Raw genomic sequence first — 57,671 nt, forward strand, 5'->3', positions numbered from 1 at the left:
CCCCAGCCTGTTCACTATGGCGGCTATGAGATCCGTTGAGGGCCAGCGATCTCAAGTCTAGGAACAGCGGCAGACCAACGGGGGAATTGTCCGGTAAGCGTACGAACGAAGCTCTTCCTTGTTGTCAAAATCGGTTGCCAGATCGGGTGCTGCGAGGATCGAAATGATCAATCGAACAATTGTTTCGGCAGCGATGCGCGCGTCCTGTTCTGCAATCTCGCGACGGCCGATGAGGTAGCTCGCCAGGGCCTCGATACTCGCCCGCGCTAGCGGGCCGGGATCCTGTTCGGCCACTTCGCTGAACAAGTGGTGCTGGCGGCCGTAGCCGATGATGTATATGAAGGTTTCGGTGACAGTTTCTTCGGTGCTGCGCTCGGGCCTGTCAGCCGCAACCAGTGATTCGGCGAGGCGGCGGCCTTCCCTCACAAGCAAAGCGCGCACTATGGCGTCGCGGCAATCGAAGTTTCGATATAGCCATGCTCGGGAGATTCGGGCCTCCCTGGCGACGACGGCCATGCTGGTCCTCCTTACGCCGTGGGTGGAGAAGCAGCGAAGGGCGGCATCGAGGATCTGGTCTTGCATTCTGGTGTCAGTTGCCGACAGATCCCCTAAATCGACACTGCCCCAGGGAGTATCGACCGCCTGCATGTCCAGGGCCGCGCTTTCAGGCTTGCTCGGAGCCATGGCTACGCGACCGGTGCGACGGCCTGGTGCGGCTCTACTGAGCGGGGTGCGGCCTTCATCAGTGTCAACGGTTTACTTAAGTACTTGCGCTGATGGTCGGCGATCGCGAGATCAGAGCCTCGCCGTCCTCGGCGCCGTTGATACTCACTGAGGGAGATTACCGGGCGGAGCACCGTCAACAGGGGATGGTGTACACGCTCGGGCTCGTCGAGGTGCTCCCATACTTGCCCCATGATGACGTTCGAGGTACCCCACAGTGCCTGCGACGCCAAGGGGCGACCAACCGGAGCAATTATCGGCCGTAAGGTCCTCGGGAACATCCGTTCAATGCGGACGCCAGCCCGCATCAATGCTCCGTCGAGCTTAGGGCTGTCTGCATCAGGGGGCGCAAAGATCATGGTTCCCGCATCGAGCATCTGTTGAGCCCGTGTCAGGTCGGTCGGCAACAGCTGGTCAGGTACACCCATCAGAAATGCGATCCAGCGCCACGTAGCTCTCATGGCCTCCATCTCGGCGTCCGTGAAGCTGGCTCCCAGGGTTCGTGACACCGCAAACGGCGCCAGCAGGAAAGCGTTGGCCGTCAACGCCATTCCCGTGCCATGGATTGGCTCACCCCATGCCGGTGTATCCCACCTCGCATCGTTGCGTAGTTTGCGGCGCACCATCGCATGCACAAATCGGATCTTGATGGTGTCAACGAACCCCTGCGCCCCAGGTGACAACGTCCCGGGATTGGTGGCTGACAACACCCATCGCGCGGTCTCTTCATACCGGCGTGCCGCCATTTTCTCCGAACGGCCGTTCATCGCCTGGGGCTTATTCAGATCGCCCCACTGATAGCTCAGCCGCTGAGCCGCTGGCATGCCGATGAGAACCGAAACGCCGAACCGCCACCACACTGCTGCGCCCCACCGCACTTGTTCGGCGTCAAACCAATCGGGCGGGGACATCACCGGCTCCAGCAGCGCCTCTAGCGATACGGGAGCTCCAGCGGCGCGGGGCGACGACGACGCCAAAGCCTCGTCGAGCAGGCGCCAACCCACCCCTGGTTCCAGGTTCGCGAAATCCTCGACTGCGGCGTCGACAAGCGGATCGGTCCAAAACATCCCACGGACGAACGCATCCACCACATCTCCGGGGACAACGGCGCGGGCTGCGTTGATCCGCATAGCGCGGCCTTCGTCAAATGGCAGCGCATCCAGCTCGACCTTCGGCATACCTGACACAGCTGAATACGGTAGACAAGTAAACTCTATTTTGTCTACTGCCGCAGTTTGAGGCCCAATCGGTGTGGCGGCATCCCCTCATGCCACTCATCTCTGGATTCGGTTAGCGTCGCCGAAATTCACGAACGTCGAGTGACGATCACCGTCACCCTTCCCGGTCTCCGCCGTTCCACGCGCGAGCCTCGTCGCGGGGGCGGGCGCGCATTGCAGACCGGCGATCCTCCGGGCGGTGGTGCCAGTGGCACATCCAGCAGTTGCAGACGTTCGCGCCGGTGAAGGTGAACTGCCAATAGCAGCGGGTGCGACCCCCGGCGCCGCGGACGGGCAAGTCGCACTCGCGGCCACCGCAGTGGTGGACAGCGGCGACGCCGATCTCGCGGCGGGCAACGCGGACGCGGAAAGGACTGAGAGCGTCGGTGCGGGCATGCGGATTCCTCGGAACGGGATAGCCCCACCGAGTCCGCAGATCGCCGCGGGGGTGGGGCTACAGCGGGTTCCGAAGACCGCCGGCCGAAGTCACAGAGGCCATGCCAAGGAGGTTACTTGGCTGCGGCGACAAGTGTCGGAGGACAGCGATGGGCACTGGTTCCGGTTTGACGGTCGCTCCACGCTGCTTCTCTGGGTATCCGCGGTTAGTAGTTGGATTCGCACACCGGCCATCGTCCGTGCGATTAGATGGCATGGCACTGATAGAGCGGAAGGGGTTCCATGCCGTCCAAGTCGTTGCTGCAGTTCGCCGTGGTCATCGCAGTCGCTGCTGCCGCTACCACTGCTTCTCCTACCGCCATCACTGCTGCTGCTCCTAATCCCGACAACCGCCCGCGGGGCTATGTGTCTGAGGAGACCTGGACTGATGGTCCATGGCCGCTCACGGTTTCCGAAGCAACCCTGATGTGTGCGCGCCAGGGTGTCGGGGGAGGGCATCAGTCGGTGACGCTCGCCGCAAATCGGAAGATGTACGCCGTGAACGGCACCGCGAAGTCGACAGGCCAGTTCGAAGACATCGACGAGATCTGGGCCGAGGATGCTTCGTACCCGGGGCTGAAGGTGAATATCGGCCCACTGCTCGCTAAAGGTTTGTCGCTCTGCGAGTAACGCGGCTTGGCGTGAGGCGGCGAGGGTTAGTTCGCGCAAGAGTCACCGGCGGCTGCGTTGATGACGCGGCTGTGGTGATCTTGGACGCGCAGGATGAACGCAGGTTCGGGCGTGATTATCTCGACGGTTGAGTCAGCCAGAAAGCGAGCCAGAACCACGCGAACCCGGCGCCCATGGCGATGCAGTCCCCGGAACCCTCGCCGTCAGGACGGAAGTCGGTGATCCGCTCGGACGTGATCGATCCCCAGATCATGGTGGAGGATCCCCGGCGCGCTGGCACGCACCGGGGCGATGGCAGCCAGGATGCCCCAGCACGTGAGGTGCACAGCAGGGTGCACGGCGTCGGGCGTGTCCCCGGCGTGGAACGTGAACCGCGTGTTGCCGCGGGCGTCGCCGGATTCGGTTCGCAGGCGCCACCGTAGGGGAGCGTCAGTGTCCGGGCTGGCTGTGTCAAGCACAGCGCGCGCGTCGGGGCCTTCAGTCCGAAAGACGGCCTCGCCCAGGAGAGCCCGAGCAAGCTCCAGCGAAGGCTCGTCGGCCGGATGCTCGGTGACCTCCTGAGTGAGCGTCACCGACTGCGTGCCGCGACTGATCCCGGACAGGGCCCGCATCACATAGCCCGGCAGGGTGGCTGCGTGTCCTCCCGTGGCGTGGAAGGTGGAGCCGCCCACGCCGCAGGCGGTGAGCACGGCCGCGGCATCGGGCACCGGGGAGACGGTGATGACGTCCGTGCCGGCCGCGAGTGCCTCCAGCACTGCTTGGGCGTCCGGTAGCCCGTCGGTGGCGAACACGACCAGATCCGCCGAAGCGGTGTCGGCAGCGACGAGTTCGACGAAGTCCGCTCGCTCGCTGATCCGGTGGGCCAGGTGCTGGGCGACAGCGCCGTCTCCCACCACGGCGACGGCGATGGTGGCCGTCACGGAAGCCAGGCGCGTGGTGTCACTCGATGCCGGCTCTAGTCGGTAGCGAGGTGCAAGGTCGGGGATGACGACGCCGGGCGAGGCCGCGATCAGTGCGGGCGCCGCGGCCAGCATGGCGTTGACCGAAATGTCGGTGACGGCAGACCAATCGGCGTTGAACGCTTCGTCGTCGGGCTCGCTGCGCATCTCGACCCTGCCGGGCTTGCCCTCAAGGGTGATGAGGTGGCCGCCGGCGAGGCTGTTCGGATGATCGGGCCCCAGGTGCGCGTTGCCGCCGCCCACGTGCCAGCACTCCTCGTTGGTCATGAAGAGCCGGTCACCGATGTAGCCGCGGTAGGTCATGTGGATCGCGCCTACCGTGCCGGGCCGGATCACCGTGCCGCCGGCAGTCACCTCCACCCGCGCGGGGACGGGGTAGACGTGCCGTTCGACGCGCACCTGCTCCGGGGGCACACCCCACAGCTCCCAAGCAACGTTGCCGAGCACCGCGTCGAAATAGAAATGCTGCATCCAGGCGATCGCGTGGTCATTGTCGACCGCGCTGAGCGGCTCTCCGAAGCCCAGGCTGGCGAGGCCGCCCCACATGCCGTCGGGAGCCGCGGAGAGGTCTCCGACTTCGAGGAATCGCACCTGCTCGACCTCGTCCATCAATAGCGCAATCCGCAGCAGCACCTGCTCGACCATCAGACCGGGGTGCAGGCCCGTTCCGTGCAGGGAGACGCCACCGTTCAGGCAGGCCTTCTGCAGCCGGACGCCGTCGGCGCGTTGGTGGATCGCGCGGCCGAGGACCCCACGGGCGAGTAGTTCAGCTCCGGGCCGCAGCGCGAAGCCAATGGGGGAGTCGACGGCCCTCATAGTGGCGGCCAATCCTTTGAGTGCTCGCTTCTCGGCTGTGCCGAAGACGTTGCCAGTGACCTTGACGCGGGCCAGTGAGCGGAGCACTGACATGGGCGAGTGCGACTCTGAGAGCCAGGTCGGCTGGGCGGGATTGTGGAAGGCCGCGGCCGAGACGACGTTCTTGCCTGACGCCAGCAGTTCGACTACGTCCTCGTCCGCACCCTGCAGGAGTGCAGGGGTGGTGGGAGTGTGGATCACGAGGTCGGCGTCCAGCGCGAGGATCGCCTCCTTCGACGTCGTGGCGAGGACACCCACCGGGTCGCGGCCGGCGAGTACGCCGATGTCTACTCCGTTCTTGTGCGGGCTGAATACCTTCACGCCCACTACGTCGTAGTCGGGAGAGTCCAAGGTGGCCTGCAGGGCCCGTCCGCCCATGTCGCCGGGACCCCAGATCACGACACGGATCGGTTGCTCTGCTGCCATGCCGGAAATGTAGACGCGTGGTCTGCAATAAGAAAGCCGCCCCCGAGAGGCTTTCCGCGCCAGCTGGCTCAAAGCAGCGTGATCACCCCTCGATCGCCGTCCACCCGGACACGGTCTCCGGTGCGGAGTACCTGGGTGGCCACCAGGGTATTGACCACGCAGGGCAGACCGTATTCGCGAGCCACGACCGCGCCGTGCGACACCGAGCTGCCGATGTCGGTGACCAGCGCCGCGATCACCGTGAAGTACGGCGTCCAGCCGACATCGGTGACAGGAGCGACGAGGATCTCTCCGCGCTGCACGTCGCGCGCTTCCTGTATCGACTTCGCCACGCGCACAGTTCCTTCCACGCTTCCCCGGCTGGCAGGACGTCCTTGGATCTGGCCTTCGGCGATAGTCGCGGCCCGCGCGATGATCGGTGTGGGCCGCCCGACCGACACGTCCTCGAACTCCAAGGACTGTTGGAAGTCCAGCGCATTTCGCCGCTGTACAGCGCACTGGACCAGATTTGAGATGTCAGCATCACCGACCACCCGGGGCAGCTCCGCGCGATCGAAGAAGAAGACCAGGTCGGCGTCGGGGAGGCGTCCGGAATCGGTGAGGACCTCACCCAGATGGCAGTATCCGAGCTTGAGGCGGTGTGCCATCAATGCCATCTTCGACTTTGTCTCCTCACGACCACGCGCGCCACCTCGGGCCAGGCGTGCCAGCAGCCTGAGCGTCTGCGTTCCCGGCACGTCGACGCGGTTGCGCGGCGGACTCTCGATGGTCGAGTCCCTGGCTGCCTGCAACATCACCTGCATCATCGAGCCGAGCCCCTCGGCGTCCTCGGCCCATGCCGGGTCCCGCATGCACAGTTCGCGGTAACCGCGGTGCCCGTGCCGGATCAGGAACTGGCGCAACGCCACACCGCCGGGACTGTCACCGTCACGCAAGCGAGTCAGCGCATCTGATGGGGCCGCGGCGAGGAACTGCTCGGTGCACGCGTCGTCGGCGGCGATCGTCCGCACCACGGTGTGCAGCTCGTTGACCATCATGGCGCTCTCGACGTCGCTGGCGCCCGCCATCAACCGCGCGGCCTCGGCCTGCCCCTCGCTCTCGTCGCGGCCGGCCTTGACCGCGCCGCGGACCAGATAGCTCTCCAAGACATTCGCGCCGACGGCGGCTCGTGATGAGGAGCGGACATGGACCAGCGTGACGTGGCAGTACAGCTCCACACCGATTTCCAACTGGCGCAGAATGACTGCGGCGTCGCGGCTGGTCGGAACGGGGAACGCCTCGATCTGCTGGCCGAGCCGGCGGATGGCCGGCCCGGCCGACAATGCGTGCGAAGTGAGCCGAACGGTGTTGATCAGCCTGGTGACAAAGGGTTTCGGTGGGGCGGCGACGAGTTCGTCGACCACCCGCCCGCAGATCGACATGGAGAACTGCTCGAGTGAGTTCCCGAGGATGCCCGAACTCAGGGCGGTCCCCTCGGTCATGTTGAGGAACATGTGACCGTAGAAGTAGCCGACCTGCAGCCATTGCGTGTCGTAGCTTTCTTGTGCGCGCGCCACCACCTGGATCATCTGCATCGCGTAGTCGATGGCGTGGCCCGACACCGATGCGGTGAGCGGGCAGAAGGCGCCCGGCATCATCTCGCCGATATTGCAGCGGGTGTAGACGTGCGAGGGTCCGGCCACCGGGGTGTCCATCTCGTTGAGATCGCCCGGCAGGGTGGTGATCGGTCTGGCCTGCAGCCAACGCAGTTGTCCGGCTTGGTCGATGGCCCATTCCAGATCCATCGGCTTGCCCCAGTGCCGGGCAGCCCGCAGCGCGCCGGCGCGGATCTCAGCGACCTCCGCATCGGACAGGACCGGGACCGCGCCGACATCGCGCACGGCTTGGCTGCCATCGGAGGCCAACACGAGATGGTCGGACACACCGGACCCGTCTACGAGTGCTTCTCCCAGCCCGGCGATGGCGTCGATCATCAGCAGGTCGCGGCGTCCCGTGGTCGGGTCTGCGGTGAAAACGACGCCGGCTGCGCGCGCATCGACCATCTGCTGGACCACCACATGCATGGTGATCGCGCCCGCGTCGCCGTCCTGGCCGGCGTAGGACGTGGCGCGGTCAGACCCCACCGAGGCGGCGCACCGATGGACCGCAGCGGCGAAGTCTTCTGCGGTGTCGACACCGAGCACGGTGTCGTACTGCCCCGCGAACGATTGGTCGGCGCCGTCCTCCCCGGTCGCCGAGGATCGGACGGCCACCGGGGAGGCGCCCGCGGCCTGCATGCGGGCGAAGCGGTCCGCCACGGCATCCGGAAGGGTCGACCCGCGGACCTGCGCGATGACGAAACCCGTTGGCACGGAGAAGCCGAGGCGGATCAATTCCGCGAGCCCCAGCGCCTTTCCGCCGTACCGGTCATCGGATATCTCGTCGAACTCGATGGTGGTGGTGTGCATCCGTCAGACCAACGCGTCGATGATCTCGGCCAACGGCTCGGCAGCGATAGGTCCGGGTTGGTAGAGACAGATCCGGTCGGACACCCCTTCGACCCGGTCCCGGATGTGTGCGGCGATCTCTGCCGGAGTGCCGCAGGCGGCGATGGTGTGCAGTATCTCGTCGTCGATCAGGGTGGACATCTCCTGCCAGCGCCCCTGTTTGGACATGGCGTTCAGTTGGGGCTGCAGATCTCCCCAACCATGGGCGTCCAGCACGGGCCGGTATGCGGGCGTGGAACCGTAGAACGCCAGCAGCATTCGGGTGGACGTGTGGTCCTCACCGACGGACACGATGACCTCAGGTACCACGGCGAGATCCTCGGCTGTGCGTCCGGCAGCGGCGAGGCCTTCACGTACGGCCGGCATCGTCTTCTCGTGCAGGAACCGCTTCGATCCGAAAGGCATCACCAGCAGGCCGTCGGCGACCTCGGCGGCCGCACGGGTCATCCGTGGGCCCAGCGCCCCGAGGTAGATCGGTGGGGGACCGTACGGATTGGGCCCGGGACTCAGGGTCGGCGTCATCAGCGTGTGGCGGTAGAACTCGCCGCGGAAGTCGAGGCGCTCACCCTCGTTCCAGGTGGCGAAGATTGCCCGCAGTGCGCCGACCATCTCCTTGATCCGCGCCACCGGCCGGTCGAACTCGACGCCGTACCGCTTCTCGATCTGCGCGCGGATCTGGGTTCCGAGGCCGAGGATGAAACGCCCCTCGGAGATCTCCTGCAGGTCGTTGGCCTGGTGCGCGAGCTGGATAGGGTTGCGAGGCAACGCGATCGCCACATTGGTCATCAGATCCAGGCCCTTGACCGTGGACGCCAGGACCAGGGGGGAGAAGACCTCTCGCGGTCCCTCGAAGGTGAAGACGCCGGATGCGCCGGCCTCGCGCAGCAGGGCGGCCCGCTGCACCGCATCCGTCGGGCTGAACAGAGCCGTCATCACCTTCATGACGGGGACCCGGTCAGCACGTCGGTCCAGTCGGAGAACCCGGACGGGTGATGGGGTCCGATGACGGCATGCTCGAACAGTCCCGCGCCATACTGTGTGTTTCCGTTCTCGTCGGTGCATACGGCGCGGCCGACATGGTCGATCAGACTGAACGGGGCTCGTGCCAGGGTCTCGGGATCGGTGAGATCGTAGGTGACGCGTTCAGTGGAGGGGCCGCCCTTCCAGGTTCCGTGTGCCCAGGAGGAGTCGCCGCCGTAGCCGGAGCCGAAGGCGATGGGCGCGAACAGCTTCGATTCGACATCGAGCTGAAGCCGGCCGCCGGACCGCGTCATCATCTCGATGTGCGCACCATGCGGGATCCGGGTGCCCGGTGTGTAGTGGATCGTGGCACGGACTCCGTCGAGTTGTTCGATCCTGCCGTCCGGCCAGCGCCGGGTGCAGTCATAGAGGCTGCGGTGTCCGTCTGGATCTTCTTGGATGATCAGGAAGATCTGGTAGTCGTCGAACGCAAGCGGGAGATAGAGCCACCACATTCCGTTGAACGCGGTGTCGGGTCTGCCTGCCGGTTCGGGTTCGCCGATGGGCCTGATGCCCCACGACCTGTCGCGGCTGCCCACCGAGGAGGTGTGGTCTACAACCATCCGGTCACCGTCGACGTCGATCCAGCCTTCCCAGCTGCCGAGCTGTGCGAATCGACAGGCCTGCAACGTGACGCGTCTTTCTGACTGCATCTGGTGCGGATGTTCCAAGGCCGCCGGGAACAGACCGCGCCACCGCAGGTCGGCTGAGACGCCTTCGGTTTTGGCGACGGTGAGATGCAGCTCCTGCAGCGGTTGGATGACGTCGAGTCGGTAGCCACCGACGTTCTGGTTGAGACGGTCGTCGTCGATGGCGTTGCTGAAGCGCACGGCGGTCTGGGCATTTCCACGCCGGACCAGGAAGTAGGCATCCTTCACACCCAGCCGGGGGTAATAGCCGATCCCGGTCAAGGCCATGAAACCGCCGTCTCGGTCGAGCACGTTGAAGTACGAGCGGTCGTAAAAGTTGCGGTCTGACGTGACGGGCGCGCTGATCGGCACGGGCGCCTGGTGGATCGGGTATTCGTCGAGCGGACTGAGGTGCAACAGACTCTCCCAATAACAATACGATGCGAGTTATATTGTAATTATGAGAACAGATCGCGACGGCGATGACAAGGGACCGGCCCGATCTCCTGCGGGACGGCCCCGCGACGGCAAGATCGACGCCGCCATCATCGAAGCCGCCCGAGAACTGTTGCTGGAGACGGGGTATCCGGCGTTGTCCCTGTCGGCCATTGCGGCCCGTGCGGGGACCACGACCGCTGCCATCTACCGACGATGGTCAGGCAAGGCGCAGCTGGTGCACGAGGCGATACTGCCGGCCGAGGTGATGGCCATGCCCAGTGCGTCAGGTGACCCAGGAGAAGACATCCGGGCGCTGGTGGAAGCGACGCGCATCATGTTCGACCGCCCGGAGGTTCGGGTCGCGCTACCGGCGCTGATCGCCGACACCGTCGCCGATCCGGACGTGCACGCCCGCATGACCGCGCGATTCGCCGGCAGCCTGGCCACCTTCCGGACCCGAATCGAGCCGGAGTCCGAGTTGCCCGGCGACGACCTCGAGCTCCCGTTGCTGGCCGAGGTCGTGGTGGGAGCTGCGATCTTCCGCATCATCGTGCGCCACGACGCACCGCTGGACGCAGCATGGGCCGACAACTTGACCAGGCTGATCAGTTCCGGCTGGAGTCCGCTGGCGCGGGCACAGAACTCGGCCGGATAGGGGCGTGGCGTGACGGTCAGCCCCCGCTCTCGAATGGCGGTTCACTCATGTCCGTGGTAGGCAGGTCAGGTGAATATCTCAGGTTGGCTTAAGGGAAACGGCTCCCATTCCGCGCGCCGGGCGGCTGCCGCGGGAGCATCTTTGGGGGCGTTGGCCGCCTTCGGGATGGCGCCGACCGCCCAAGCTGACTTTGACGATTTTCTCGCCGATCTGTTGGACCCGACCGCGTGGGCCACGGTGTTCGACACCGGGTCGTGGGATGGGGTGGCCGCGGGCAACTCGGTCGATCTGGCTGCCCTGTTCGATGGCGCTGACCTGCCCGGTGCGGCCATGGGCACCGATTTCGCCGACTGGTTCCAAAGCGACATCTACCTGCCGCTGCACGCCGCGATGCAGGACTGGATCGAGAGCCCGTTCGGTTCGCAGATCAATGGCCTGATCAACCCGCTGTTCGCCTTCGGTGGTGCGTGCGGCCTGGTCTGCAACGGCGTCGACGGCACCGAATCCAACGCCGACGGCGGTAACGGCGGCTGGATCTTCGGTGACGGCGGCGATGGTTGGAACAGCACCCAAGACGGTGTCGCGGGCGGCAATGGTGGTGATGCGGGCTGGCTGGGCAATGGTGGTGCCGGGGGTTACGGCGGCGACGGTGCCGACGGCGGCCTCGGTGGGGCCGCGAACTGGATCGGCAACGGTGGTTTCGGCGGTAACGGCGGGACCGGCCTGGACGGCCTCTACGCCGGACACGGCGGCAACGGCGGCGCCGGCGGTCGTGGCGGAATGTTGTTCAGCACCAACGGTGATGGCGGCAACGGTGGTGATGGCGGCAATTCGGTCGGCTTCGGCGGGACCGGTGGTGCCGGGGGCGACGGAGGCACCAGCGGTCGCGCCCCGGGTGTGTTGGCTATCGGTGGTATCGGCGGCAATGGCGGAAACGGTGGTACCGGCGGGAGCACTGATGGAGTCGCCAGCACCGCAGGTAACGGCGGCGCCGGTGGTGGCGGCAACCAATCAAGCTATTGGACAAGTAGTTACGCCGGAAACGGTGGCAATGGCGGTGACGGTGGTATCGCTACCGGGGCCGGCAGCACCGCTGGTGATGGCGGCATCGGCGGCCGGGGTGGTCTCTTCGCTGTTGGCCTGGGAAATGTTGACGGCGGTGTCGGTGGCAATGGGGGTAATGGCGGCGCAGCGTTCGGTGACAACAGCACCGCCGGCAACGGTGGTGACGGTGGCCTGGGCGGTGCCGGTAGTGCCATGACGGGCGGTCGCGACGGTGGTGTCGGTGGCAACGGTGGCGATGGCGGCGCAGCGATCGGTGACAACAGCGCCGCCGGTAACGGGGGCACTGGCGGTGGCGGCGGCGTTGGCAGTGCCCTGGGTAGCGGGCGTGATGGCGGCGCTGGTGGCGTCGGTGGCAACGGTGGCTCGGCAACGGGTCTCGGGAGCACCGCCGGTAATGGTGGTGACGGTGGTAGCGGTGGCATCGGCAGCGTCCTGAGCAACGGCCGCGACGGTGGTGCGGGTGGAAAGGGCGGGTCTGGCGGTGACGCCAGCGGCGTCGACAGTGTCGCCGGGTCTGGGGGTAACGGTGGCGCCGGTGGCATGAGCAGTGCTTTGGGCGGTGGCCGCAGCGGCGGGACTGGCGGCCAGGGCGGTAACGGTGGCGGTGGCACTGACGGCGGGACCGCCAGCCACGGCGGCGCCGGCGGCATCGGCGGCAGCTCCGGGCTGGGTACCACAGGGCAGGGTGGCAAGGGTGGCGTCGGCGGTAACGGCGGGTCCAGTGACGGCGGTGCCGGAGGCGCGGGCGGCCAGGGCGGCGAGGGGAGCAGCGCCGCCGGAGTGTTCCGCGCCGGCGGTGGTGGAGGCGGTGGCGGTGGTGCCGGTACCGCAGGTCAGGGCGGTGACGGCGGCAACGGCGGTAACGGCGGTATCGGAACTAAGACCGGGGCCAGTGATTTCGGCGGAACCGGAGGTATCGGCGGGACAGGCGGGAGCGCCGACGGCGGTATCGGCGGTGTGGGCGGCAATGGCGGCAACGGCGGCTCCAACTCGCTGGGAGCCCCGGGCGGTACCGGAGGCAATGGTGGAGATGGCGGCCAGGTCGGCCCTAATGGCAACGGTTCCGGCGGCAATGGCGGCAACGGTGGATGGAGCTTCCAGGAACCGGGCGGCAAGGGTGGCAACGGCGGTGCCGACGGAACGCCCGGGACACCGGGGGCTGACGGCGCAGTTGGCCCGGATCCACTCGCCTGAGCGGTAGTTCGGGGCTGACCGCGGTCGGTTCGGTGCTCAATCGAATGGAGAATCCCCTTGCTGCAGCTTTCGTGGCGGCTCACGACAGCCCTCGCACTGCTTTTCAGCATCGCCCTGCCCGCCGCACCACCCGCGGCCGCCATGGCGATCCTGGGCGGCGGGGCCGTCATCGTGGTCGACGGCACCAACTACTGCACCCTGACCACCATCGGACACGACCGGGCCGGTGACATCGTCGGCTTCACCGCAGCCCAGTGCGGCGGACCGGGGGCCCCGGTGGCCGCGGCGGGTTCCGACGACATCATCGGGACCGTGGTCGCCGTCAATCCCGACCTGCGCTACGCGGTGATCAAGTTCGACGAGCCCGATCTCATCCCGGTATCGGACTACCTCGGCGTCGTGATCAACGGGATCGGCCCCGACCCGCAATACGATGCGCTGGTGTGCAAATGGGGACCGACCACCCCCGGAATTTGCAACCGCATCATCTCCGCAAGCTGGCCGCGAACGACCATGCGGGAGCACTTCGACCCCGGTGATCCGGGGGCCCCGGTCACCATGGACGGGCTGCTGGTCGGCATGGTCTACGGATTCGGAGTGAGCCCAGGCACGAAGTACCGGGCCCCGGGAACAATGACGTACCTGACCAAGTTCGCCGCGATCCTCGACGACGTCAACGCCGGCAACGGCCCGGGCAGCGGATTCGTCCCGATCGGAAGCTGATCGCCGCAGCGGCGCTCGTCAGATCGGCATGCGGTAGCCGAAGTACTCGTGGTCCTCGTTGTAGCCGCCCTGGCCCTTGCCGATATGGGCGAAGCTCTCCACGAATTCGATCGACTCGATCCACTTGACCTGTTTGAAGCCCAATTCGACCTCGTTGCGCAGCCGCAAAGGCGCGCCGTGGGTTTCGGTGAGCGGCTCGCCGTTCATCTCATAGGCCAGCAGCGCCTTCGGGTGTCGCATGTGTTCGATCTTGTGACAGTCGTAGTAGCGGCCACCGCCGGGCTCGGAACCGTCAGCCATCGAGGTGAACACCACCCACCGCGCCGACGGCAACGGCGTCACGACGCGCAGGATGTCGGCCATCCGGACGCCTCCCCACTTGGCGATGCCTGACCATCCCTGGATGCAGTAGTGCTGGGTGATCTGTTCGTGTTTGTCCATGTCCAGCAGATCCGCGTAGGTGAACTCCGTGGGCTTTTCGACTAGACCACTGACCCGCAGGCGGTAGTCCACCCAGTTCCCCGATTGAAGGGTCCGGTAGTGCTCGGAGTTCGGCAGCGTCCCATTGGGCCAGAAGTAGGGGGAGATGTCCTTCTCGGAATACTCGGCGTCGGGGTTGAACCACTCCATGAGTCCCTTGATCCAACCGACAGAGGATCGGCCCACCTTCTGAATCACCCGCGGATAGCGCAACGTGACCGGCGAGGCCAGCAGCCACAGCACCACGATCACCGCCATGGCCACCAGGTAGGCCGCCAGCGCCCAGTACGAGTCGGTGTCGGTGCCGAAGACGATGTGGTTGAGGTTTTCGACCAGTCCGGTGGTGAACACCATCGCGGTGTGCACGGCGATGAAGAACACCATCCACGCCAGCACCCCGAAGTGGATCGAACGTGCCACCTGCCGGTTGGCCGGCCCGCTGCCTAGCCCGAAGCGCGCCGCTATCGCCGGGGCCTGAAGCAGGCCAGTGACGAATGCCATTGGTGCGAACACGAAGACGGTGAGGAAATAGGCAATCAGTTGCAGGCTGTTGTAGGCGACGAAGCCGTCGTTGGCCGGGAAATCCAGCGACAGGTATTGGACCATGGTGGACGCGGCGTTGGGGAGCACATCCCACGACTGCGGGACGATGCGGCGCCATTGGCCGGTCGCGAACAGCAGCACGTAGAAGGCGATGCCATTGAGCAGCCATAGCCCGTCAAAGGTGAAGTGCCACCAGCGTGCCAGTCCGATGGTGTGTCGGGTTCCGGGAAGGCCCAGCCACCGCGGTAGCGATACCGAATCGTCCTTGGCGGTCCATGCTTGAGCGGGCTCGGACGGGTTGAGCCGCTCCGGTGGCACCGGGCCGCGCAGCCGCAGCCACGCCGTTCCCGGAGTACTGCCGGAGTTGAGGTACAGCCGCGGATGGTCGGCCAGGATCTGCAACCCCGCCCGAATGATGAACATCATGAACACGATGTTGAACAGGTGTGACCAGCGCAGCCAGGCCGGAAAGCCGGTTGGCTCTGCGGCATCGGTGGCCGGCGTGCCCGGGTAGCGCGCGATGAAATGTTGCATCCAGTCGAACTGGCGCAGGTGCTGAGCGATGGCCACCGCGACCACCAGCGCTGCTATGGCCAGTGGCACCAGCCATAGCGTGCTGATCCACCGACGGCCGATCCGGATCGAGGGGATGCGGGCGGGCTCGTCGGCGATCCCGCCGGCCCACTCGCCCATGCGGACAACCTCGCCGAAGTGCTCGGTGTGGTCGATGGCTTCACGTTTTGCTGCGTTTGGGCCCACGGCCCCAGTGTATTTGGTGGACCGTCGTCGTAAGGGCAGTTAACCGGCCACGGCCGAAGTAGCCGCCACCGAAACCCAGGTGTTGTTCACCGCGGCGGTCCCGGTGAAGGTGTCCACCCGCTGCGGATCGTGCAGGTCGTTGACGTTGGCACCGGGCAGCGCGTCCGCGTGCCGCCAGCCGGTGTTGCGGTGCCCCCAGCCATGGGGGACCGAGACGGTTCCGGGTCGCATGTCGTCGCTGATGTGCAGCGGAACGGCGATCTTGCCGATGTCGGAAGTGACCTCGACCGTGTCGCCCTCGGTCAGTCCGCGCAGCTTCGCGTCCTCCGAATGCATGTGCAGCGTGCACTGGTTGGAGCCGCTGGTCATCGACGGCACATTGTGCAGCCAGGAGTTGTTGCTGCGCAGCTGCCGTCGCCCGATGAGCTGAAGGTCATAGCCAGTCGGCGGGCTGGCGGGCCCCTTGAGCAGTGCGGCTGCCGCGGCGATGAACTCCTCGGGCGCCAGGTGGGCCTTGCGGTCGCGGGTGCCGATCACTTCACGCAGCCGGGGGCGCAGCGGCCCGAGGTCCAGTCCGCCTGCACTGGCGCGCAGCTTGCGCAGGGTGATGCCCTTGCGGCCCTTGCGGATCCAGCCGTAGGGTCCCGTCGCCATGGAGATGGCCGCTAGGCGCAGCGGACTGACGGCGGAGATCGCCCGAGCGCGCACCGGTGCGACAACCGCGCGCAGCGGCGCCGGCAGCAGCTCCAGCATGAGTCGGCTCAGGATCTCCCAGTCGTCTTTGACCCCGGCCGGTGGCTCGAAGGTGCGGTGTTGGTACCGAATGTTGTTGTGCACGCTGAAAACCGGCAGCAGCAGTCCGACGTCCTCGCGCTCCAGCGGGGAGGCCGGCGGCAAGATGTAGTCGGCGTGCCTGCTGGTTTCGGTGATGTACATGTCTATGGCCACATACAGGTCCAGCGACGCCATCGCCTGGTCCAGGCGGCCCTTCTGTGGGATCGAGGACACCGGGTTGCCGGCGCAGGTGATCATCGCTTTGATCTGGCCCTCGCCGGCGGTCAGAATCTCATCGGCCATGACCACCGCGGGAAGCTCGCCCCGGAAGGACTTGTAGTGCCCTGAGCGGTCGGTCCACGCTCCGTATCCCGCCGGAATGTACTTCGCCACCCGGGGCACATCGGCCGCCGGCGTGGAGAACATGGTGCCGCCGGCGCGGTCGAGGTTGCCGGTGACGGCGTTGATCACCATGACCAGCCAGCTCACCAGCGTCCCGGTCTCCTGGTGGCAGATACCGATGCGGCAGTAGAGGGCGGCCGACTCCGCGGCGGCATGGTCACGGGCCAGCGTGTAGATGGTCTCGGCGTCGACACCGGCGCGCTCGGCCACGGCCTCGGGGCTGGCGTTGGCCACCAGCCGGCGCAACTGCGGCAATCCCACCGCTTGGCGGGCAAGGGCCGCGGTGTCGCAGAGGTTCTCGTTGATCAGGACATGCAGCATGCCCAGCAGTAGATACAGGTCGCCCCCGGGACGCACCGCGATGTGGGTGTCGGCCAGCTTTGCCGTCTCAGTGCGCCGCGGGTCGATCACGACGACCGTGCCGCCGCGCTCACGGACCGCTTTGATGCGCCGCTTGGCCCCGGGCATCACCGACAGCGATCCGTTGGACACGGCCGGATTGGCGCCCAGGATCACCAGGCGCTGGGTCCGGTCGATATCGGTGATCGGGATCAGCACGTTGGAGCCGAACACCTTCCAGGCCGCGAACTCGTGCGGCATCTGATCGATGCTCGACGCGGAGAAGAAGTTCGGCGTCATCAGCGCCGCGCGCAGCAGCAGGCCGTAGATCGCCGCGGAACTGTGCGCGGCAGGGTTACCGAGGTACATGCCCACGGCCTGCTTGCCGTGCTCCTTGCGAATCCGGCGCAGCCGGCGGCCGATATCGGTGAAGGCTTCTTCCCAGCCCACGGGTTCAAAGGCATCGCCGACGCGCCGCATCGGTGTCCGCAGGCGGTCGGGGTCCTCGTGCAGCCCACCCATCGCGGTCGACTTGGGGCAGATGTAACCGTGCGAGAAGACGTCGTCGGGATTGCCTTCGATGCGACTGACCTTGCCGTCAGTGACCGTGACCCGGATGCCGCAATGCGCCTCGCACAGCGTGCACTGGCCGGCGTGGGTGGTGCTGGTGCCGTTGGCCTGGCTGCCGCGGGGACCCGACAGGGGCAGGTCGACCGTTGTCATAGGTGTCTCCCTATTCGCGAGGTGGGCGTGGGTGCGCCCGATCGAATTCTGGCACCGCGGCCACCCGCACACCATGTATTGAGTCGACAGAACCTCAGGGCCTTTCTTGACCCGCGTGCGGTGATTGACCCGAATCCGGACTGCCCCTAAACTCCCATACTGATAACGCATGTTGTCAGATATGGTCAACGATGACGTGGGAGTGCGCGCGCATGAGTCAAGAAATGTCGGACACCTGCCCGGCAGCCGACCAGACGCCGATCGCGGCGGGCTGTCCCGTCAGCAACAGCGGCTACGACTCACCCCCGGTACCACTGGGCCCGGACTCCTTGACCTGGAAATACTTCGGACAGTGGACGGGCCTGTTCCAGGGCACCTGGGCCGGCTCCATGCAGAACATGCATCCGCAACTGGGCGCGGCCGTCAAAGACCACTCGATCTTCTTCATCGAGCGCATCCCGCGCCTGCTGCGCTCGATCTACCCGATCGGCGGCGTGGTGTTCGACGGCTACCGCGCCCCGCAGACCGGCGAAGAGATCCGCAACTACCACATCGGCCTCAACGGCGTCGATGAGCAGGGGCGCCGCTACAGTGCGCTGAACCCCGACGTCTTCTACTGGGCGCACTCGACCTTCTTCAAGTCGACCCTGCTGGCTGCCGAGAAGTTCGGCGGGGGACTCACCGAGGCCGACAAGCGGCAGCTCTTCGACGAGCACGTCGAGTGGTACCGCATGTACGGCATGAGCATGCGCCCGGTGCCCAAGACCTGGGAAGAATTCGAAGAGTACTGGGACCACATGTGCCGCAACGTCCTGGAGAACAACTGGGCGGCCCGTGAGGTCATGGATCTGTCGACCATGCCCAAGCACCCGTCGCTGAACTGGATTCCGGACTGGATGTGGAAGCTGAACCTCAAGGTCGGGCAGCGATTCCTGACCTTCATGACGGTGGCGCTCTATGACGAGCCGGTGCGTGAACTGATGGGCTACACCTGGTCGCCGCGACAGGCCCGCATGCACGACGCGCTGTGCAAGGTGATCACCTTCGTCGGCAAGCACGCGCCGCAGCGGTGGTTGATGCATCCGCGTAAGCGCTCGGCACTGGACCGGGCCTCCGGTCGCCTCCCGGTGGACGCACCCCTGGTGCAGACCCCGGCACGTAACCTGCCGCCGGTCGCCTACCGCGACGACCCGCACTTCTACTGCCCCAAGGTCGACTGACCGCGGTCTTCGATTCAGGCGAACCGGCCCGGATTCGCCGCCACCGCCCGAGGCAGTGTCGGCCGGTCGGCGCGGTAGGCCTGCACGACGGGCTCCAGCTCGTGGGGGCTGGCCCCATGCATGATCACCGAATGCACGCCGAGGTCGAACTGGCGGGCGACGGTGCCGGCGCAGGCACGGGCCGATCCCGCTGCGGCCGCGGCTAACCACTCGGCCGGAATCAGCTCGGCCAGCCGCTGCAGCGTCTCAAAGGACGCACTGGCGTCGATCGGGCCGGCGGTGGCGGCATCGGTGAACAGCTCCGACTGGCGGATTCGGTCCCACACGGTCGGATCCCAGCCATTGGCCGAGACCAGCACGTCGGGGTAGGCCTGCAAGTAGGTTGCCAACCGTCCGACCCCGCGACGCAGCTGATCATCCGGGGACAACGAGTCACACACCGTCGCCAGGCACGCCCAGATGCGGACGCTGTCGGGATCGCGGCCCGCCCGTTCGGCCCCGCGCCGCACGGCTGCAACCGAGGCCTCGGTCGCGCGATCGGAGAAGAACGTGTGCAGCACCACGAAATCGGCGATCTCGCCGGCCAGCTCCATGGTCTTGGGGCCCACCGCCACCAGGCCGATCGGCGGTCCTTCGCCCAGGCCGTTGGCATGGCGCAGCATCGGCCATTTTCCGGCCGGGCCGTCATGGTCCAGGATCATCTCGCCGGCCCAGAGCCGGCGCAGAATGCCGAAGAAGTCACGCAGCCGGGCCGCGGTCACCGTCGGCAGTCCCATGGCCTGCCAATATCCACCCATCCCGCGCCCGAACGCCATGGCGAAGCGGCCCTCCGTCAGGGCGTGCATGGTCGAACCCACCGTCGCGGTCACCGTCGGGTGGCGGGTGTGGTGATTGGTCGAGGGGGCGATGCCCAATTTCTGGCTGCAGCCCGCCACGGCACCGCTGAGCACCGCAGGGTCTTTGACGGTAAAGCGTTCCCCGATGTGGCAGGAGCCCAGCCCCAGCGCCTCGGCGGCCCGGGCTTCGGGCAGGACGACGCGGGCATCCGCGGGGTGCCGGGTCACGGCGTAATAGCCGAGCTCGTTGAGCTGGTAGTCCGCGCTCGCCGCGCTCAAGGACTCGGTGACCTGCGGTGCGGTGCGATCCATTCCGCAATTACACTACGCAGCGTAGCGTTATACAAGCGCCCGGTTCAGCTGTTCAGCGACCACACCGAGTAGTTCAGGGCGGTCGCGAACAGGATCCACCCGAGATACGGCAGCAGCATCACGGCGGCGGGGCGCCGCACCTTCCAGAACAGTGCGATGGTGACGGCGACCGCCAAATCCAGCACCAGAATGTCGACCAAGGCCAGGCCCCGCCAGCCGAGCCCGAAGAACAGCGGCGACCAGATCAGGTTCAGGGCCAACTGTACGGCGTAGGCGATGATCGCGGGGTTGGTCCACCGCGGATCGGCGCGCCAGACCAGCCAGGCCGCGACCGCCATCAGTAGGTACAGCACGCTCCACACCGGACCGAACAGGTAACTCGGTGGCGCCCAAGAGGGTTGGGCAAGCGTGCCATATTTGGCCGCGGCACCCGCGGAGGCATACCCCCCGAGGGTCGCCACGATGATCACCGCGACCAGCGAAGTCAGCAGCGCGGCCAGGTGCTCGGAACGGGGCTTATCGGTGTTCGGCGCAATCGTTCCCATGGCGTCACTGTAGCCGCGCGAGTCATCGTCGGCGGCCCAGTCGCCAGTAAGGTTCCCCCGTGGAGGCCGCCAGCAAGACCATCGTGCTGACCGAAGAATTCCAGCAAGCCCTGGGGCTGCTGGAGGCAGGTCGGCACCTCTTCCTGACCGGCAAGGCCGGCACCGGCAAGTCCACGCTCATCCGCCACTTCCTGGCCACCACCGACCGCAACGTAGTGGTGGTGGCGCCCACCGGGATCGCCGCCCTCAACGTCGACGGGCACACCATCCACCGGCTGTTCGGATTTCGGCCCACCACGACGCTGGCCGATGTCCTCGGCGGCCAATACCGGCCCGGTCGGTTCACCACGACCCTCGCCAAGCTGCAGACCCTCATCATCGACGAGGCGTCGATGGTGCGCGCCGACGTGTTCGACATGATCGCGGCGGCATTGCAGCGCTTCGGTCCGCAACCCGGCACACCGTTCGGTGGTGTCCAGGTGGTGCTGGTGGGCGACCTGTATCAGCTGCCGCCGGTGGTCGCCGAGGGGGAGCGGCACTACTTCGCGACGAGCTATGACACCCCGTACTTCTTTTCGGCGAACACGTTTCGCCGGGACGATTTCCCGAGCGTGTCGCTGACCACGGTGTTCCGCCAGCTCGGCGACGACCGGATGACCGCGATTCTCAACGAGATTCGTGAAGGAGTGTTGCTCGGACACGCCAAGCAGCAACTGGATGCCCGGGTGGACCCCGAGTTCGTGCCGCCCGACGGCGAGTTCTGGCTGACACTGGCGCCCACCAACAGGCTGGTGACTGCGCGCAACCGCCAGCAGCTCGAGCGGTTGCCCGGCGAGGAGATGGTGCACCGAGCGACCGAATCCGGTGACCTGTCCCTGTTCGACAAGCCCCTGGACGACGACCTGCGGTTCAAGGTCGGCGCCCAGGTGATGATGCTCAACAACGATCAGGCCGAACGGTGGGTGAACGGCTCGATCGGGCGTGTTCTGGGAGTGGGCTATGACCGCTACGGGGCGGTGGTCGAAGTCGAGTTCCCCAACGGTGACATCGCCGCGGTGACCCCGTTCACCTGGGAGGCCACCCGCCCGATGGTCGAGGGGTCAACCCTGCAGCGCGAGGTCGTCGGCACGTTCACCCAGTTGCCGTTCAAACTGGCCTGGGCCATCACCATTCACAAGAGCCAGGGCCAGACCCTGGACAGGTTGGTGGTGGATCTGTCCGGGGGCATGTTCTCCACCGGCCAGCTGTATGTGGCGCTGAGCCGCTGCACGTCCCTGGCGGGTCTGGTGCTCAAACGCCCTGTGCTGCCTAAGGATCTGAAGGTCGACCGCCGGATCGCCCGGTTCCTGCGTGCCGCATCTGCCGGTGATCATTCCCGCCGATACTGCGCGATCGGACTGCTCACCGTCGGTGAGGAGGGCCGGATGTCGCGGCCGCGGCCGGTGGAGCTGGCGGTGGCATTCGACGACGGTACTGCCCTCTCGACCCTGATCAACCCGCAGCGGGATCTGGCCGATGCGCGCCAGGCGTATGGGATCGGGGTGGCCGACGTGCTGCTGGCGCCCACGCTGGCGCAGGCCTGGGCCGTGATCGCGCCGATGCTGGCCGGCTGCACCCCGGTGGGCCCCAACGTGGATGAGACGCTCGGGCTGATCGACTACGAACTCAAGCGCCTAGGCCAGGTGGTTCCGATGCCCCTGGGTCTGCAGCGCCGGGGGCGGGGCGCGACCGCGGCCACCGCCCTGCAGCGTGCCCGGGCCGCGCTGGAACGCCTCGACGCCGTCGACCTGGATGCCGGCTCGTCGCCGTTTGATGACCCCGAGCAGACCGGCGAGCTGGCGGGCATCCTGCTCAGTCGCGATCCCGACGTCACCACCCCAGCCGCAGAACATCTTCCGGCCCTGTCCGCGTTGCTCCGCGTCAGCCGGGACCTCGGCGCCATCCTGCTGGGCGTCGCCGCCGCCGATCAGGTCTCGGTAGCCGGGGAATCCAGTTGGGAGCAGGCAGCTCGCCAGGGCGCAGCCGACCAGCTGCTGGTCGCGGCCGGTCAGGCCCAGCTACCGGAGGTGGTATTGGGCAGGTTGCGGGCGGCGCTGGGGGCCTTGGGTGCCGGCGATCTGGTGGCCGGCCTGGAGTGCTCGCCGATGGCCGGTGCTATCGACGCGGTGCTGGTCCCCGGCGCCCGCATCTGCTTCACCGGAACCGCCGTCGACGATTGCGGCCGCATCGTGGAGCGTGACGAGATGGAGCGACGCGCCACCGCAGCCGGCCTGGCGCCGGTGCGTTCGGTGACCAAGACCCGCTGCGAGGTGCTGGTGATCGCCGAGGCGGGCACGCAGTCCGGAAAGGCCCGCAAAGCCCAGGAATACGGCAAACCGGTCTACACCGCCGACGAGTTCCTGGATTGGCTCGCGCACCAGTGAGCGGCGGCCCTCAGTCCAAGTCTGCCAAGGCTTTCCGAGCGGCTTCGAGTTCGGCCTCCAGTGCGGCCACCCGAGCCGCGTGCTGGGAGCGGGCCTCGGCCATCAACGCCTCGATCGGTGCGAACAGCTCCTCATGCAATTCCTTGGCGGCGCGCGACACCGCCGCGGCAGCCACCTCAAGATTGCGCACCAGGTAGCTGCTGCCCTGCTTGATCTCGGCATGCCATTCGCCGTCGGCGGTCCCGGTGACCGTCAGGGTCAGCTCGAGGGTCTTGGATTTCTTGCCGGCTGACTTCTTGACCGGCTCCTTGGTCTCGGGGGCGACCAGAGCCGCAGGGGCGGCGGGAGCCTCGGGGGCCGTCGGTGCCTGCGTGACGGCGTCCATCGACGAGTCGGGGTCGGTCGTCGGGGCTTGCGCGGCGATCGTGGGGGCAGTCATGTTGCGGCGAACTCCTTGCTCAATCATCGCCCGCGCGGCGGCAGGCGGTCTCGCCCTGCATTAGAACACACGTTCGAGAAGTTCGGTTCTTTCGGCCCGCCGTGGCGCCCGGGTCGAACTAACGCTCAATCCTTCGGCGGCGGGCTCATCGAGGAGATGTAGTACGTCTCCTGTCCGGTGGGGTAGCCGCCGCCATCGGTGGCGATATGAACATGGTCGTAGTGGTTGGCCGTCTCATTGCCGTAGTCCGACGTCCAGTTACCGCCACCGACGCCCGGGTAGATCTTCTGCCGCCAGATGACATGGTTGACACCCCAGCGCTGAGCGTTGGCCAGCGCGTAACCGGCGATCTGGTCGCCGAGCAGAATCCCGGCCTCACTGTGATAGTCGGGGATCATCACGTCGATGGCCAGCCCGTCGGGATGCCATCGCAGCGGGTCCTGGCGGTAGCCGTAGATGGTCGTGATCTCCTGAAACAGCACGCCGATGGTGCGGGCCGCCCAGATGGTCTTGACCTGCAGCCCGTTCTCCGGGGCCGCGCCGGGGGGCAGCGGGAAGGTGAACTGCTGACCTTCGGTGGGCATCGGCACGCTGGCCGCCAGCGCCGCAGCCTCGGCGGGGTTGGCGATCCGCATACCCCCGCTGGGCTGGGCCGGTGGCGAGGACGGTGCCGCCTGCGGGGTCTCGGTGGGTTTGGGCGCCGCATCGTTGCTGCTCTGGGCATAGATGAGGGCACCGGAGATAGCCAACGACGTCAGAATGGCCAGGCTGCGACCGCAGAACCTGGCGATCTTTCGTCCGTCCACCAAGAGAACTGTAGTGACTTGACGCCGGTTGGCGCGGGACCGGTGGTTTCGCGCGGCTACCGAGTCCGGTACTCCGGGGTCCAGCGGGCCCGCCGGACGGTCTCGGCGACCTCCTCATCGGAGGCCGCCGGTGCCACGCCGTCACGCACCGCCTGGATGGCGACCGCGGTGGCGATCCGGGTGGTGATCTCGGGCAGGTCCGCGAACGCGGGCAGCAGCGGCTGGTCGGCGTCGGTCAGCGCGGGGGAGGCGTCGCCGAGCGTGGTGGCGGCAGCACGCATCATGGCATCGGTGACGCGCGAGGCGCGTGCGGCGGTGACCGCCAGTCCGATCGCCGGGAAGATATATACGTTGTTGCACTGCGCGACGCGGCGGCTGCGCTGGCCGTGCGGGATCGGGGGGAAGGGCGACCCGGTGGCGATCAGGGCACGCCCGCCGGTCCACTCGTCCAGCTCTGCCGGGTGCGCCTCGGCTCGGCTGGTGGGATTGGACAGCGGGAAGATGATCGGCCGGTCGGTCTTGGCCGCCAGCTCCCGAACGATGCTTTCGGTGAACGCACCGGCCACCGTCGACAGGCCCAGCAAGATCCCCACATCGACGTGGTGCACCACATCGGCCAGGCCGCGGGCGTCCCAGCCCGACACCCGCGACGCGGATTGGGCGAATCGGCGCTGGCTCTCGGACAGGTCGTCGCGGTCGTCGGTCAGCAACCCATTGATGTCGATCGCCCAGATCCGCTCGGCGGCCTGCGCGTCGGAGAGGCCTTCGGCGACCATCTGTTGCCGGATCATCTCCAGCACGCCGATGCCCGCCGAACCGGCGCCGAGCATCACCACCTGTTGCTGGGACAGCGGGCGTCCCGCGGCGCGGACAGCACCGTGCAGCGCGCCCAGGGCCACGGCTGCGGTGCCCTGGATGTCGTCGTTGAATGTCAGCATCCGGTCCCGGTAGCGATTCAGCAGTGGCAGCGCATGCACGGTGGCAAAGTCCTCCCACTGCAGCAGGACCTCCGGCATTTCCTCGCGCACCACCGCGACGAAGTCGTCGACGAAGGCGTAGTACTCCTCGTCGCTGATCCGGCGGTGACGCCACCCCAGGTATTGCGGATCGTGGAGCAGTTCGACGTTGTCGGTGCCGACATCGAGAATGATCGGCAAGGTGCGGGCCGGATCGATTCCGCCGATCAGGGTGTAGAGCGACAGCTTGCCGATCGGAATGCCCATGCCGCCGATGCCCTGGTCGCCCAGGCCCAGGATGCGCTGTCCGTCGGTCACGACGATGACATCGACCTGGTGTTCCCAACGGTTGCGCAGCACTTCCCGTAGCCGATCGCGATCCGGGTAGGACACGAACAGTCCACGCGGCCGCCGGTAGATCTCGCTGAACTGCCGGCACGCGTCGCCCACCGTCGGGGTATAGACGATCGGCAGCATCTCCTCGATGTGGTCACTGAGCAGCCGGTAGAACAACGTCTCATTGCGGTCCTGCAGAGCGCGCAGGTAGCTGTGCTTGTCCAGATCATCGCGCCGGTTGGAGAACTCGGCGTAGGTGTGCGCGACCTGTTCGGCGATCGTCTTCACCGCAACCGGCAGCAGACCCAACAGGCCCAGCTCCCGGCGCTCGTCCTGGCTGAATGCGGTGCCCTTGGTGGTGAGCGGATCGAACAGCAGATCCTGACCTCGGCGTTGCGGCTGTTGTGGGGTCACCGAGTCGCCTTTCTCATCAACCGCCGGCCGGTGCGGCGTCTAGGAACCGGGGCACAGCTCCTGGCGGGCTGCCTCGGCGATCAGGGGGAACTGCGGCCATGCCGGGTAATAGGGCGCCTGCATCTCGACAGTCCGCCCGACGTGCAGGTTCTCGCAGATCATGTGTCCCAGTGCCCGGACACTGGGTTCGGTGATCGGCGCGTCATCGGCGTAGCGGGCTGTGTAGCCATGGGAATTGAGATAGGCCATGAACCCGGCGTCGTTTGCGGATGCGGTGGCCGCACCCAGCAGTGCGCCCGTTGCAATACCGGCGGCGGCCAGGGGTGCGGTCAATCCGAGGGGCCAACGCATACCGGTGATGCTACGGCCCGGGGGCGACGGCACGGTTCGACCCGGCCCGGAAAGTCCCACCGATCACACCGCTATTGCTGCTAGCGTCAACCGGCGAGAAGAAAGGCGCTGGACGTGAAATCAACCGCACTCGGGGCGGCACTTGCCGCAGGTGTGCTGGCCGGGCTGATCGCGGCCGCGTCATCGGCTCAGGCTGACCCGCTCAATCCCCGTGACCCCGACTACTGCGGCAACAGCCCGGACATCCTGCGGTGCGCCGAGCAACAGTCGACCTATCCCAGTCCCGCTGAGATGGCCTATCTGAACGCCATCCGCGCGAAGTTCCCGCCGGGGACCGAGGCCCGCCGGCTGGCCGCGGGTCGGACCGCGTGCCTGGAATTCCCGAAGCACCCGACCAGCCTCATCGTCGATCAGGTGGCGGTCTACCTACAGATCCCCAAACCCACCGCCGGCGAGGTGGTGGAGGCGGCCCGCACCAACATCTGTCCCACGGTGAAGACCCAAGGCTGAAACTCCTCAGCGGAGGTGGCGGCGCACCCCGTCGCGAATGGCGGCCTGAGCCGCGACGTCGCACTCGTTGTAGCTCAGACACCACTGTCGGGCGGCCTCGGACTGCGGGCCATTGCCCCGTGCAGCGTCGATCGCACCCTGGGAAGCCAGGCCGCCTGGATCCTCGACCTTCCACTGGAAACCGAAGAAACCGGCCACCTGTTTGATCGACGATGAAGTGCGGGAAAAGAAGGTCGCGTCGAACCACTTCCGCAAGTCATAGGTGAGCCCATCGAGCGCCTGCTGCACGTCGGAGAATCGGCGCGTGCTGGAGATCTCCGGATGGTGCCAATGGAATATCTGTATCGACTTGCCGTCCCGGGCAGCGTCGCCGCGCAACTGCTGGATCCGCGTGGCGAATTCGGCGGCCAGTTGGGCCTCGCGATCTTCATCGAGCGGATCGAAGGAGACCACCGGCGCATAGCGCGCGGTGGTGTCATCTTGGCCGTCGCGAACCCGCAGGCCCCACTGGTAGATCCGGCCCTGGCCATCCCACTCGATGTCGAAGTCGATCTCGATATCGGCGCACGGGACCGTCGGGACGCAGGCGTCGTGTGGTTCGAAATCAACTCCGGCCCAGGTCATCCTGGCGCGACGAACAGCGTTAGCCAGCCGCTCGCGCGGCATCTTGGTACCGACCGACTGGTCGCGGAAATCCTCGATGTGTGCGTCCACGTCGACCGCTGCCAGCTGTGCGATGCTCAGCGTCGTCCCCTCGCCGCAGTGCCGGTAAAGGTACTGCCACTCGCGGATCGTGAGGTGGCCTGCGGTCAACGCAAACGATGCGTCGTCCTCGCCGGCGACGGTGGCGCAGTGGTCGAACCACGCGCAGGTGCCGCAGTCGCTGATGTGGTAGGGACGGACCAGTTCTCGTCCTGCCGCCGCGGCCGCAGCAACCTCCAGACGGAACGCGAACTCATGGTCGTAGCGTTGCAGGGCCGAGCGCGGTCTGCGGTGCGTGGGATCGCTGGCCGAGTACGTCACGATGCTTTCGGCGCCCAGGTCATACCAAGTGATACCGAGAGCCTCGCCGAGCAGGGCGGTGAGGTCGGAGCTGCCGATGATCCCACCGCGGTCGACCCCGCAGTGAAAGCCCAAGTCCTGCAGCATCCGGGTGTAGTGGGCCAGCTGCATGACATCGTCCCGCCAGCGCGCGCCGCGATCGCTGTGGCCGGGATGTGCCTGCCACCGATCCGGTTCCGTCAACGTGGCGATCTCCACCGCTGAACGTTTGGCCCCGGCGACCGTCCGGTGGTTCTTGATGTCGACGGGCAGGTAGCCATCCCGATGGCGGATCAACACATCGGGCAGGCCCTTTCGCCCGTTGATCTCCGGTAGGCGCCCGCCGGCGATCACCTCGACACCGGCCGTCATCGCCGCAACGGTGCGTCGCTGTCGCTCGGCCCAGCCGGTGTCGGCCTCCAGCAGCAACAGTCGGCCGGATGCGCCGTAGCGTGACCGGAGCTCCTCGAGAACGTACGCCTCGAATTCGATGCCGGCGCTGCGCAGCGCCGCCAAGTCCGGGGGAAGAGGTACGGCCTCAACGGCTCCCGGGGCGAACTCGTTGTGTGTCACGCGGGCACATCGTTTCGCCGGGTAGCCGCCCAGCGTGACCGGTGCCACGGTGTCCACTCCGGGCGTGCCCGGCTCTACTCGGCCGGCTGCCGCGCTGAGGCGGCGATCTCGCCGAAGAGCGCCGCGACGACCCCGAAGGCGAAGTACAGCGGCACCAGCCAGGGCGCGACCCCGAACAACCCGTCGGAACCCGGGGCGTAGCGGAAGTGTCCTGCCGCGGCGATGCCGACTTCGACGGCCGGACCGATGATCGCGATCACCGCGCCGCACAGGATCGCCGGACGATCACCCAACGCGCAGTAGGTGAGCACAGCGAACGCGCAGATCAATGTCGTCAACGGAACCACCGGCGCGGTGTGCAGCATGGCGGTGACGACGTAGCTGCCCAGCACGGCGGCCAGCCCGGCCACCCCCTGACGGACGGTGACGGTGCTCCGCGGAGCGGGCAGCAGCAGCCGCAGTTCAGCCAGGAAGACGGTCGCCGATCCGACCAGGATCGGGAAGTACAGCGGACTGCTCCAGATGAACGGAATGATCCGCGACGGCTGCAGGTATTCGGTGGTGCCGGTGACGACGTGGGAGTGGTCACCGATCAGACCGGCCGCGCCGCCGAGCACAAACAGCAGCACGGCGATCGAGGGGCGTAGTTTCACCCCAGCAGTATCGTCCATCCGATGAGCGCCGAGGACCGCAACCGCTGGGATGCGCGGTACGCGCAGCACGCGACGCAGGAACCGGCTGCAATCGGACCGGCCGCGGTGTTCGCCCCGTACACCGATGAGTTTCCGGTCACCGGTCACGCGCTCGATATCGCCTGCGGGCGCGGCGCCGGGGCGCTCTGGCTGGCGCAACGGGGTCTGCAGGTGCTGGGGTGCGATGTCTCGCCGGTAGCCATCGAGCAGGCCCGCCACCGCGCCAGGGACAGCGGTCTTGGCGACCGGTGCCACTTCGAGGTCTCAGACCTTGACGACGGGCTACCGGATGGACCGGCCGCCGATGTCGTCTACTGCGCCCGGTTCCGCGACCAGCGACTGGATGCGCCGATGGCCGCCCGGCTGGCCCCGGGAGGCCTGCTGGCAGTCACCGCCCTGAGTCAGGTGACCGGCGGCTCGGGACGATTCCGGGCCGCCCCGGGCGAACTACGCACGGCATTCGCCGGCCTGGCGGTGATAGCCGAAGGTGACACAGACGGCTTGGCGTGGCTGCTGGCGCGCCGCGGCCGCTAGGCCGGTGCCGGCTCCTCGTGATCGGCGGGCGCCGGACCGGGCTGGGCCGGGGCCTCATCGAGCGGAGGGGCGTCCATCGGGGGCGCCTCACCGGCCGGCACGTCGATCGGGGCCTCCAGCGGGGGCTCGATCGGCGGGACCTCGAACGGCGGCGCGTCCAGGGGAGCGGGGGCCGGCTCGAAGGCCATGGGCTCAGCCATCGGTTCGGCGGGCGGGGGACCCGGCTCCACCATGGCGGCGAACTCCACCGGGGCGCCCTCGGGGAGAGCCTCGGCTTCCATGGGCAGGTACATGTGGTGGGTGAACTGCGACTGGTAGGCGCCGCCGCCGCCGATCCTCACGCCGCCGGGCTCACCGCTGGCCACGGGCGTGCCGTCGGGCAGGGTGACTGCGGTGTGGTGGCTGTTCCAGCCCACCACCACGGCGTTGGGTGCGGTGCCGTAGCGGAAACCGCGGGCCAGCAATGCTGACTCTTCGTTGGCGGTGTGGAACCGGCCGCTGAAGGCCGGCCGGCCGCTGGCGACGTTGGACACCCAGGAGGCCAGACCCGAGCAATCCGTACCGGCGGGAGTGTTCCCACCAACGATGTACGGGGTGCCCGAAACCTGCTGGATGAGCGCCATCAGAGCTTCTAGACCAAACATGACCAGGCACGTTAACAATGGCTAACTGCACTTACCAAAATCTGTGGCACGCATCACGTTTGATATTCATGTTGTCAAACATAACGTTCAGTCGAAAAACGCCAGGTAGACCGATGAAAATGCGCGGAGAGGGTCAATCTATTTCCGTAAGTGCTGGTAGACGCCACGTATGTGTTTGTTCAGGCGGTATTCAACGGTCACAAATTCGCATTATTCCTATCAAATTGCCTGATCAATGGGCGTGCCGCAGGTCTCCCTCGACGCCGGTTTCGACAGAAATTGCCACGCAGCTTGGCGGCGCAAAAAGTGACGCTGCTTACAGTGTGCGCTTGGCGTTTTTGATCAGATTTGAGCCGATGATCAGCCGCTGGATCTCGCTGGTGCCCTCGTAAAGCCGCAGTAGGCGCACGTCACGGTAGATGCGCTCCACCGGCACGCCGCGAATATAGCCGCTGCCGCCGTGGATCTGCACCGCCAGGTCGGCGACCTTTCCGGCCATCTCGGTGCAGAACACCTTGGCCACCGACGGCGCGATCCGCCGGTCCTCGTTGCGCACCCATTTCCGGGCGGCATCGCGAACCAGGGCCTGGCCCGCCATCACCCCGGTCTGCTGGTCGGCGAGCATGGCCTGCACCAGTTGGAAGTCTCCGATGACGCTGCCGCCTTGGGTGGCCGTGGCGGCATAGCTCACCGACTCGTCCAGGGCGCGCTGCGCAGCGCCCACCGCCAGGGCCGCGATATGGACGCGGCCCCGGGCCAGTGAGGTCATCGCGGCCCGATAGCCGATGTCCTCGCTGCCGCCGACCAAGGCGGCGGCAGGCAGTCGCACCCCGGTGAACGTGACATCGGCGGTGGCGGCGCCCTCCTGGCCCATCTTGGCGTCCTTGGCCCCGACCTCGACCCCGGCCGTCTCCGCCGGTACCAGAAACACCGCGATACCGGCGCCACGCTCGTCGGCGGGCCGGGTGCGGGCGAACACCACAAACAGGTCGGCCAGGGGAGCGTTGGTGATGAACCGCTTCTGGCCGTCGAGCACCCAGACTTCGTCTTCGCCGGAGCCCTCGCGCACGGCCTTGGTGCGCAGCCCCGCGGGATTGGAGCCCGCACCGGGCTCGGTGAGCGCGAAGGAGGCGACCGCGCCGGCGGCGATGGGCCCCAGCCAGCGCTCCTTCTGTTCGTCGGTGCCGAAACCCACGAGCACCTGCCCGGCGATCCCGTTGTTGGTGCCGAACATGGACCGCACTGAGGGGCAGGTGTAGCCCAATTCCATCGCCAGCTCGACATCCTGGGTGAGGTCGAGGCCGAGGCCGCCCCACTGCTGGGGGATCGCGTACCCGAACAGGCCCAGATCTTTGGCGGCTTGGCGGAGATCCTCGGGCACCCGATCGGTGTCGAGGATCTCTTGCTCACGCGGTACCACCACGGTCCGCACAAACCGGCGGGTCTGGGACAGGATCTCGGCGAAGACGTCGTCGTCGACAGATTCGATCGTCATGACACGGCCCCTTTCGGCACTGGCCGCCAAATCATATATGAAATATGATGTCGTCCGACCATGGGCGGGCACGACACAGAGGACGGTTGTGGCGATGGCACTACTGAATGGGCGGACGGCGGTGATCACCGGCGGCGCGCAGGGGCTGGGCTTCGCCATCGCGCAACGCTTCGTCGCCGAGGGCGCCCGCGTGGTGCTGGGCGATCTGAACCACGAGGCCACCGAGGCCGCGGCGTCGCGCCTCGGCGCGGACGTTGCGGTGGCGGTGCGCACCGACGTCACCGTGGCCGCTGACGTCGACGCGTTGGTGGCGGCCGCCGTTGAGCGGTTCGGCGGCCTGGACATCATGGTCAACAACGCCGGTATCACGCGCGACGCCACCATGCGCAAGATGACCGAAGACGACTTCGACAAGGTGATCGCGGTACACCTCAAGGGAACGTGGAACGGACTCCGCGCGGCCGCGGCGATCATGCGTGAACGCAAGAGTGGCGCGATCGTGAACATGTCCTCTATATCCGGCAAGGTCGGCATGCTCGGGCAGACCAACTATTCGGCCGCCAAGGCCGGCATCGTCGGCATGACCAAGGCCGCCAGTAAGGAGTTGGCCTACCTCGGGGTCCGCGTCAACGCGATCCAGCCTGGACTGATCCGTTCGGCGATGACAGAGGCTATGCCACAGCGGATCTGGGATTCGAAAGTCGCCGAGGTGCCCATGGGTCGCGCGGGCGAGCCCGACGAGGTGGCTGCCGTCGCACTGTTCCTGGCCTGCGACATGTCCTCTTATATGACAGGCACCGTGCTCGAGGTGACCGGCGGTCGACACCTGTGAGCCTGCGGGAAACCGTCATCTGCGAACCGATTCGGACGCCCATCGGCCGCTACGGCGGCATGTTCGCATCGCTGACCGCCGTCGACCTCGGCGTCGCCGCCCTGACGGGCCTGCTGGAGCGCACCGGACTGCCCGCCGAGGCCATCGACGACGTCGTGCTGGGGCACTGTTATCCCAGTAGTGAGGCCCCCGCGATCGGACGGGTCGTCGCGCTGGATTCGGGTCTGCCGGTGACGGTGCCAGGTATGCAGGTGGACCGTCGCTGCGGCTCGGGGCTGCAGGCGGTGATCCAGGCCTGCCTACAGGTCGGCAGCGGCGCGCACGACGTGGTGATCGCCGGCGGCGCGGAGAGCATGAGCAATGTGACGTTCTACTCCACCGACATGCGCTGGGGCGGGGCCCGCGGCGGAGTCCGGGTACACGACGGCTTGGCACGCGGCCGGACCACGGCGGGCGGGAGGCACCACCCGGTGCCCGGCGGAATGCTGGAGACCGCCGAGAACCTGCGCCGGCAGTACCGCATCTCTCGCGCCGAACAGGACGAACTCGCCGTCGCCTCGCACCAGCGTGCGGTGGCAGCGCAGCGCAGTGGGCTCCTCGCCGAGGAGATCATCGGTGTCACGGTGCGCTCCCGCGCAGGCGAGCAGCGGATCGACACCGACGAACATCCCCGGGCCGACACCACAGTGGAGTCGCTGGCCGCGCTCAGACCGGTTCTGGGCAAGACCGATCCAGAGGCCACCGTCACCGCAGGCAATTCCAGCGGTCAGAACGACGCCGCCTCCATGTGCGTGGTGACCACCCGGGACAAGGCGCAGCAGCTCGGCCTGACCCCGCTGGTCCGCCTGGTGTCCTGGGGCCTGGCCGGGGTGCGGCCCGAAGTCATGGGCATCGGCCCGGTGCCCGCCACCGATGCCGCCCTGCAGCGAGCCGGCCTCACCTGGTCCGACATCGACCTGATCGAGCTGAACGAAGCGTTCGCCGCTCAGGCACTGGCGGTCATGGCGGAGTGGAGATTCGGCGCCGCGGACCGGGAGCGGACCAACGTGCACGGCTCGGGAATCTCACTGGGGCATCCGGTGGGCGCCACCGGCGGCCGGATGCTGGCGACACTGGCGCGAGAGCTGCACCGCCGCCAAGCGCGCTACGGACTGGAAACCATGTGCATCGGAGGCGGCCAGGGACTGGCCGCCGTATTCGAAAGGGTCGTCGAATGACCAGACTGTGCCAGACGTTGGGACTGACCGAGAGCCAGACCGAGATCATCGCGGCGGTGCGGGCGTTCGTCGACAAAGAGGTGATCCCGCAGGCCGCCGAATTCGAGCGTGCCGATGCCTACCCGCAACCGATCGTCGACGGTATGGCGAATCTGGGTCTCTTCGGCTTGATGATTCCCGAGGAATACGGCGGGCTGGGGGAGTCACTGCTCACCTACGCATTGTGCGTCGAGGAGCTCGCGCGCGGCTGGATGAGCATCTCCGGGGTGATCAACACCCATTTCATCGTCGCCTACATGCTGCGCCAGCACGGCACCGACGAACAGAAGCAGCGTTACCTGCCGGCGATGGCGACCGGGGATGTGCGCGGGGCGTTCTCGATGTCCGAACCCGAACTGGGCTCCGACGTCGCCGCGATCCGCACCCGGGCCACCCGCACCGCCGACGGCGACTTCCTCATCAACGGTCAGAAGATGTGGCTCACCAACGGTGCCACCTCGAGCCTGGTGGCGGTGTTGGTCCACACCGACGAGGGGGCAGACACCCCGCACCGCAATATGACTGCGTTCCTGGTCGAGAAACCCACCGGATTCGGTGAAGTCGTCCAGGGGCTCACCATCCCGGGCAAGATCGACAAGCTCGGATATAAAGGTATCGACACCACCGAGATGATCTTCGACGATTACCGGGCCGGTGCGGCCGATGTCCTGGGTGGAGCCACCGGCCGCGGCTTCTATCAGATGATGGACGGCATCGAGGTTGGCCGGGTCAATGTGGCGGCCCGCGCCTGCGGGGTGGGAATCCGCGCCTTCGAGCTCGCAGCCCGATACGCCCAGCAGCGCAACACCTTCGGTAAGCCGATCGCCGAGCATCAGGCCGTCGCGTTCGGGCTCGCCGAAATGGCGACCAAGGTGGAGGCCGCGCACCTGATGGTCGTCAACGCAGCTCGGCTGAAGGACTCCGGCGAACGCAATGACCTGGCCGCGGGCATGGCGAAATACCTGGCCAGTGAGTACTGCAACGAGGTCACTCAGCAGAGCTTCCGTATCCACGGCGGCTACGGCTACTCGAAGGAATACGAAATCGAGCGCTTGATGCGTGACGCTCCGTTCCTGTTGATCGGCGAGGGCACCAGCGAAATCCAGAAGCAGATCATCAGTAAGCGCCTGCTGGCCGACTACCGGATCTGAGTCCATGTCTGTCCCCGACTTCACCACCCGGCCGCAACTGTCGGAGGCCGTCGCGCGATTCGTGCGCCAACGGATCTTCGACGGCGGCTACGCCGCGGGCTCATACGTCCGATTGGACCAGCTGGCAACGGAGTTGGGTATCAGCGTCACCCCGGTGCGTGAGGCCCTGCTGGAGCTGCGCGCCGAAGGTCTACTGGTGCAGCAGCCCCACCGCGGATTCATGGTGGTTTCGGTGACGAGGCGTGATCTGGCCGACGTCGCCGATGTCCAGGCGTTCGTCGGTGGTGAGTTGGCTGCGCGGGCTGCCGTGGGGATCACCGATGAGCAGCTGGCCGAGCTCGAGGAGATCCAATCCCAGCTGGAGCGGGCCTACGCCGGAGACGACGAGAACCAGACCGTGCGGCTCAACCACGAGTTCCACCGGGCGATCAACGTGGCGGCGCACTCACCCAAGCTTGCCCAGATGATGTCCCAGATAACCCGGTATGCACCCGAGTCGGTCTTCCCGGGGATCACCGGATGGCCGGAGCGCTCGATGCGGGATCATCGGCGAGTGCTCGCCGCGCTTGCAGCGCATGATCAGGCGCTGGCCCGTACCGCGATGGTCGAGCATCTCGTCGCCGGGGTGGCCCCGCTGATCGAGCATCTGAGCAGCCGTGGGGTGGTCTCCGGCGAAGAGGGCAGCGACGCGCACCTCGATCAGCGCCCGTCTCCGACAAGGACATGAGACCGTATCAACCTATGCAGAACCACAGTTACCTGACTTACGAGGAGTTCGGGCGCAAGTTCTTCGAGATCGCGGTCACCGAAGAGCGAGTGGCTGCAGCGTTCGCCGCTATCGCCGGCGACGAATTCGACATGCCCCCCATGCGTCAGGGGCCAGGCGGCATCGCGCGGGTCAGTGCCCGAGTGCGCATTCAGCAGCCCCGGGTGGCACGCGGTCTGGGCGAGGAACTCACGTTCGCCATCCACATACCGTTGGAGATCGACCTGCTCATCGATCTGCGCCTGGATAAGCAGCGCTTCACCGTCGCCGGTGAGATCGCGCTGCGTGCCACCGCCCGTGCCGCCCAGCCGTTGCTGCTGATCATCGATGTGCCCAAACCCCGGCCGTCCGACATCACCGTTGAGGTGTCATCGACCTCGATTCGCGGTGAGTTGTTGCGGATCTTCGCCGGTGTCGACGGCGAGATCCGGCGCTTCATCGCACATTACGTAGCCGACGAGATCGAGAACCCGCAGTCCCAGCAGGCCCAGATCATCGACGTGGCCGAGCGACTCGACTCCGCCTGGACCGGAATCTGACCGGCCGGAGGCGGCTTCAGGGATAGGGGATCGCGGGGATCGCCGGAATGGCCGGGATCGCGGGAATGGCGGGAATCGCCGGGATGGCAGGAATCGCCGGGACGGCGGGCACCGCGGGAGCTGAGGGGGCACGGGGTGGCGCCGGCGCCGCCGGTGCCTGCTTGGCGGTGGGCTCGACCACGGGAGCCGCGCTGGTGAGAGGGGCCTCCGGCAGGGTTGTCGGTGCTGGCTCAGGCTCGCCGCCGGGATTGTCTGGATTGTTGCCGGGGACCGGCGGCGCCGCGGGTGCCTCGGTCACATCGGCGTAGCCGTCCTCCTCGGAATCACCGCCGCAGTCGCCGCAGGCGGTCGCGACCACGCCCACCGCGAGTCCGACCGCCACCATCGACAGCACTGACTTACCGAAACCGCGATTGCGCATGGATGCTCCCCGTCGTTCGGTGCTTGCTAGTCACCCTACGACGCCGGGTGGGCGGGGTGATCGTTGTCGTCCAAAGGGAGTTGTCGCTGAAGTTCGGCCTCGGGTGGGCATAGCGAAATTGCATACCGGCCCCGACGATCCAGATCATCATCAACGGGTTGAAGAAGTGCGTCCAACCGACCCCGGCCGGGATTGCGCCGGCGAAATCCGACAGTGACACGCTTCCTGGCCGTGTGTGATGAATTCCTCACGCGGGAATGCTGCGGATCCACTTGCCGAACGCCATGGCACACCACATGCCCGGCTACGCCGATCGGGATGGGCCAGGCAACGTGAAACCATCGGGTAGTGCCCCACCCGCACCTCTCGGTCGAGGCATAGCGGCCGAAGGCGAGACCGTCGCGGTCGGTCTCGACGTCGCGCTCGGCCAGCCGTGACCGGGCGCCGATACGACCTCGAAGCCGTCATCTTCCTGGTCGCTGGGGTGCCCTGTCGCTATCGCTGCTGGTGAGCGACGTGGGATCTGCGTCTCGAGCCGGCCCCCAGCGCGCTGAACCGCTGCGTGGTCACCGCTGGACGCCAGGCGCGTTAAGCACGTACTACGACATAGCGGCGCACGATCCGCAGCATCCTGACAGGCAACTCAGGTATGCCGGAGACGGATTTCTCTGGTTGCTCAGCGATGCCCTCGGGCCCCCGCGGGGTCCCGCCCGCTGACCGGCGGCACCGTCCGCGTGGGGTGGCGGTTTTCGCGCACGGTCCGCGTTTTCTGCCGAACGGGGAGCAGCCGAACTCACGCAGCTCTGGCGCTTAACAGATCGTTCATATAGGGACGTCATAATTTCGGGCAGAACAGGCGAACCGAGTTTCGTCATCGCCACCGGATTGCAATCTTCTCCGCGGGCGGCCGTTGCGCTTCACAGCTAGCATGCGCAGTGAAGAAACTTGTGACCAGGCAGGGGTAGATGACAACCAATATGGGACCGGCACCGCGCCGTAATCCGGCAGTGCGACGGGCGCGGATCGGGGTGCGCCGTGGCTGACGAACAGCGGGGACCCGGTTACGGCCTTGGGCTGTCCACGCGTACCCAGATGACCGGGTACCAATTCCTGGCGCGACGGACCGCGATGGCGTTGACGCGCTGGCAGGTTCGGATGGAAGTCGAACCGGGCCGGCGGCAGTCGCTGGCGGTGGTGGCGTCGGTGTCGGCGGGCGCGGTGGTCTGCTTGGGTGCCCTGCTCTGGTCGTTCCTGAGCCCCTCGGGTCAGATGAACGAATCGCCCATCATCGCCGATCGCGACTCCGGAGCCTTGTACGTGCGGGTCGGCGACACGCTGTATCCGGCACTGAATCTGGCCTCCGCGCGCTTGATCGCCGGTAGGGCCGACAACCCGCACAAGGTTCGCGCCACCCAGATCGCCGAGCAGCCGCACGGGCCGCTCGTCGGCATCCCCGGCGCGCCCTCGGACATTCTGCCCACCACACCCTCGACGTCGTCGTGGCTGATCTGCGACACCGTCGCCAACGTCCAGGGCGTCGGCGCGGTGTCACCGGTGACGGTGACGGTGATCGACGGCGCCCCGGAACTCAACGCTCGCCGCCGGGTGCTGGACGGGCCCGATGCGGTCGTGCTGCGCTACGGAAACGACTCCTGGGTGGTCCGTCAGGGCCGTCGGTCGCGCATCGACGCCGCCGACCGCGCCGTGCTGCTGCCCCTGGGGTTGACCCCGGAGCAGGTCGATCACGCTCGCCCCATGAGCCAGGCACTGTTCGACGCGCTGCCGGTGGGACCGGAGCTGGCCGTCCCGTTCGTGCCCGAAGCCGGCCGCCCGCCGGCCTTCCCGGACGCACCCGGCCCGGTGGGGATGGTGTTCACCACGCCGCAGTTGGCTGGGCCGCAACAGTATTCGGTCGTGCTGATGAACGGCGTACAGACGGTGTCTTCGGTGGTAGCCCGCATTCTGCAGAACGCAGGCGCTACCGGCGGTGGTGCTCCGGCGGTGGTGACGCCGCAAGACCTGGCGAAGATGCCGGTGGTTAACGGACTGGACCTGTCGGCCTACCCCGAGGGCCCCCTGCAGGTCGTCGACATCAAAGAGAATCCCTCCACCTGCTGGTGGTGGGAGCGTTCCGCCGGTGACAGCCGGGCCCGGGTTCAGGTGGTCTCCGGTCCCACAATTCCGGTGTCGCAGAAGCAGATGAAGCGCGTGGTGTCCTTGGTCAAGACCAACGACGCCAACCTGCCGGAAGCCGACCGGGTTTATTTCGGTTCGGGCTACGGCAATTTCGTCGCGGTGACCGGCAACGACCCGGACGCCTCCACGCGGGAATCGCTGTGGTGGCTCTCGGCTTCGGGTGTGCGGTTCGGAATCCCCGGCGATGACGAGCGCAAGGCCCTGGGGCTGGTCAGCGAGCCGGCCCTGGCACCGTCGGTGGCGCTGCGCCTACTGGCCCACGGCCCGACCCTGTCCCGCCAGGATGCGTTGGTTCGTCATGACACCTTGCCCACCGATATGTCCCCAGCAGAATTGGCGGTGCCCAGATGAAACGTGGATACGCCCGGCCGACGCCGGAACGCGCTCCGGTGGTCAAGCCGGAGAACATCGTCTTGCCGACGCCGCTGAGCGTTCCGCCGCCCGAAGGTAAGCCGTGGTGGCTCGTGGTGGTCGGCGTACTGGTGGTGGGTCTGCTGGTCGGTATGGTCGCCATGACCGTGGCCAACGGCTCCCGGATGTTCCTGGGTGCCGGCTCGATCTTCCCGATTTTCATGATCGGTGGCGTCGCGATGATGATGTTCGGCGGCCGCTTCGGCGGTGGTGCTCAGCAACTGAGCCGGCCCAAGCTGGACGCCATGCGCGCCCAGTTCATGCTGATGCTGGACCGGTTGCGGGAGTCCGCGGCAGAGTCCGCCGACAGCATGGACGCCAACTACCGCTGGTACCACCCGGCGCCGGCCACGCTGGCCGCCGCGGTGGGCTCGCAGCGGATGTGGGAGCGTCAGCCCAACGGCAAGGACCTCAACTTCGGGTTGGCCCGCGTCGGGGTGGGCATGACGCGGCCCGAGGTCACCTGGGGTGAACCCCAGAACATGCCGACCGACATCGAACTGGAACCGGTGACCGGCAAGGCACTGCAGGAGTTCGGGCGCTACCAGAGCGTGGTCTACAACCTGCCGAAGATGATTTCGCTGCTGGTCGAGCCCTGGTATTCGCTGGTGGGCGATCGCGAACAGGTGCTCGGCCTGATGCGGGCGATCATCTGCCAGTTGGCGTTCTCGCACGGGCCCGACCACCTGCGCATGATCTTGGTGACGTCGGACGTGGCGCAGTGGGACTGGGTCAAGTGGGTGCCGCACTTCGGCGACCCGCGCAGGCAGGACGCGGCAGGCAACGCCCGCATGGTTTACGGATCGGTGCAGGACTTCGCCACCGAACACGCCGAACTTTTCTCCGGCCGTGGATCGTTCATGCCTCGCCACGCCAGCTCGTCGGCGGAGACGCCGACCCCGCACCACCTGATCATCGTCGACGGCCTGGACCCGCAGTGGGAGTACGTCAACACCACCGAGGGCATCGACGGCGTGACGTTCTTCGACCTGACCGGCGCCCCGGAATGGCAAGGCGTCTCCCAGCGGGTGCTGCGTCTGGACGACAAGGGCATCATCAGCGCCCTGCCGCGTGACCGCGACACCTGGATGGTGATCGACGACAACGAGTGGTTCTTCGCCCTGGCCGACCAGGTCGGCGAGAGTGATGCCGAGCAGTTCGCGCAGCGCATGGCGCACTGGCGGCTGGCCGCGGCCTACGAGGAGATCGGCCAGAAGGTGTCGCACCACATCGGTGCGCGCGACATCATGGCCTACTACGGCATCGAGGATGCCGGACGGATCAACTTCGAAGAGTTGTGGGCCAGCCGGCGTGACGGGGGCAGTCGAGGCCGACTGCGGATCCCGTTCGGAAACCGGTCCGACAACGGCGAGCTGCTGTTCCTGGACATGAAATCCCTGGACGAGGGCGGCGACGGCCCCCACGGCGTCATGTCCGGCACCACCGGTTCCGGCAAGTCCACCCTGGTGCGTACCGTGATCGAGTCGCTGCTGCTGGCTCACCCGCCGGACGAGCTGCAGTTCGTGCTGGCCGACCTCAAGGGTGGCTCGGCGGTCAAGCCGTTCGCCGGTGTTCCGCACGTCTCGCGGATCATCACCGACCTCGAAGACGACCAGGCCCTCATGGAGCGTTTCCTGGAGGCCATGTGGGGTGAGATCGCCCGGCGTAAGTCCATGTGCGACAACGCCGGTGTCGACGGGGCCAAGGAATACAACGAGATCCGGTCCCGGATGCGGGCACGCGGTGACGACAGTCTGCCGCCGCTGCCGATGCTGGTGGTCGTCATCGATGAGTTCTACGAGTGGTTCCGCATCATGCCCACCGCGGTAGAGGTGCTGGACTCCATCGGCCGGCAGGGCCGCGCCTACTGGGTGCACCTGATGATGGCCTCGCAGACCATCGAGAGCCGCGCCGAGAAGCTGATGGAGAACATGGGCTACCGGTTGGTGCTCAAGGCGCAGACGGCCGGTGCCGCGCAGGCCGCCGGTGTGCCCAACGCGGTGAACCTGCCGGGCAAGGCGGGTCTCGGCTACTTCCGCAAGAGCGGTGAAGAGGTCATCCGGTTCCAGGCCGAGTTCCTGTGGCGTGACTATCACCGTGGCGGGATCCTCGACGACGAGCAGATGCCGTTGACACATGCCGTCGACTACATCCGTCCGCAGCTGTTCACCACCGAGTTCACTCCGCTCGAGGTCAGCGTCAGCACGCCGGAGATCGAGGCGGCCGACGAGCTGACCGCGATCGACTCCAAGCCCGCAGACGCGCCCGGCGAACCCGCCGAGGAAGAGGACTTCATCCGGACGCCGAAGGTCGGCACGGTGATAATCGACCAGCTGCGGCAGATCGACTTCGAGCCCTACCGGCTGTGGCAGCCGCCACTGGACAACCCGGTGAGCATCGAGGACCTGGTGAACCGCTACCTGGGCCACCCCTGGCAGGAGGACTACGGCACCCGTGGGGACCTGGTGTTCCCGATCGGCGTCATCGACCGGCCCTACAAGCACGACCAGCCGCCGCTGACGGTGGACACCTCCGGGCCCGGTTCCAACGTGCTGATCCTGGGTGCCGGTGGCTCGGGCAAGACGACGACGCTGCAGGCGCTGATCTGCGCGGCGGCCCTGACCCACACCCCCGCACAGGTCCAGTTCTACTGCCTGGCCTACAGCGGCACCTCGTTGACCACGGTCGCCGGGTTGCCGCACGTGGGCAGCGTCTGTGGGCCGACCGACCCCGACGGCGTGCGCCGCACGGTGGCCGAGCTGCTGGCGCTGGTGCGTACCCGCAAGCGCAGCTTCCTGGAGAACGACGTGGCCTCGATGGAGGTGTTCCGCCGCCGCAAGTTCGAAGGTGCGCCGGGATCCGTGCCCAACGACGGCTTCGGAGACGTGTATCTGGTGGTCGACAATTACCGGGCGCTCGCCGAGGAAAACGAGGTGCTGGTCGAGCAGGTCAACCAGATCATCAACCAGGGACCGTCATTCGGTGTGCACGTCATCGTGACCGCTGACCGTGAATCGGAGCTGCGCCCGCCCGTGCGCAGCGGCTTCGGCTCCCGGGTGGAGCTGCGCCTGGCCGCCGTCGAGGACGCCAAGCTGGTGCGTTCCCGGTTCGCCAAGGATGTTCCGGTGAAGCCGGGACGGGGCATGGTCGCGGTCAACTACGTCCGCCTCGACAGCGACCCGCAGTCCGGTCTGCACACCCTGATCGCGCGGCCCGCGATGGCCGACACCAGCGAGCGGGTGTTCGAGTCCGACAGCGTCGCCGCGGCAGTGAGCCAGGTAGCAGTGGGCCGGGTCCGGCCGGTACGGCGTCTGCCCGCGCGGTTCGGCCTCGACGAGGTGCGCGCCGTGGCGGCCAACGACCGCCGCGAGGGCGTGGGTGCCGGCGGTATCGCCTGGGCGATCTCCGAGCTGGACCTGGCGCCGGTGTATCTCAACTTCGCCGAGAACGGCCACCTCATGGTGACCGGGCGTCGCGAATGCGGCCGCACCACCACCCTGGCGACCATCATGAGCGAGATCGAGCGGCTCTACGCGCCGGGCGCCAGCAGTGCTCCGGAGCCCAGCCCGGACGGCCGGCCGTCGGCGCAGGTGTGGCTGATCGACCCGCGTCGGCAGTTGCTGACCACCCTGGGGTCGGACTACGTGGAGAAGTTCGCCTACAACGTCGATGGCGCGGTCGCGCTGGCGAACGAACTCGCCACCACGCTGGCCAACCGCGAACCTCCGCCCGGGCTGTCGGCCGAAGAGCTGCTGTCGCGGACCTGGTGGAGCGGGCCGGAGATCTTCTTGATCATCGACGATATCCAGCAGTTCCCGGCCGGTTTCGACTCGCCGTTCCAGAAGGCCGCCCCCTGGGTCACCCGCTCGGCCGACGTGGGCCTCCACGTGATCGCCACCCGCACCTTCGGTGGTTGGTCGTCTGCTGGTTCCGACCCGTTGCTGCGCGCGCTGCACCAGGCCAATGCGCCACTGTTGGTGATGGATGCCGACCCCGACGAGGGCTTCATCCGCGGCAAGATGAAGGGCGGTCCGCTGCCCCGCGGACGTGGCCTGCTCATGGCCGAGGACACCGGCGTGTTCGTCCAGGTCGCCGCGACCGAACTGCGTCGGGCGCCGGCGCAGGAACGCGCCACCACCCCCGCAGGTTGACCTTCCGCCCAGCAACCACTGTGACGCCCATAACAGCGTCCCAGTGGTTGCTGGCGGGGTCACACCCGGGCCTGACGCCCCGGCTTAGCCGCATCACAATTCTCCGTACGACCCAGTGCCCGCATATTTCTGTGCGGTAGCCGCGAACTCACTCCACAGGAAATAGCATTCCTGTGTTTTGCCAGTTTGAAGCCCTTTTTTCCCGCCACAGCGCCGCTTTGGCGCCGTCTTATTGTTACCTCAGATGAACACTTGTTATCTGCAGGTGAACACTCGGTCCAGTGGCTTCACCAGGGCAGTTTCACCCTCTACGATCGACAGCAGAGAGATTGCTGACCGCGATCCAGAGGAGGTATATCGAATGTCGTTTGTGAATGCGCAGCCCGAAGCGCTGTCATCCGCTGCCGCGAACCTGACCGGTATCGGCGCGGCATTGAATGCGCAGAACGCCGCTGCCGCAGCGCCGACCACCGGTGTGCTCCCGGCTGCGGCGGACGAGGTCTCGGCGCTGACCGCTGCGCAGTTCGCCGCGCACGCCACGATGTACCAGCAGGTCAGTGCGCAGGCGGCGGCGATTCACGAAATGTTCGTCGCCACCCTGAACACCAGTGCAACCTCCTACGCGGCCACCGAGGCAGCCAACGCTGCAGCGGCCGGCTGACCGGAGACAGTCGTTTTCCGGCCGAGAGTGGGGGAAGGGGAACCATTCATTCGTTCAAAGCCGGCCGTCGGTTACCTCGGTAGCCGACGGAAATAGTTCGTCAATCACCAATAACAACCAGTAACAACCAACGTAGACAAGGAGACAGAACAGTGGCTACACGTTTTATGACTGACCCGGACGCGATGCGTTCGATGGCGGGTCGTTTTGATGTGCATGCGCAGACCGTGGAGGACGAGGCTCGTCGGATGTGGGCGTCGTCGACGAACATTTCCGGTGCGGGTTGGGGTGGTCTGGCGGAGCGTACGTCGATGGACACCATGGGTCAGATGCAGACGGCGTTTCGCAACATTGTGAACATGCTGCATGGTGTGCGCGATGGGTTGATTCGGGACGCGAACCACTATGAGCAGCAGGAAGCTGCTTCTCAGCAGATCCTGTCGGGCAGCTAGGTAGAGGGAGAACCACGAACATGTCGATTAACTACCAGTTCGGTGATGTGGATGCTCACGGTGCGTTGATTCGTGCTCAGGCGGCGTCGTTGGAGGCGGAGCACCAGGCGATCGTGCATGACGTGTTGGCTGCCGGTGATTTCTGGGGTGGTTCTGGTTCGGTGGCGTGCCAGGAGTTTGTGGCGCAGTTGGGCCGGAACTTCGCGGTGATCTACCAGCAGGCGAACTCGCATGGTCAGAAGGTGCAGTCGGCCGGCAACAACATGGCCAACACCGACGCCTCGGTTGGTTCCAGCTGGGCCTGAGTGTCCCGCAGTACGCAGCGCGGCAGCACACCCGATCCACGGGTGTGCTGTCGCGTACTGCGGTATCGCGGGTGGTGCCGAGCGGTAACGCCCCCTCGCGTGATCCAATAGCCATCTACATCGACCAACTCAGCAGAGGAGGGTAGTGATGGACCCGAGCACTCGCACAGACATCACCGTCAACGTCGAGGGTTTCTGGATGCTGCAGGCGCTGCTGGACATCCGCCATGTTGCTCCCGAGTTGCGTTGCCGTCCTTATGTTTCGACCGATTCAAGCGACTGGATCTCCGGGCACCCGGGTATGGCGGTGATGCGCGAGCAGGGCATCGTCGTCGACGACGAGGTCAATGAGACTGTCGCCGCACGCATGCGGGTGCTTGCCGCACCCGATCTTGAGGTGGTCGCACTGTTGTCCCTGGGCAAGCTGCGCTACGGGGTCGTTGACGCCGAAGATCAGGAGCCCGGAACCCGCGACATTCCCGACAACGAATTCCGGGTGCTGCTGGCGCGGCGCGGCGAGCACTGGGTATCGGCGGTCCGGGTCGGCACCGACATCACCGTCGATGACGTCGCGGTGACCGACGCGGCATCGATCGCCGCACTGGTGCTGGACGGGATGGAATCCATCCACCACGCCGATCCGGCCCAGATCACCGCGGTCAACGTGCCGATGGAAGAGATGCTGGAGGCCACCCAGAGCTGGCAGGACTCGGGCTTCAACATCTTCACCGGGGGAGACCTGCGCCGGATGGGAATCAGCGCCGCCACGGTCGCGGCACTGGGACAGGCCCTGTCGGAACCGGCGGCTGAAGCCGCGGTCTATGCACGGCAGTACCGCGACGACGCCAAGGGGCCCAGCGCCTCGGTGCTGTCGCTCAAAGACGGCTCCGGTGGCCGCATTGCGCTGTATCAGCAGGCGCGCACCGCCGGCTCGGGTGAAGCGTGGCTGGCGATCTGCCCGGCCACTCCGCAGTTGGTTCAGGTGGGCGTCAAGACCGTTTTAGACACCCTGCCCTACGGTGCCTGGAAAACGCATCGGAGGGTCTAGCGGCCTCTCGGCCGCCGAATGTCAAGTGTCGCAACGAGAAACTGCGGTTAAACGCGATCGTGCGAATAACGTGAAATGCCTTTAGAATTGGACTTACTTTAAAAATGACACATTACGAGGCGGCACCTATGGGTTCACTGGGTTCGGTATTCGTCGATCGCGTGGCGCAATCATGACCGCGGCGATCGAATCGGGTCAGGCGGGCGGCGACCTCGCGTCGACGGGACCCCGGGCTGTGGTGGTCGGGGTCATGGCCGGTGAAGGCGTCCAGATCGGGACGCTGCTCGACGCCGACGCCCCGGTGTCGGTGATGCTGGACCCGTTGCTCAATGTCATCAACGGCCGGCTGCAGGAGCTCGAAGAGCCCGCCCTGAAGCCCGACGGCCGTGGCCGCTGGGTGTTGTGCCTGGTCGACGGCACCGCGCTGCGGCCGAACCAGTCGCTGACCGAGCAGGGCGTCTATGACGGCGACCGGCTCTGGCTGCGCTTCATCGAGGACCGAGAGCGGCGTTCCCCGGTCATCGAGCACATCTCCACCGCGGTATCGGTCAACCTTGCCAAGCGATTCGCCCCGGTCGACGCGGCGACAGCGGTGCGCGTCGGCGTATCGACCCTGGCCCTGGGTGTGTTGATGGCCACCGGGCTGCTCGCTGCCTGGCGAGTGCAGCACGAAGGCTGGCTGACGACCGGCTTCAGTGCGGGGCTGGCCTTCCTGGTGTTGATCGCCGCCGCCCTGATCCTGATGCAGGCGCGCAACGACTCAGACCGGCGCGTCGGTGACACCCTGCTGGCGACCGGTCTGGTTCCGCTGATCGTGGCTGCCGCAGCTGCGGTGCCCGGCGAGGTAGGCGCCGCGCACGCCGCGCTGGGCTTCGGCGTCGCCGGAATCGCCGCACTAGCGGTCATTCGCCTCACCGGGCGGCAGCTGGCCGCCTATGCGGCCGTCGCCGTCATCAGCGTGGCGGTGATGTTCGGCGGGGTGCTGCGGATGCTGTTCATGACCGGCGCGGTGACCCTCATGACGTGCGTGTACCTGGCCTGTGTGCTCGCCTACCAGTGGGCTCCCTCGCTGTCGCGCTGGTTCGCCGGCCTGCGGCTGCCGGTCTTCCCGTCGGCCACCAGCCGCTGGGTGTTCGAAGCCCGTCCCGACCTGCCCACCACGGTGGTCACCACGCCCGGAGCGCCGCCGTCCCTGGAAGGTCCGGAGTCCATTCGCGAGGTGGTGCTGCGCGCGGAGCGGGCCCGGTCGTTCCTGACCGGCCTGCTGACCGGGCTGGGCGTGCTGACCGCGGTGTGCATCACCGGCCTGTGCGACCCCCACTCGGATCGCACGTGGCTGCCGGTGGTGCTGGCCGGCCTGACCGCCGGATTCCTGGTGCTGCGAGGCCGCTCCTTCCGGGACCGCTGGCAGTCGGTCACGGTGACGCTGACCGGCCTGGTGATCATCGCGGCCGTGGTGGTGCGCTTCGTCGTGGTCGTATGGACCCCGACCGCGCTGGTGGTCGGCGTCGCCCTGCTGGCGCTGGTCCCGATGTTCGGCCTGCTGTCGGCGGTGATCGTGCCGAACACCATCTACAGCCCGCTGTTCCGCAAATTCGTGGAATGGATCGAATACCTGTGCCTGATGCCGTTGTTCCCGCTGGCACTGTGGTTGATGAATACCTATGAAGCCATCCGGTACCGGTAGGGGCGTGGGTCGGCTGCAGCGCACTGCGGCCGCCGGCGCCGCGATGATCATGATGGCCAGCGGGTCGCTGGCAGGGATGCCGGCCGCCGGCGCGATCGAGCCGCCCGGCATCGATCCCGCGGCATTGCCGCCCGACGGCACGCCCGGGCCGCCGCAGACCATGCGGCAGACCTCTTACTGCACTGAGGTCGGTGTGCTGCCCAACACCGACTTCCGTGTGCAGCCCGCCTACATGGACATGCTCAACCTGCAGGAGGCCTGGAAGTTCGGCCGCGGGGGAGGCGTCACCGTCGCCGTCATCGACACCGGCGTCACCCCGCACCCGCGGCTGCCGAACCTGATCGCCGGCGGTGACTACGTGATGGCCGGCGGCGACGGGCTGTCGGACTGCGATGCGCATGGGACCTTGGTGGCGTCGCTGATCGCCGCGATGCCCGACAACGGGGTCCCGTTGCCTCCGCCACGGCAGACCCGCCGGCCTCCGTCGGTCCCCACCAACGAGCCTCCGCCACCGACCCCGTCGCCGGCGACGACCATCCTGGTGATGCCGCCGCCCGAGGCGCCTCCGGCACCGGCTCCCACCGAAGGTGCGGAGCAGATTCCCGGCCTGTTTCCCGCGCCGCCACCGCCACCGCCGCCGCCACCCCCGGCTCCGGCCCCCGCGCCACCGGCCGGACCGGCTCCCGGCCCCGGCGCCGCCGCCTCGTCGGCGCACCTCCCTCGGGACGGCGCGGGCGATGCCGTGCGGCCAGCCGGTTTCTCTGGGCGGGCCCGGACCGCGCCGGTCGACTTCCGCGCGCCCAGCGCACCGCCGCCGGGCACCGGACCGGACGCGTTCAGCGGTATCGCACCCGACGTGCAGCTGATCGCGATCCGGCAGTACAGCGCGGCCTTCGGTCCCAAGGAGCCGTTCGGCAATGGTCAGGACCCGCAGCTGCGGGAGAAGAACGAGGGCATTCGGACCATGGCGCGGGCGATCGTGCACGCCGCCAACATGGGCGCCCAAGTCATCAACATCTCTTCGGCTGTCTGCATGAACGTGCGGACCATGCTCGATCAAGCTGATCTGGGTGCTGCGGTGCGCTACGCGGCGGTCGAGAAGAACGTGGTGATCGTCGCGGCGGCCGGTGACACCAGCTGGCGCGATTGCAAGCAGAACCCGACCTACAACGCGATGCGTCCCGATGACCCCCGTGACTGGAACGGCGTCAATACCGTGGTGACGCCGGCCTGGTACGACGAATACGTGCTGACCGTCGGCGCGGTCGATTCCGCGGGTGCGCCCCTGGGTAAGTCGAGTGTCGCCGGTCCGTGGGTGTCGATCGCCGCTCCCGGCACCGACATCGAGGGCCTCTCCCCACGCGATGACGGGCTGATGAACGCGGTCGATGGTCCGGAGAACTCGCTTTTGGTCCCGTCCGGCACCAGCTTCTCGACGGCGATCGTCTCCGGTGTGGCAGCCCTGGTGCGGGCCAAGTACCCGGAGTTGTCGGCCCACCAGGTGATCAACCGACTGGTCCGCACCGCCCGGCCACCGGCCCGCGGCGTCGACAACGTGGTGGGTCACGGCATTGTCGACCCGGTAGCCGCGCTGACCTGGGACGTTCCAGACGGTCCGGCCCAACCGCCGGAGCGGCTGTCGGCGCCACTGCAGGTGCCGCCGATGCCGCCGGAACGTGATATGACACCGGCCTGGGTCGCCGGAGCCGGGTTGTTGGCTGCACTCGCCGCCGCCGGCGTGGCCCTTGGAGTGGCAGCACTGCGACGATCGTCAAGGAACCGATGAAGGCACAGCACGCACTAGGTCTGAACCTGTCATGGATGCGGGTCACCGCGGTCTTTCTGATCGACATGGGGATCTTGGTCCTCGCCGGTCGCTGGCCTGGTGACGCGCAGGTAGCCGACTACGTGTGGTGGACGGGCGTCGGTGTCGCGGTCCTGATCGCGCTGGTCGCGCTGCTCACCTACCGGCGTGTGCCGGTCAGCACCATGTGGGCGTCCTGGGTGGCCGATCAGTTCACCGACCCCGACGCGGCGCTGAGCCGGGCCCGGGGATCGTCGATCGACCACCACCGCCGATTCGGACGGGAGTCGGTCGGCATCCGCGAGCACGAGGGCCGGCTGGTGTCGGTGATCGCCGTGGGCGGTCGGCCCGTTGTGGCGAGCGGCCGGCACGGTCGTGACGCGGAGGCGACCCTGTCGGTGGAGCGCCTAGCCGCCGGGCTGCGCCAGTTCGATCTACGGCTGGACAGCATCGACATCGTTTCGGTCGGCACCCGCGCGGAGCCCCGCGACGCTGACGACCCCGACGTCGATGAGAATCCGTCGATGCCCGATCGCCGCCACACCTGGGTGGTCGTGCGGATGGATCCGCAGCGCAACGTCAACGCGGTCGCCACGCGCGATTCGCTGGCCGCCACCTTGGCGGTCGCCACCGAGCGGTTGGCCGAGGATATCGACGGGCGCCAGCTCAGCGCGCAGGTGTTGCGCGCTGACGAGTTCGACTCCGTCGATGAGGCCGTGCTCGCGGGCCTGGAGGGCACCCACCTGCGGCACCGGTTGTTCCGCGACCGTCCAGACGGCTACGTCACCAGCTTCTGGCTGACGCCCTCCGACATCAACCCGGAGAATCTCGAGCACCTGTGGTATCCCGAGACCGATGTCAGCGTGGTCACGGTGCGGCTCACTCGCGGGGGTGGCGGAAGCACCGAGATCTCGGTGCTGGCGCGCTATCACACCGCGGAGAAGCCGGGTAAGAATGTGCGGTCGGCGCTGAACCGCTTTGTCGGCAGGCGTCGACTGGAAGCCGTCTGCGCCAGCCTTCCGGCTCCCACCGCGCACCGGCGGATGTCGGTGCCGGGCCGGGACCTGCAGGCCGGTGAGCAGCTGCCCGTCACGGTGGATGTGATCGAGGAATACACGCCTGCGGCGGCCGGGGCGCGCGGGTGACCGGTCCGCACACGACCGATGCGCGCAACGCCATGGTCGCGGGCATGTTGGCCTCGGGAATCTCGGTCAACGGGCTGCAGCCCAGCCATAATCCGCAGGTCGCCCTGCAGATGTTCACCACGGCAACCACGATCGACCCGGGCATGTGCGACGCCTGGCTGGCCCGGCTGCTGGCCGGGGACGCCGGCCTTGAGGTACTGGAGAACGCCTGGGCGACGGTACGCACTTTCGGCTGGGAGACCCGCCGACTCGGCCTGTCGGATCTGGAGTTCCGGCCCGAAGTCTCCGATGGGATGTTTCTGCGGCTGCTGATCACCAGCGTCGAGACACTCGCGGCCGCGTATGCCGCTGCACTGGCCGAAGCCAAGCGTTACGCCGAGGCGTCTTCCCTGCTCGACGGAATCGAGCCGCGCAACCCCTTCGAAGCCGAGCTGGTCAGCTATGTCCGGGGGCTGCTGTACTTCCGGACCGGACGCTGGCCGGACGTGCTCAAACAGTTTCCGGCGGCGGCCCCCTGGCGCCAGCCTGAGCTGAAGGCGGCGGCGGCGGCCATGGCTACCACCGCGCTGGCCTCGCTCGGGGTGTTCGAGGAGGCGACGCGACGCGCCCAGGAGGCCATCGAGGGTGATCGAGTGCCCAGTGCCGCCAATGTCGCGCTGTATACGCAGGGCATGTGCCTGCGGCACCTGGGCCGGGAGGACGAGGCCGCCGAGTTGCTGCGCCGGGTCTATTCACGGGACTCGAAGTTCACGCCGGCCCGTGAGGCAATGGACAATGTCGACTACCGGCTGGTGCTGACCGATCCCGAGACCATCGAGGCCCGGACCGACCCGTGGGATCCCGACAGCGCCCCGACCCGCGAAGAGACCGAAGCCCACCGGCACGCCGAGGAAGCGGCCCGCTACCTGGCCGAAGGCGACGCCGAACTGGCCGCCATGCTCGGCATGGAGCAGGCCAAACGCGAGATCAAGCTGATCAAGGCGACCACCAAGGTGAACCTGGCGCGAGCCAAGATGGGGCTGCCGGTCCCGGTGACGTCGCGGCACACCCTGCTGCTCGGTCCGCCCGGAACGGGCAAGACCTCGGTGGCGCGAGCATTCACCAAGCAGCTGTGCGGACTGACAGTGCTGCGCAAGCCGCTGGTGGTGGAGACCAATCGTTCGAAACTGCTCGGTCGGTACATGGCCGACGCCGAGAAGAACACCGAAGAGCTGCTCGAAGGCGCGCTCGGCGGTGCGGTGTTCTTCGACGAGATGCACACGCTGCATGAGCGCGGATACAGCCAGGGCGATGCCTACGGCAACGCGATCATCAACACGCTGCTGCTTTACATGGAGAACCACCGCGACGAACTGGTGGTGTTCGGCGCCGGCTATGCCAATGCCATGGAAAAGATGCTCGAGGTGAACCAGGGCCTACGGCGCCGGTTCTCCACGGTGATCGAGTTCTTCAGCTACACCCCGCCGGAACTGCTGGAACTGACCAAGATGATGGGTGCGGAGAACGAGGACGTGGTCAGTGACGAGGCGGTCGAGGGGCTGCTGCCGTCCTACGAGAGGTTCTATGCCGACGAGAATCACTCCGAGGACGGGGACCTGATCCGCGGCATCGACGTGCTGGGGAACGCCGGATTTGTCCGCAACGTGGTGGAGAAAGCCCGCGATCACCGGAGTTTCCGTCTCGATGATTCTGAACTTGACGCGGTGCTCTCCGGTGATGTCACCGATTTCAACGAGGAATGGCTGCACAAGTTCAAGGAGCTGACGCGCGAGGACCTCGCTGAAGGGCTCAGTGCGGCCGTTGCCGAGAAGAAAACGTCTTGAGCGGACAGCCGCTCTGCAGGCGATTCACAGCGTAACGACCGCCTGTCCGGGTTGACGGTCGCTGACGCCGATGCCACCATTGCGCAGGTAAGGGGCCGTGCTTCTGCTCGGCCCGATGGTTACTGCCGGTGCCAGGAGGTGAGGACGAAACTTGTGTCCCGGTGATTGTGCCCACTGCGGGTCGGCGGCGGCTTTCTCCCGATCCGGCTTCGGCACCGTATCTGTTTGCACAACCCCATAGCGCTGAACCTGCTCCGGCACAATGTCGTCGCCGGATACCTGTTCAACGCAACCGGTGAACGTCGATCGCGTTCGACCGACATTCTTGGAGGAGAACCCCATGACTTTCGTGAACACCCAGCCGGAGGCCCTGACCGCTGCTGCGAGCAACCTGGCCGCCATCGGTGCTTCGCTCAGCGCGCAGAACGCCGCCGCCGCGACGCCGACCACCGGTGTGGTTCCTGCTGCTGCTGACGAGGTCTCGGCGCTGACCGCTGCGCAGTTCGCCGCGCACGCCAGCATGTACCAGGCCATCAGCGCTCAGGCCGAGGCTATCCACCAAGCCTTCGTTGCCACGCTGAACACCAGTGCCAACACCTACGCGGCAACCGAAGCGGCCAATGCCGCGGCAGCCGGCTAGTCCGAATACCACTAGTTTTCAACAACGTTCGTAGAAATCGAGGAGAGACAAATGGCTACACGTTTTATGACTGACCCGGACGCGATGCGTTCGATGGCGGGTCGTTTTGATGTGCATGCGCAGACCGTGGAGGACGAGGCTCGTCGGATGTGGGCGTCGTCGACGAACATTTCCGGTGCGGGTTGGGGTGGTCTGGCGGAGCGTACGTCGATGGACACCATGGGTCAGATGCAGACGGCGTTTCGCAACATTGTGAACATGCTGCATGGTGTGCGTGATGGGTTGATTCGGGACGCGAACCACTATGAGCAGCAGGAAGCTGCTTCTCAGCAGATCCTGTCGGGCAGCTAGGTAGAGGGAGAACCACGAACATGTCGATTAACTACCAGTTCGGTGATGTGGATGCTCACGGTGCGTTGATTCGTGCTCAGGCGGCGTCGTTGGAGGCGGAGCACCAGGCGATCGTGCATGACGTGTTGGCTGCCGGTGATTTCTGGGGTGGCGCGGGTTCGGTGGCGTGCCAGGAGTTTGTGGCGCAGTTGGGCCGGAACTTCGCGGTGATCTACCAGCAGGCGAACTCGCATGGTCAGAAGGTGCAGTCGGCCGGCAACAACATGGCCAACACCGACGCCTCGGTTGGTTCCAGCTGGGCCTGAGTGTCCCGTAGTACGCAGCGCGGCAGCACACCCGATCCACGGGTGTACTGCCGCGTTTTGCGTTGGGACATGGGCGATTTCCAGCCCAGCGCGCCCGTCTTCGCTTACTGCGTAGGCGAATCTCCAATACGTCGCCGGCGAACCGGCGGTGTGGATTGACCGTTTCGCCCCACTGATGCACTATGATCAGACAAGCACCTCGTTAGGTGAGGCGTCTACACGGATATAGGCCACTGACCCCGAACGTCGAAAGACGCCCCGGGTCAGGACAGCTCCTCCCGGATTAAGGGTTGAGCCCAAGTGGCTTCCGGTCTGCGATTTTTGCGCAGGCACGGACACGCCGTGTGGTGCCGAAGCTCTGACGAGAGGGGTGCGTAGTAGTCCGGTATTTTCCGGGCGACTCCTCCTCGTCGTGCTTCCGTGCAGGCACCCGCGCGTGCCCAGGCCGAGAGGAGGTGAGAGCGACATTGAGTCCGAGTGATAGTTCCTATCCGAGATCGATGTTCGTTTCCCTCGATCTCGGTACCGCTTTCACCATGTGATTCGCACCGGCGCTGATCTCGTTTCCTGGCGCACCTTTCCCCGCGGAAGGCGCCAGGCTTCGGCATGTCCTGAAATCGCTTGACCCCTCGGCATTCTGACCGAGCAAGCGATGTGTTTGGCGTGCCCAGCTCCGTATGTCGCCATAGCCGGTTGTCCCGATCCCTCCTGCCGTCTGACCCACGACTGCAACCCAATTCGGGCATCGACCGTGCCTGCACGCCCCATAAGACCAGCCATTCATGGCGATAACAGTGAGCAAAAAGGAGCAATACCATGGACTTCGGCGCATTTCCCCCTGAGATCAACTCGGCTCGCATCTACACCGGACCCGGGTCGGGACCGATGATGGCCGCCGCGGGGGCCTGGGACAAGCTGGCGGCAGAACTCATTTCAGCCGAGGCCGGCTACCAGGCGATCGTCAATGGTCTTGTCGGCGAAGGCTGGATGGGACCGGCCTCCAACGCAATGGCAGCCGCAGCAGCGCCCTACGCGGCGTGGATGGGCCTGACCGCCGCCCAACTGGAGCAGGCCGCGAGCCAGGCCAAGGCCGCCGCCGCGGCATTCGACGCGGTGTACACGATGACGGTGCCCCCGCCGCTGATCGTGGCCAACCGCACCCAGCTCGCTGCGCTGGTCGCCAGCAACTTCCTGGGCCAGAACGCCGCGGCGATCGCGGCCACCGAGGCGCAGTACGGCCAGATGTGGGCCCAGGACGCCGCAGCGATGTACGGCTACGCGGCAGCGTCGGCGGCAGCCACCACCGTCACACCGTTCACCTCGCCGCGGGAGATCGCCGACCCTTCGGCGCAGGGCGCCCAGCAGGGCGCGGTCAACCAGGCCGCCGGGACGGCGGCAACCACCAGTGCGCAGGACACCCTGTCCCAGGCGATGGCCAACACACCGCAGGCACTGCAGGCCCTCGCAACGCCGGTGGAGGGAGAAGGGATCAGCACGGGCGACCTGACCAACGGCATCACCAACCTGATGAGCAGTTCGTTCAGCCCGATGGGCGCGGCCGCGGTATCCAGTTTCGCCGCGGACATGGCCGTGGTGCGCGGTGCCGCCATTGCCGCCGGTGACCCGCTGGGCCTGGGTGCGATCGACCCCTTCACGCCGACGCTCGGCGCGCTGGGTATGGCTACGGGAGGGCCGGGTCTTGGCGCCGGGCTCGGCGGGGCTTCGGCGAGCATGGGGCAGTCCGCCGCAGTGGGGGGGCTGTCGGTACCGCACACCTGGGCGGCCTCGGTGCCCACGAGCAATGCCCCGGGCACCTCGGTCGCGGCCACCGGATGGACGGTCTCCGCGCATCCGCCGCAGGCCGGTGCGGCCGGAATGCCCGGCGTGCCGCTGGCTGGCGCGGGCCAACGCAACTACGGCTTCGCCGCTCCACGGTATGGCTTCAAGCCCACAGTGATGGCGCGGCCGGTCGTAGCCGGCTAGCCATGTGACATCGTTGAGGTCATGCAGACGCTGAGCGTCGCCGAGTTCAGTTTGCGACTGGCTGTCGGGCTGGGCTGCGGTGCACTGATCGGGCTGGAAAGACAGTGGCGGGCCCGGATGGCGGGATTGCGCACCAACGCGCTCGTCGCCGCCGGTGCGACGCTGTTCGTGCTGTACGCCGTGGCCGCCGGGGACACCAGCTCCACCCGCGTCGCGTCCTATGTGGTGTCGGGCGTGGGGTTCCTCGGCGGTGGGGTGATCCTGCGCGAGGGATTCAACGTCCGTGGACTCAACACCGCGGCCACCCTGTGGTGTTCGGCAGCGGTGGGAGTGCTGGCGGCGGCCGGGGATCTGGCGTTTGCGCTGATCGGCACCGGAGCGATCATCGGCACCCACCTGTTGCTTCGCCCCTTGGGCCGATTCATCGACCGCGACCAGCACGTCGAGGAGGACGAACCGCACTCGCCGTACGAGGTGCAGGTGATCTGCCGGCCGAAGTCCGAGAAGTACCTACGTGCCCAGATCGTCCAACACACGGCGAGCAACGACCTCATTCTGCGGGGGATCCACACCGGTCGCGTCGGTGACGACAACATCGCTCTCACCGCCACCATGTTGTCGGATAATCGAGCACCGGACCGGCTTGAGCGTCTGGTCGCCGAACTGTCCCTGCAACCAGGTGTCTACGCGGTGCAGTGGCACGCCGAAGACCAGTCGTCGCTGTCACCGGATTGAGCTGATCGATGTCTAGGCTGTTGTTCCGGAGGTAGCCACGGTGGATGCGTTCGCAGGTATGTGGTCGGTGCTGCCCGGTCCGATGCGCGACCCGGTTATCTTCGCCGTGCCTTTTTTCCTGCTGCTGCTCACCCTGGAGTGGTTTGCCGCGCGCAAGCTGGAGCAGTCCGAAGCAGAGGCCGTGCCGGTCGGCGGGTACCGCACCCAGGACGCCTGGGCGAGTATCTCGATGGGCTTGGTGTCCATGGCCACCACCGCCGGCTGGAAGTTCGTCGCGCTGCTGGGCTACGCAGCCATCTACACCTATGTGGCGCCCTGGCATCTGTCGCCCGAGCGTTGGTACACCTGGGTGATCGCACTCGTCGGTGTGGACCTGCTCTACTACACCTACCACCGCCTCGCGCATCGGATCCGGCTGATCTGGGCCACCCACCAGGCCCACCATTCCAGCCGCTATTTCAACTTCGCCACCGCACTGCGCCAGAAGTGGAACAACAGCGGGGAGATCTTGATGTGGATTCCCTTGCCGCTGTTGGGTATTCCGCCATGGATGGTATTCGCCAGTTTCACCGTGAGTCTGGTCTACCAGTTCTGGGTGCACACCGAACGGATCGACAAGCTGCCGCGCGCAGTGGAGTTCGTCTTCAACACCCCGTCACATCACCGGGTGCACCACGGTATGGACCCGGAGTACCTGGACCGCAACTACGGCGGCATCCTCATCATCTGGGATCGGATCTTCGGCAGCTTCACCCCCGAGCGATTTCGTCCGCACTACGGGCTGACCAAGCCGGTCGACACCTACAACATCGTGACCCTGCAATTCCACGAGTACGCCTCGATCATCGCCGATGTACGCAGCGCGACCCGGTGGCGCGATCGGCTGGGCTATCTCTTCGGGCCGCCCGGCTGGCAGCCCGGCGTCACCGAGCCGAATCGCGCCGCGGTACCAAAATCGCCGTGACGTAATGAGCGGCGCACCGACGGGTGTTCGCCTAGGCTGGCGAACGTCGCATCCGAGCGACAACGCCCGCCGATTAAGGTCGCGGCGTTCCGATAAGAAGGGGACAACGTGGCACAGAGCTTGGGAGACACGCTCACCGCAGGGAAGAAGCTCGTCAAAGGCGAGTCGCTGACCTCCAACAACGGGGCCTACACGCTGACGTTGCAGGAAGACGGCAACTTGGTGTTGGCAGCGCGGGGCAAGGCCGTCTGGGCGTCGGGCACCGACGGTAACGACGTCGTGCGCGCCGAGGTGCAGTCGGACGGCAACTTCGTCCTGTACACCGCCGACAAGCCGATCTGGCACACCGACACCAAGGGCAAGAAGGACGCCAAGCTGGTCCTGCAGGACGACCGCAACCTGGTGCTGTACGCCGCCGACGGCGCGGCCTGGTCCACCAAGAC

49 protein-coding genes and 1 riboswitch (1 of these 50 cut by a window edge) are annotated in these 57,671 nt (G+C 66.8%); of the genes, 30 read left to right on the forward strand and 19 right to left on the reverse strand.

Annotated features, from left to right (window positions below; all coding sequences use genetic code 11):
* Positions 1–57: 57 nt before the first annotated feature.
* On the reverse strand, positions 58–684 hold the full coding sequence (locus G6N09_RS17395) for a TetR/AcrR family transcriptional regulator (RefSeq protein WP_083022861.1): 627 nt from the start codon (positions 682–684) through the stop codon (positions 58–60).
* 2 nt (positions 685–686) lie between these two features.
* Complete coding sequence (locus G6N09_RS17400; protein ID WP_083022862.1) at positions 687–1,901, reverse strand: oxygenase MpaB family protein; 1,215 nt, start codon at positions 1,899–1,901, stop codon at positions 687–689.
* Positions 1,902–2,618: 717 nt separating this feature from the next.
* Here G6N09_RS17400 and G6N09_RS17405 point away from each other — a divergent pair.
* Entirely contained in the window at positions 2,619–3,005 is a 387-nt protein-coding gene (locus G6N09_RS17405; protein WP_083022863.1) for a DUF2511 domain-containing protein, read from the forward strand.
* Between the two features lie 203 nt (positions 3,006–3,208).
* Here G6N09_RS17405 and G6N09_RS17410 read toward each other — a convergent pair whose 3' ends face one another.
* From G6N09_RS17410 to G6N09_RS17425, 4 genes are all read right to left on the reverse strand, one after another.
* Positions 3,209–5,245: a hypothetical protein gene (locus G6N09_RS17410; protein WP_083022864.1), complete on the reverse strand. Its 2,037-nt coding sequence runs from the start codon at positions 5,243–5,245 to the stop codon at positions 3,209–3,211.
* A 68-nt stretch (positions 5,246–5,313) separates the two neighbouring features.
* Positions 5,314–7,692: a PEP/pyruvate-binding domain-containing protein gene (locus G6N09_RS17415; RefSeq protein WP_083022865.1), complete on the reverse strand. Its 2,379-nt coding sequence runs from the start codon at positions 7,690–7,692 to the stop codon at positions 5,314–5,316.
* Positions 7,693–7,695: 3 nt separating this feature from the next.
* Positions 7,696–8,673, reverse strand: a complete 978-nt coding sequence (locus G6N09_RS17420; protein ID WP_083022866.1) for a TIGR03617 family F420-dependent LLM class oxidoreductase — start codon at positions 8,671–8,673, stop codon at positions 7,696–7,698.
* Entirely contained in the window at positions 8,670–9,797 is a 1,128-nt protein-coding gene (locus tag G6N09_RS17425) for an Rv3169 family protein (RefSeq protein WP_083022867.1), read from the reverse strand. The genes G6N09_RS17420 and G6N09_RS17425 overlap by 4 nt, the downstream gene beginning before the upstream one ends.
* Positions 9,798–9,840: 43 nt before the next feature.
* Between G6N09_RS17425 and G6N09_RS17430 the strand changes: the two genes are divergently transcribed.
* The 3 genes from G6N09_RS17430 (at position 9,841) to G6N09_RS17440 (ending at position 13,455) form a co-directional block, all read left to right on the forward strand.
* A complete protein-coding gene (locus tag G6N09_RS17430; protein ID WP_083022868.1) occupies positions 9,841–10,473 on the forward strand; it encodes a TetR-like C-terminal domain-containing protein in 633 nt (210 codons plus the stop codon).
* Between the two features lie 69 nt (positions 10,474–10,542).
* The gene (locus tag G6N09_RS20380; protein ID WP_163752849.1) at positions 10,543–12,732 is read left to right on the forward strand and encodes a PGRS repeat-containing protein; all 2,190 of its coding nucleotides are present in this window, start codon (positions 10,543–10,545) and stop codon (positions 12,730–12,732) included.
* Between the two features lie 57 nt (positions 12,733–12,789).
* Positions 12,790–13,455 carry a chymotrypsin family serine protease gene (locus G6N09_RS17440; protein ID WP_165756564.1) on the forward strand — a complete coding sequence of 222 codons (666 nt, stop codon included), beginning with the start codon at positions 12,790–12,792 and terminating at the stop codon, positions 13,453–13,455.
* An 18-nt stretch (positions 13,456–13,473) separates the two neighbouring features.
* Here G6N09_RS17440 and G6N09_RS17445 read toward each other — a convergent pair whose 3' ends face one another.
* The gene (locus G6N09_RS17445) at positions 13,474–15,171 is read right to left on the reverse strand and encodes a molybdopterin-dependent oxidoreductase (protein WP_083022869.1); all 1,698 of its coding nucleotides are present in this window, start codon (positions 15,169–15,171) and stop codon (positions 13,474–13,476) included.
* A gap of 105 nt (positions 15,172–15,276) precedes the next feature.
* Positions 15,277–17,475 carry a molybdopterin-dependent oxidoreductase gene (locus tag G6N09_RS17450; RefSeq protein WP_083022870.1) on the reverse strand — a complete coding sequence of 733 codons (2,199 nt, stop codon included), beginning with the start codon at positions 17,473–17,475 and terminating at the stop codon, positions 15,277–15,279.
* 212 nt (positions 17,476–17,687) lie between these two features.
* On the opposite strand from G6N09_RS17450, the gene G6N09_RS17455 reads away from it, so the two are divergent.
* The gene (locus G6N09_RS17455) at positions 17,688–18,695 is read left to right on the forward strand and encodes an oxygenase MpaB family protein (RefSeq protein WP_083022871.1); all 1,008 of its coding nucleotides are present in this window, start codon (positions 17,688–17,690) and stop codon (positions 18,693–18,695) included.
* 14 nt (positions 18,696–18,709) lie between these two features.
* Here the strand turns inward: G6N09_RS17455 and G6N09_RS17460 are convergent, their stop codons facing one another.
* Positions 18,710–19,843 carry a TIGR03857 family LLM class F420-dependent oxidoreductase gene (locus G6N09_RS17460; protein WP_083022872.1) on the reverse strand — a complete coding sequence of 378 codons (1,134 nt, stop codon included), beginning with the start codon at positions 19,841–19,843 and terminating at the stop codon, positions 18,710–18,712.
* A 44-nt stretch (positions 19,844–19,887) separates the two neighbouring features.
* Complete coding sequence (locus G6N09_RS17465) at positions 19,888–20,388, reverse strand: TspO/MBR family protein (protein ID WP_083022873.1); 501 nt, start codon at positions 20,386–20,388, stop codon at positions 19,888–19,890.
* A gap of 59 nt (positions 20,389–20,447) precedes the next feature.
* Here G6N09_RS17465 and G6N09_RS17470 point away from each other — a divergent pair, with 59 nt between their 5' ends.
* Positions 20,448–22,811 (forward strand): AAA family ATPase, encoded by a 2,364-nt coding sequence (locus G6N09_RS17470; protein ID WP_234806911.1) that lies wholly within the window; start codon positions 20,448–20,450, stop codon positions 22,809–22,811.
* 10 nt (positions 22,812–22,821) lie between these two features.
* On the opposite strand, the gene G6N09_RS17475 is transcribed toward G6N09_RS17470, so the two are convergent.
* The 4 genes from G6N09_RS17475 to G6N09_RS17490 all read right to left on the reverse strand — a co-directional run bounded on the left by G6N09_RS17475 (position 22,822) and on the right by G6N09_RS17490 (position 26,113).
* Positions 22,822–23,250 carry a DUF6319 family protein gene (locus G6N09_RS17475; RefSeq protein ID WP_083022874.1) on the reverse strand — a complete coding sequence of 143 codons (429 nt, stop codon included), beginning with the start codon at positions 23,248–23,250 and terminating at the stop codon, positions 22,822–22,824.
* A 125-nt stretch (positions 23,251–23,375) separates the two neighbouring features.
* A complete protein-coding gene (locus tag G6N09_RS17480; RefSeq protein WP_275985430.1) occupies positions 23,376–24,059 on the reverse strand; it encodes a VldE C-terminal domain-containing protein in 684 nt (227 codons plus the stop codon).
* Positions 24,060–24,112: 53 nt separating this feature from the next.
* Complete coding sequence (locus G6N09_RS17485; RefSeq protein ID WP_083022878.1) at positions 24,113–25,762, reverse strand: NAD-dependent malic enzyme; 1,650 nt, start codon at positions 25,760–25,762, stop codon at positions 24,113–24,115.
* 39 nt (positions 25,763–25,801) lie between these two features.
* Positions 25,802–26,113 (reverse strand): DUF732 domain-containing protein, encoded by a 312-nt coding sequence (locus G6N09_RS17490; RefSeq protein ID WP_083022880.1) that lies wholly within the window; start codon positions 26,111–26,113, stop codon positions 25,802–25,804.
* A gap of 114 nt (positions 26,114–26,227) precedes the next feature.
* On the opposite strand from G6N09_RS17490, the gene G6N09_RS17495 reads away from it, so the two are divergent.
* Positions 26,228–26,623: a hypothetical protein gene (locus G6N09_RS17495; protein ID WP_083022882.1), complete on the forward strand. Its 396-nt coding sequence runs from the start codon at positions 26,228–26,230 to the stop codon at positions 26,621–26,623.
* A 6-nt stretch (positions 26,624–26,629) separates the two neighbouring features.
* On the opposite strand, the gene G6N09_RS17500 is transcribed toward G6N09_RS17495, so the two are convergent.
* Together G6N09_RS17500 and G6N09_RS17505 are read right to left on the reverse strand one after the other, a co-directional pair.
* Entirely contained in the window at positions 26,630–28,237 is a 1,608-nt protein-coding gene (locus G6N09_RS17500) for a ribonuclease H-like domain-containing protein (protein ID WP_234806912.1), read from the reverse strand.
* 74 nt (positions 28,238–28,311) lie between these two features.
* A complete protein-coding gene (locus tag G6N09_RS17505; protein ID WP_234806913.1) occupies positions 28,312–28,890 on the reverse strand; it encodes a diacylglycerol-binding protein in 579 nt (192 codons plus the stop codon).
* Between the two features lie 21 nt (positions 28,891–28,911).
* Between G6N09_RS17505 and G6N09_RS17510 the strand changes: the two genes are divergently transcribed.
* On the forward strand, positions 28,912–29,463 hold the full coding sequence (locus G6N09_RS17510) for a class I SAM-dependent methyltransferase (RefSeq protein WP_083022887.1): 552 nt from the start codon (positions 28,912–28,914) through the stop codon (positions 29,461–29,463).
* Here G6N09_RS17510 and G6N09_RS17515 read toward each other — a convergent pair.
* Positions 29,460–30,107, reverse strand: a complete 648-nt coding sequence (locus G6N09_RS17515) for a glycoside hydrolase (protein ID WP_083022889.1) — start codon at positions 30,105–30,107, stop codon at positions 29,460–29,462. The genes G6N09_RS17510 and G6N09_RS17515 overlap by 4 nt on opposite strands.
* Positions 30,108–30,423: 316 nt before the next feature.
* On the reverse strand, positions 30,424–31,602 hold the full coding sequence (locus G6N09_RS17520) for an acyl-CoA dehydrogenase family protein (protein WP_083022891.1): 1,179 nt from the start codon (positions 31,600–31,602) through the stop codon (positions 30,424–30,426).
* 94 nt (positions 31,603–31,696) lie between these two features.
* Between G6N09_RS17520 and fabG the strand changes: the two genes are divergently transcribed.
* Genes fabG through G6N09_RS17545 form a run of 5 tightly spaced genes read left to right on the forward strand, consistent with a single transcriptional unit; the run spans position 31,697 to position 36,146 of the window.
* Entirely contained in the window at positions 31,697–32,434 is a 738-nt protein-coding gene (gene fabG, locus G6N09_RS17525) for a 3-oxoacyl-ACP reductase FabG (protein WP_083023436.1), read from the forward strand.
* Between the two features lie 2 nt (positions 32,435–32,436).
* The gene (locus G6N09_RS17530; protein WP_083023439.1) at positions 32,437–33,651 is read left to right on the forward strand and encodes an acetyl-CoA C-acetyltransferase; all 1,215 of its coding nucleotides are present in this window, start codon (positions 32,437–32,439) and stop codon (positions 33,649–33,651) included.
* Positions 33,648–34,841 carry an acyl-CoA dehydrogenase family protein gene (locus G6N09_RS17535; RefSeq protein ID WP_083022894.1) on the forward strand — a complete coding sequence of 398 codons (1,194 nt, stop codon included), beginning with the start codon at positions 33,648–33,650 and terminating at the stop codon, positions 34,839–34,841. The genes G6N09_RS17530 and G6N09_RS17535 overlap by 4 nt, the downstream gene beginning before the upstream one ends.
* Before the next feature lie 4 nt (positions 34,842–34,845).
* Entirely contained in the window at positions 34,846–35,568 is a 723-nt protein-coding gene (locus G6N09_RS17540; protein WP_083022895.1) for a GntR family transcriptional regulator, read from the forward strand.
* Positions 35,569–35,582: 14 nt separating this feature from the next.
* Positions 35,583–36,146 carry a hypothetical protein gene (locus tag G6N09_RS17545; RefSeq protein ID WP_083022897.1) on the forward strand — a complete coding sequence of 188 codons (564 nt, stop codon included), beginning with the start codon at positions 35,583–35,585 and terminating at the stop codon, positions 36,144–36,146.
* A gap of 16 nt (positions 36,147–36,162) precedes the next feature.
* Here the strand turns inward: G6N09_RS17545 and G6N09_RS17550 are convergent, their stop codons facing one another.
* Positions 36,163–36,567, reverse strand: coding sequence for a hypothetical protein (locus tag G6N09_RS17550; RefSeq protein ID WP_083022900.1), 405 nt, complete (start codon positions 36,565–36,567; stop codon positions 36,163–36,165).
* A 1,035-nt stretch (positions 36,568–37,602) separates the two neighbouring features.
* Here G6N09_RS17550 and eccB point away from each other — a divergent pair.
* The 17 genes from eccB to G6N09_RS17635 form a co-directional block, all read left to right on the forward strand.
* Positions 37,603–39,114: a type VII secretion protein EccB gene (gene eccB / locus G6N09_RS17555; protein WP_083022902.1), complete on the forward strand. Its 1,512-nt coding sequence runs from the start codon at positions 37,603–37,605 to the stop codon at positions 39,112–39,114.
* Complete coding sequence (gene eccCa, locus G6N09_RS17560; RefSeq protein WP_083022904.1) at positions 39,111–43,325, forward strand: type VII secretion protein EccCa; 4,215 nt, start codon at positions 39,111–39,113, stop codon at positions 43,323–43,325. The genes eccB and eccCa overlap by 4 nt, the downstream gene beginning before the upstream one ends.
* A 361-nt stretch (positions 43,326–43,686) precedes the next feature.
* Entirely contained in the window at positions 43,687–43,986 is a 300-nt protein-coding gene (locus G6N09_RS17565) for a PE family protein (RefSeq protein WP_083022906.1), read from the forward strand.
* A 152-nt stretch (positions 43,987–44,138) separates the two neighbouring features.
* Positions 44,139–44,438 carry a WXG100 family type VII secretion target gene (locus G6N09_RS17570; protein WP_083022909.1) on the forward strand — a complete coding sequence of 100 codons (300 nt, stop codon included), beginning with the start codon at positions 44,139–44,141 and terminating at the stop codon, positions 44,436–44,438.
* A 20-nt stretch (positions 44,439–44,458) separates the two neighbouring features.
* On the forward strand, positions 44,459–44,743 hold the full coding sequence (locus G6N09_RS17575; RefSeq protein ID WP_083022911.1) for a WXG100 family type VII secretion target: 285 nt from the start codon (positions 44,459–44,461) through the stop codon (positions 44,741–44,743).
* 148 nt (positions 44,744–44,891) lie between these two features.
* A complete protein-coding gene (locus G6N09_RS17580) occupies positions 44,892–45,791 on the forward strand; it encodes an ESX secretion-associated protein EspG (protein ID WP_083022913.1) in 900 nt (299 codons plus the stop codon).
* Positions 45,792–45,963: 172 nt separating this feature from the next.
* Positions 45,964–47,478, forward strand: coding sequence for a type VII secretion integral membrane protein EccD (gene eccD, locus G6N09_RS17585; RefSeq protein ID WP_083022915.1), 1,515 nt, complete (start codon positions 45,964–45,966; stop codon positions 47,476–47,478).
* Entirely contained in the window at positions 47,456–49,264 is a 1,809-nt protein-coding gene (locus G6N09_RS17590; protein ID WP_083022918.1) for a S8 family serine peptidase, read from the forward strand. The genes eccD and G6N09_RS17590 overlap by 23 nt, the downstream gene beginning before the upstream one ends.
* A complete protein-coding gene (gene eccE, locus G6N09_RS17595) occupies positions 49,261–50,427 on the forward strand; it encodes a type VII secretion protein EccE (RefSeq protein ID WP_083022920.1) in 1,167 nt (388 codons plus the stop codon). Before G6N09_RS17590 ends, eccE begins: the two co-directional genes overlap by 4 nt.
* Positions 50,428–50,459: 32 nt before the next feature.
* Positions 50,460–52,250: a type VII secretion AAA-ATPase EccA gene (gene eccA / locus G6N09_RS17600; protein WP_109558829.1), complete on the forward strand. Its 1,791-nt coding sequence runs from the start codon at positions 50,460–50,462 to the stop codon at positions 52,248–52,250.
* Positions 52,251–52,590: 340 nt separating this feature from the next.
* Entirely contained in the window at positions 52,591–52,890 is a 300-nt protein-coding gene (locus G6N09_RS17605; RefSeq protein WP_083022924.1) for a PE family protein, read from the forward strand.
* Between the two features lie 51 nt (positions 52,891–52,941).
* Positions 52,942–53,241, forward strand: coding sequence for a WXG100 family type VII secretion target (locus tag G6N09_RS17610; RefSeq protein WP_083022909.1), 300 nt, complete (start codon positions 52,942–52,944; stop codon positions 53,239–53,241).
* A gap of 20 nt (positions 53,242–53,261) precedes the next feature.
* Positions 53,262–53,546: a WXG100 family type VII secretion target gene (locus tag G6N09_RS17615; RefSeq protein WP_046187991.1), complete on the forward strand. Its 285-nt coding sequence runs from the start codon at positions 53,262–53,264 to the stop codon at positions 53,544–53,546.
* Between the two features lie 191 nt (positions 53,547–53,737).
* Positions 53,738–53,923, forward strand: a riboswitch (M-box (ykoK) riboswitch).
* 439 nt (positions 53,924–54,362) lie between these two features.
* Positions 54,363–55,529: a PPE family protein gene (locus G6N09_RS17620; RefSeq protein WP_083022927.1), complete on the forward strand. Its 1,167-nt coding sequence runs from the start codon at positions 54,363–54,365 to the stop codon at positions 55,527–55,529.
* Between the two features lie 21 nt (positions 55,530–55,550).
* Entirely contained in the window at positions 55,551–56,264 is a 714-nt protein-coding gene (locus G6N09_RS17625) for an MgtC/SapB family protein (protein WP_083022929.1), read from the forward strand.
* 40 nt (positions 56,265–56,304) lie between these two features.
* On the forward strand, positions 56,305–57,228 hold the full coding sequence (locus tag G6N09_RS17630; protein ID WP_083022931.1) for a sterol desaturase family protein: 924 nt from the start codon (positions 56,305–56,307) through the stop codon (positions 57,226–57,228).
* 120 nt (positions 57,229–57,348) lie between these two features.
* A protein-coding gene (locus G6N09_RS17635; protein WP_109558830.1) for a LysM peptidoglycan-binding domain-containing protein crosses the window boundary here: on the forward strand, positions 57,349–57,671 show its 5' portion. 229 nt of this gene lie beyond the right edge of the window; the window shows 323 of its 552 coding nt (coding positions 1–323); its start codon is at positions 57,349–57,351; its stop codon lies beyond the right edge, outside the window.

The organism is Mycolicibacter minnesotensis, from assembly GCF_010731755.1.
Taxonomy (GTDB): Bacteria; Actinomycetota; Actinomycetes; order Mycobacteriales; family Mycobacteriaceae; genus Mycobacterium; species Mycobacterium minnesotense.

Bases quoted from the DNA above. Each gene is read 5' to 3' on its own strand.
- G6N09_RS17415 (WP_083022865.1), bottom strand. From the start codon at position 7,692: ATGCACACCACCACCATCGAGTTCGACGAGATATCCGATGACCGGTAC.
- G6N09_RS17615 (WP_046187991.1), top strand. From the start codon at position 53,262: ATGTCGATTAACTACCAGTTCGGTGATGTGGATGCTCACGGTGCGTTG.
- eccE (WP_083022920.1), top strand. From the start codon at position 49,261: ATGAAGGCACAGCACGCACTAGGTCTGAACCTGTCATGGATGCGGGTC.
- G6N09_RS17535 (WP_083022894.1), top strand. From the start codon at position 33,648: ATGACCAGACTGTGCCAGACGTTGGGACTGACCGAGAGCCAGACCGAG.
- G6N09_RS17410 (WP_083022864.1), bottom strand. From the start codon at position 5,245: ATGGCAGCAGAGCAACCGATCCGTGTCGTGATCTGGGGTCCCGGCGAC.
- G6N09_RS17545 (WP_083022897.1), top strand. From the start codon at position 35,583: ATGCAGAACCACAGTTACCTGACTTACGAGGAGTTCGGGCGCAAGTTC.
- eccCa (WP_083022904.1), top strand. From the start codon at position 39,111: ATGAAACGTGGATACGCCCGGCCGACGCCGGAACGCGCTCCGGTGGTC.
- G6N09_RS17510 (WP_083022887.1), top strand. From the start codon at position 28,912: ATGAGCGCCGAGGACCGCAACCGCTGGGATGCGCGGTACGCGCAGCAC.
- G6N09_RS17490 (WP_083022880.1), bottom strand. From the start codon at position 26,113: ATGCGTTGGCCCCTCGGATTGACCGCACCCCTGGCCGCCGCCGGTATT.
- G6N09_RS17465 (WP_083022873.1), bottom strand. From the start codon at position 20,388: ATGGGAACGATTGCGCCGAACACCGATAAGCCCCGTTCCGAGCACCTG.
- G6N09_RS17515 (WP_083022889.1), bottom strand. From the start codon at position 30,107: ATGTTTGGTCTAGAAGCTCTGATGGCGCTCATCCAGCAGGTTTCGGGC.
- G6N09_RS17450 (WP_083022870.1), bottom strand. From the start codon at position 17,475: ATGACAACGGTCGACCTGCCCCTGTCGGGTCCCCGCGGCAGCCAGGCC.
- G6N09_RS17565 (WP_083022906.1), top strand. From the start codon at position 43,687: ATGTCGTTTGTGAATGCGCAGCCCGAAGCGCTGTCATCCGCTGCCGCG.
- G6N09_RS17540 (WP_083022895.1), top strand. From the start codon at position 34,846: ATGTCTGTCCCCGACTTCACCACCCGGCCGCAACTGTCGGAGGCCGTC.
- G6N09_RS17610 (WP_083022909.1), top strand. From the start codon at position 52,942: ATGGCTACACGTTTTATGACTGACCCGGACGCGATGCGTTCGATGGCG.
- G6N09_RS17395 (WP_083022861.1), bottom strand. From the start codon at position 684: ATGGCTCCGAGCAAGCCTGAAAGCGCGGCCCTGGACATGCAGGCGGTC.
- G6N09_RS17420 (WP_083022866.1), bottom strand. From the start codon at position 8,673: ATGAAGGTGATGACGGCTCTGTTCAGCCCGACGGATGCGGTGCAGCGG.
- G6N09_RS17400 (WP_083022862.1), bottom strand. From the start codon at position 1,901: ATGCCGAAGGTCGAGCTGGATGCGCTGCCATTTGACGAAGGCCGCGCT.
- G6N09_RS17580 (WP_083022913.1), top strand. From the start codon at position 44,892: ATGGACCCGAGCACTCGCACAGACATCACCGTCAACGTCGAGGGTTTC.
- G6N09_RS17430 (WP_083022868.1), top strand. From the start codon at position 9,841: ATGAGAACAGATCGCGACGGCGATGACAAGGGACCGGCCCGATCTCCT.
- eccA (WP_109558829.1), top strand. From the start codon at position 50,460: ATGGTCGCGGGCATGTTGGCCTCGGGAATCTCGGTCAACGGGCTGCAG.
- G6N09_RS17405 (WP_083022863.1), top strand. From the start codon at position 2,619: ATGCCGTCCAAGTCGTTGCTGCAGTTCGCCGTGGTCATCGCAGTCGCT.
- G6N09_RS17625 (WP_083022929.1), top strand. From the start codon at position 55,551: ATGCAGACGCTGAGCGTCGCCGAGTTCAGTTTGCGACTGGCTGTCGGG.
- G6N09_RS17575 (WP_083022911.1), top strand. From the start codon at position 44,459: ATGTCGATTAACTACCAGTTCGGTGATGTGGATGCTCACGGTGCGTTG.
- G6N09_RS17520 (WP_083022891.1), bottom strand. From the start codon at position 31,602: ATGACGATCGAATCTGTCGACGACGACGTCTTCGCCGAGATCCTGTCC.
- G6N09_RS17475 (WP_083022874.1), bottom strand. From the start codon at position 23,250: ATGACTGCCCCCACGATCGCCGCGCAAGCCCCGACGACCGACCCCGAC.
- G6N09_RS17605 (WP_083022924.1), top strand. From the start codon at position 52,591: ATGACTTTCGTGAACACCCAGCCGGAGGCCCTGACCGCTGCTGCGAGC.
- G6N09_RS17620 (WP_083022927.1), top strand. From the start codon at position 54,363: ATGGACTTCGGCGCATTTCCCCCTGAGATCAACTCGGCTCGCATCTAC.
- fabG (WP_083023436.1), top strand. From the start codon at position 31,697: ATGGCACTACTGAATGGGCGGACGGCGGTGATCACCGGCGGCGCGCAG.
- G6N09_RS17550 (WP_083022900.1), bottom strand. From the start codon at position 36,567: ATGCGCAATCGCGGTTTCGGTAAGTCAGTGCTGTCGATGGTGGCGGTC.
- G6N09_RS17455 (WP_083022871.1), top strand. From the start codon at position 17,688: ATGAGTCAAGAAATGTCGGACACCTGCCCGGCAGCCGACCAGACGCCG.
- eccD (WP_083022915.1), top strand. From the start codon at position 45,964: ATGACCGCGGCGATCGAATCGGGTCAGGCGGGCGGCGACCTCGCGTCG.
- G6N09_RS17445 (WP_083022869.1), bottom strand. From the start codon at position 15,171: ATGGGCGAGTGGGCCGGCGGGATCGCCGACGAGCCCGCCCGCATCCCC.
- G6N09_RS17460 (WP_083022872.1), bottom strand. From the start codon at position 19,843: ATGGATCGCACCGCACCGCAGGTCACCGAGTCCTTGAGCGCGGCGAGC.
- G6N09_RS17590 (WP_083022918.1), top strand. From the start codon at position 47,456: ATGAAGCCATCCGGTACCGGTAGGGGCGTGGGTCGGCTGCAGCGCACT.